Annotated in this window: 47 protein-coding genes (2 of these 47 only partly in view); 11 read left to right on the top strand and 36 right to left on the bottom strand. The window is 45.5% G+C overall.

Annotation, left to right across the window (positions count from 1 at the left end):
- The 3 genes from IAQ59_RS02920 to IAQ59_RS02930 form a co-directional block, all read right to left on the bottom strand.
- Positions 1-2,451, bottom strand: the 5' portion of a protein-coding gene (locus IAQ59_RS02920) for a DUF1553 domain-containing protein (protein ID WP_245189396.1). 801 nt of this gene lie to the left of the window's left edge; 2,451 of the gene's 3,252 nt are visible here — the first part of the coding sequence; it begins with the start codon at positions 2,449-2,451; the stop codon falls past the left edge of the window.
- A 495-nt stretch (positions 2,452-2,946) separates the two neighbouring features.
- Positions 2,947-4,257 (bottom strand): PD40 domain-containing protein, encoded by a 1,311-nt coding sequence (locus IAQ59_RS02925; RefSeq protein WP_209329277.1) that lies wholly within the window; start codon positions 4,255-4,257, stop codon positions 2,947-2,949.
- Positions 4,258-4,459: 202 nt separating this feature from the next.
- Positions 4,460-5,332 carry a type 2 periplasmic-binding domain-containing protein gene (locus tag IAQ59_RS02930; protein ID WP_209329278.1) on the bottom strand — a complete coding sequence of 291 codons (873 nt, stop codon included), beginning with the start codon at positions 5,330-5,332 and terminating at the stop codon, positions 4,460-4,462.
- A gap of 154 nt (positions 5,333-5,486) precedes the next feature.
- Between IAQ59_RS02930 and fbaA the strand changes: the two genes are divergently transcribed.
- Positions 5,487-6,548: a class II fructose-bisphosphate aldolase gene (gene fbaA / locus IAQ59_RS02935; RefSeq protein ID WP_209329279.1), complete on the top strand. Its 1,062-nt coding sequence runs from the start codon at positions 5,487-5,489 to the stop codon at positions 6,546-6,548.
- Between the two features lie 44 nt (positions 6,549-6,592).
- Here the strand turns inward: fbaA and pfkA are convergent, their stop codons facing one another.
- The 5 genes from pfkA to IAQ59_RS02960 form a co-directional block, all read right to left on the bottom strand.
- Positions 6,593-7,579 (bottom strand): 6-phosphofructokinase, encoded by a 987-nt coding sequence (gene pfkA / locus IAQ59_RS02940; RefSeq protein WP_209329280.1) that lies wholly within the window; start codon positions 7,577-7,579, stop codon positions 6,593-6,595.
- 9 nt (positions 7,580-7,588) lie between these two features.
- Complete coding sequence (locus IAQ59_RS02945) at positions 7,589-7,948, bottom strand: methylglyoxal synthase (protein ID WP_209329281.1); 360 nt, start codon at positions 7,946-7,948, stop codon at positions 7,589-7,591.
- A 113-nt stretch (positions 7,949-8,061) separates the two neighbouring features.
- Positions 8,062-8,352, bottom strand: coding sequence for a hypothetical protein (locus tag IAQ59_RS02950; RefSeq protein WP_209329282.1), 291 nt, complete (start codon positions 8,350-8,352; stop codon positions 8,062-8,064).
- A gap of 262 nt (positions 8,353-8,614) precedes the next feature.
- Entirely contained in the window at positions 8,615-11,128 is a 2,514-nt protein-coding gene (gene priA / locus IAQ59_RS02955) for a replication restart helicase PriA (protein WP_209329283.1), read from the bottom strand.
- 133 nt (positions 11,129-11,261) lie between these two features.
- Positions 11,262-12,239 (bottom strand): GSCFA domain-containing protein, encoded by a 978-nt coding sequence (locus IAQ59_RS02960; protein WP_209329284.1) that lies wholly within the window; start codon positions 12,237-12,239, stop codon positions 11,262-11,264.
- A gap of 287 nt (positions 12,240-12,526) precedes the next feature.
- On the opposite strand from IAQ59_RS02960, the gene IAQ59_RS02965 reads away from it, so the two are divergent.
- The gene (locus IAQ59_RS02965) at positions 12,527-12,766 is read left to right on the top strand and encodes a hypothetical protein (protein ID WP_209329285.1); all 240 of its coding nucleotides are present in this window, start codon (positions 12,527-12,529) and stop codon (positions 12,764-12,766) included.
- A 55-nt stretch (positions 12,767-12,821) separates the two neighbouring features.
- Here IAQ59_RS02965 and rplI read toward each other — a convergent pair whose 3' ends face one another.
- The 8 genes from rplI to apaG form a co-directional block, all read right to left on the bottom strand.
- Positions 12,822-13,265 carry a 50S ribosomal protein L9 gene (rplI, locus tag IAQ59_RS02970; protein ID WP_209329286.1) on the bottom strand — a complete coding sequence of 148 codons (444 nt, stop codon included), beginning with the start codon at positions 13,263-13,265 and terminating at the stop codon, positions 12,822-12,824.
- 36 nt (positions 13,266-13,301) lie between these two features.
- Positions 13,302-13,553 carry a 30S ribosomal protein S18 gene (gene rpsR / locus IAQ59_RS02975; protein ID WP_010853333.1) on the bottom strand — a complete coding sequence of 84 codons (252 nt, stop codon included), beginning with the start codon at positions 13,551-13,553 and terminating at the stop codon, positions 13,302-13,304.
- Entirely contained in the window at positions 13,550-13,921 is a 372-nt protein-coding gene (gene rpsF / locus IAQ59_RS02980) for a 30S ribosomal protein S6 (RefSeq protein WP_209329287.1), read from the bottom strand. Before rpsF ends, rpsR begins: the two co-directional genes overlap by 4 nt.
- An 82-nt stretch (positions 13,922-14,003) precedes the next feature.
- Positions 14,004-14,918, bottom strand: a complete 915-nt coding sequence (locus IAQ59_RS02985; protein WP_209329288.1) for a hypothetical protein — start codon at positions 14,916-14,918, stop codon at positions 14,004-14,006.
- A 328-nt stretch (positions 14,919-15,246) separates the two neighbouring features.
- The gene (locus tag IAQ59_RS02990; RefSeq protein ID WP_245189397.1) at positions 15,247-16,986 is read right to left on the bottom strand and encodes a capsule assembly Wzi family protein; all 1,740 of its coding nucleotides are present in this window, start codon (positions 16,984-16,986) and stop codon (positions 15,247-15,249) included.
- A gap of 30 nt (positions 16,987-17,016) precedes the next feature.
- A complete protein-coding gene (locus IAQ59_RS02995; RefSeq protein ID WP_209329289.1) occupies positions 17,017-18,690 on the bottom strand; it encodes a capsule assembly Wzi family protein in 1,674 nt (557 codons plus the stop codon).
- 204 nt (positions 18,691-18,894) lie between these two features.
- Complete coding sequence (locus tag IAQ59_RS03000) at positions 18,895-19,710, bottom strand: O-methyltransferase (RefSeq protein ID WP_209329290.1); 816 nt, start codon at positions 19,708-19,710, stop codon at positions 18,895-18,897.
- Entirely contained in the window at positions 19,688-20,074 is a 387-nt protein-coding gene (gene apaG, locus IAQ59_RS03005; protein ID WP_209329291.1) for a Co2+/Mg2+ efflux protein ApaG, read from the bottom strand. The genes IAQ59_RS03000 and apaG overlap by 23 nt, the downstream gene beginning before the upstream one ends.
- Before the next feature lie 71 nt (positions 20,075-20,145).
- Here apaG and ung point away from each other — a divergent pair, with 71 nt between their 5' ends.
- Complete coding sequence (gene ung, locus IAQ59_RS03010) at positions 20,146-20,808, top strand: uracil-DNA glycosylase (protein WP_209329292.1); 663 nt, start codon at positions 20,146-20,148, stop codon at positions 20,806-20,808.
- 38 nt (positions 20,809-20,846) lie between these two features.
- Here ung and lepB read toward each other — a convergent pair whose 3' ends face one another.
- The 10 genes from lepB to IAQ59_RS03060 all read right to left on the bottom strand — a co-directional run bounded on the left by lepB (position 20,847) and on the right by IAQ59_RS03060 (position 31,721).
- A complete protein-coding gene (lepB, locus tag IAQ59_RS03015; protein WP_209329293.1) occupies positions 20,847-21,923 on the bottom strand; it encodes a signal peptidase I in 1,077 nt (358 codons plus the stop codon).
- Positions 21,924-21,936: 13 nt separating this feature from the next.
- Entirely contained in the window at positions 21,937-22,659 is a 723-nt protein-coding gene (locus IAQ59_RS03020) for a 4-hydroxy-tetrahydrodipicolinate reductase (RefSeq protein WP_209329294.1), read from the bottom strand.
- 4 nt (positions 22,660-22,663) lie between these two features.
- A complete protein-coding gene (locus IAQ59_RS03025) occupies positions 22,664-23,287 on the bottom strand; it encodes a DUF5683 domain-containing protein (RefSeq protein WP_245189398.1) in 624 nt (207 codons plus the stop codon).
- Positions 23,288-23,309: 22 nt separating this feature from the next.
- Positions 23,310-24,227 (bottom strand): ParB/RepB/Spo0J family partition protein, encoded by a 918-nt coding sequence (locus IAQ59_RS03030; protein ID WP_209329295.1) that lies wholly within the window; start codon positions 24,225-24,227, stop codon positions 23,310-23,312.
- Positions 24,228-24,236: 9 nt separating this feature from the next.
- Complete coding sequence (locus IAQ59_RS03035) at positions 24,237-25,016, bottom strand: ParA family protein (RefSeq protein WP_209329296.1); 780 nt, start codon at positions 25,014-25,016, stop codon at positions 24,237-24,239.
- A 4-nt stretch (positions 25,017-25,020) separates the two neighbouring features.
- Positions 25,021-25,710 (bottom strand): metal-dependent hydrolase, encoded by a 690-nt coding sequence (locus IAQ59_RS03040; protein ID WP_209329297.1) that lies wholly within the window; start codon positions 25,708-25,710, stop codon positions 25,021-25,023.
- 201 nt (positions 25,711-25,911) lie between these two features.
- Entirely contained in the window at positions 25,912-27,687 is a 1,776-nt protein-coding gene (yidC, locus tag IAQ59_RS03045) for a membrane protein insertase YidC (protein ID WP_209329298.1), read from the bottom strand.
- Between the two features lie 63 nt (positions 27,688-27,750).
- Positions 27,751-29,370 (bottom strand): CTP synthase, encoded by a 1,620-nt coding sequence (locus IAQ59_RS03050; RefSeq protein ID WP_209329299.1) that lies wholly within the window; start codon positions 29,368-29,370, stop codon positions 27,751-27,753.
- Positions 29,371-29,535: 165 nt separating this feature from the next.
- Complete coding sequence (locus IAQ59_RS03055; protein WP_209329300.1) at positions 29,536-30,312, bottom strand: hypothetical protein; 777 nt, start codon at positions 30,310-30,312, stop codon at positions 29,536-29,538.
- Between the two features lie 32 nt (positions 30,313-30,344).
- On the bottom strand, positions 30,345-31,721 hold the full coding sequence (locus IAQ59_RS03060; protein ID WP_209329301.1) for a TIGR00341 family protein: 1,377 nt from the start codon (positions 31,719-31,721) through the stop codon (positions 30,345-30,347).
- A gap of 182 nt (positions 31,722-31,903) precedes the next feature.
- Here IAQ59_RS03060 and IAQ59_RS03065 point away from each other — a divergent pair, with 182 nt between their 5' ends.
- Positions 31,904-33,166 carry an NAD(P)/FAD-dependent oxidoreductase gene (locus IAQ59_RS03065; RefSeq protein ID WP_209329302.1) on the top strand — a complete coding sequence of 421 codons (1,263 nt, stop codon included), beginning with the start codon at positions 31,904-31,906 and terminating at the stop codon, positions 33,164-33,166.
- 170 nt (positions 33,167-33,336) lie between these two features.
- On the top strand, positions 33,337-34,920 hold the full coding sequence (gene pckA / locus IAQ59_RS03070; RefSeq protein WP_209329303.1) for a phosphoenolpyruvate carboxykinase (ATP): 1,584 nt from the start codon (positions 33,337-33,339) through the stop codon (positions 34,918-34,920).
- 2 nt (positions 34,921-34,922) lie between these two features.
- Here the strand turns inward: pckA and IAQ59_RS03075 are convergent, their stop codons facing one another.
- The 3 genes from IAQ59_RS03075 to IAQ59_RS03085 form a co-directional block, all read right to left on the bottom strand.
- Positions 34,923-35,918 carry an aldo/keto reductase gene (locus tag IAQ59_RS03075; protein WP_209329304.1) on the bottom strand — a complete coding sequence of 332 codons (996 nt, stop codon included), beginning with the start codon at positions 35,916-35,918 and terminating at the stop codon, positions 34,923-34,925.
- 197 nt (positions 35,919-36,115) lie between these two features.
- Entirely contained in the window at positions 36,116-37,318 is a 1,203-nt protein-coding gene (locus IAQ59_RS03080) for a GAF domain-containing sensor histidine kinase (RefSeq protein WP_209329305.1), read from the bottom strand.
- 64 nt (positions 37,319-37,382) lie between these two features.
- Entirely contained in the window at positions 37,383-38,465 is a 1,083-nt protein-coding gene (locus IAQ59_RS03085; RefSeq protein ID WP_209329306.1) for a sensor histidine kinase, read from the bottom strand.
- A 208-nt stretch (positions 38,466-38,673) separates the two neighbouring features.
- On the opposite strand from IAQ59_RS03085, the gene IAQ59_RS03090 reads away from it, so the two are divergent.
- Entirely contained in the window at positions 38,674-40,965 is a 2,292-nt protein-coding gene (locus IAQ59_RS03090; protein WP_209329307.1) for a hypothetical protein, read from the top strand.
- A 443-nt stretch (positions 40,966-41,408) separates the two neighbouring features.
- Here the strand turns inward: IAQ59_RS03090 and IAQ59_RS03095 are convergent, their stop codons facing one another.
- Both IAQ59_RS03095 and IAQ59_RS03100 read right to left on the bottom strand, forming a co-directional pair.
- Positions 41,409-42,743, bottom strand: coding sequence for an aminotransferase class V-fold PLP-dependent enzyme (locus tag IAQ59_RS03095; protein WP_209329308.1), 1,335 nt, complete (start codon positions 42,741-42,743; stop codon positions 41,409-41,411).
- A gap of 246 nt (positions 42,744-42,989) precedes the next feature.
- Complete coding sequence (locus tag IAQ59_RS03100) at positions 42,990-44,456, bottom strand: sulfatase family protein (RefSeq protein WP_209329309.1); 1,467 nt, start codon at positions 44,454-44,456, stop codon at positions 42,990-42,992.
- Between the two features lie 267 nt (positions 44,457-44,723).
- Here IAQ59_RS03100 and IAQ59_RS03105 point away from each other — a divergent pair, with 267 nt between their 5' ends.
- The gene (locus tag IAQ59_RS03105) at positions 44,724-46,412 is read left to right on the top strand and encodes a sulfatase family protein (protein WP_209329310.1); all 1,689 of its coding nucleotides are present in this window, start codon (positions 44,724-44,726) and stop codon (positions 46,410-46,412) included.
- 100 nt (positions 46,413-46,512) lie between these two features.
- Here IAQ59_RS03105 and IAQ59_RS03110 read toward each other — a convergent pair whose 3' ends face one another.
- Positions 46,513-46,893 carry a DUF805 domain-containing protein gene (locus tag IAQ59_RS03110; RefSeq protein ID WP_209329311.1) on the bottom strand — a complete coding sequence of 127 codons (381 nt, stop codon included), beginning with the start codon at positions 46,891-46,893 and terminating at the stop codon, positions 46,513-46,515.
- Positions 46,894-47,389: 496 nt separating this feature from the next.
- On the opposite strand from IAQ59_RS03110, the gene IAQ59_RS03115 reads away from it, so the two are divergent.
- Positions 47,390-48,079 (top strand): SIR2 family NAD-dependent protein deacylase, encoded by a 690-nt coding sequence (locus IAQ59_RS03115; protein ID WP_209329312.1) that lies wholly within the window; start codon positions 47,390-47,392, stop codon positions 48,077-48,079.
- Between the two features lie 147 nt (positions 48,080-48,226).
- Positions 48,227-48,856 carry a hypothetical protein gene (locus tag IAQ59_RS03120; protein ID WP_245189399.1) on the top strand — a complete coding sequence of 210 codons (630 nt, stop codon included), beginning with the start codon at positions 48,227-48,229 and terminating at the stop codon, positions 48,854-48,856.
- Between the two features lie 55 nt (positions 48,857-48,911).
- Here the strand turns inward: IAQ59_RS03120 and IAQ59_RS03125 are convergent, their stop codons facing one another.
- From IAQ59_RS03125 to IAQ59_RS03140, 4 genes are all read right to left on the bottom strand, one after another.
- Complete coding sequence (locus IAQ59_RS03125) at positions 48,912-49,703, bottom strand: hypothetical protein (protein ID WP_209329313.1); 792 nt, start codon at positions 49,701-49,703, stop codon at positions 48,912-48,914.
- Between the two features lie 127 nt (positions 49,704-49,830).
- Positions 49,831-51,201, bottom strand: coding sequence for an NAD(P)H-binding protein (locus IAQ59_RS03130; protein WP_209329314.1), 1,371 nt, complete (start codon positions 51,199-51,201; stop codon positions 49,831-49,833).
- 92 nt (positions 51,202-51,293) lie between these two features.
- Positions 51,294-52,538 (bottom strand): protoporphyrinogen/coproporphyrinogen oxidase, encoded by a 1,245-nt coding sequence (locus IAQ59_RS03135; RefSeq protein ID WP_209329315.1) that lies wholly within the window; start codon positions 52,536-52,538, stop codon positions 51,294-51,296.
- A gap of 11 nt (positions 52,539-52,549) precedes the next feature.
- The gene (locus IAQ59_RS03140) at positions 52,550-53,995 is read right to left on the bottom strand and encodes a DEAD/DEAH box helicase (RefSeq protein ID WP_209329316.1); all 1,446 of its coding nucleotides are present in this window, start codon (positions 53,993-53,995) and stop codon (positions 52,550-52,552) included.
- Between the two features lie 564 nt (positions 53,996-54,559).
- Between IAQ59_RS03140 and IAQ59_RS03145 the strand changes: the two genes are divergently transcribed.
- Both IAQ59_RS03145 and IAQ59_RS03150 read left to right on the top strand, forming a co-directional pair.
- Complete coding sequence (locus IAQ59_RS03145) at positions 54,560-55,714, top strand: FAD-dependent oxidoreductase (RefSeq protein ID WP_209329317.1); 1,155 nt, start codon at positions 54,560-54,562, stop codon at positions 55,712-55,714.
- A 168-nt stretch (positions 55,715-55,882) separates the two neighbouring features.
- Positions 55,883-57,671, top strand: partial view of a zinc-dependent metalloprotease gene (locus IAQ59_RS03150; RefSeq protein WP_209329318.1) — the 5' portion only. 719 nt of this gene lie beyond the right edge of the window; 1,789 of the gene's 2,508 nt are visible here — the first part of the coding sequence; its start codon is at positions 55,883-55,885; its stop codon lies off the right edge, out of view.

Raw genomic sequence — 57,671 nt, forward strand, 5'->3', positions numbered from 1 at the left:
ATGGGTGGGCAACTCTCCCTGACTTCCAAAATCACCTACCGACTGGACTAAGCCTCTTCCAAAAAACTGATTCCAATACCTGTTAACCGTTACCCTACTTACAAGGGGATGGTCAGGATGTGTAAGCCATTTTGCCAATCCCAGCCGGTTCTTGGGCCATTGGCCATCTAATGAAGGCAAAAACGCCGGTACATCTGCCTGCACCTCGTCCGTTGGGAAATTGTAGTCCCCTCTATCCAAAATGTAGGTTTTCCGGATATTCGCCCGTTCTTTCATGACCATTACTTCCTTTTTCTCCTGTAGCATGGCCAGCTTTTCCTTTCTTAATTCGTTCAGCGCTTCCTCTTTTTGCTGACGTTTCCTATTCAAATGATATTCAAGGTGTCTTCCGATCTCAGTTGCATCAAATTTTTTGGCCTCGGAGGAATTTCCCGCATAATACAACTCGGCAATTTCAAGTCCTGTCAGCACCCTGTTAAAAAGGTATAGGTCATCCAACCCTCCTGTATAAACACCATTATCACCGTCATAGAGTCTATAACTTTTGGCAAGCCGTAGGGGTCTATTAACCGGCTTACCACTGCTATCCTTGACCGGCAAAATGCTTTTATACAAGTTATCAACCAGCGTGACGGAAGTTGCAGGCTTCCCATTGATATATAGGTGGGTACCGGACGCATTCGCGGAACCATCATACGTAAGAGATATGTGGCTCCATTCTCCCATTTTGATCGGATCTTTTGTGATCAGGTGGATGGCATTATCGGGCAACGCATTGATAATCCTTACTTGTATCCTATTGGTACTGTCCAAAAAGATCTCATATCCTCTATAGAAATTATTTTTTTCACCGGAGTTACCTACAAGCGACCGATAGGGTTCATTACTTTCCGGCTTCGCCCAAAATGAAAAGGAAAACACGTCCGTCATTTCAACTAGTCCCAAATCGGGAAATTCCATCAGGTCCTTTTCATCTTTAAAACGCAGACCCTTTCCAGTTGGCGAAGGGATGACATCCGGACTGCCTAGTACACGGGCGGAAAATTTCCCTGCCTCGGCCTGGGATTTACCCTCTGCGTATTCATCCAATCTAAAATGGGAAATCAAACCCATTTTCAGGGTCTTCTCGGGCAGCCAAGAGACGGGTAAAGCGGTTTCGCCCTGTTCCTGCAAAAATTTCTGTTGCTCATTGGCCTTTTCTGTTTCCAATGCGCGAATCCTGGCCTTCAGCGCTTCTAATTCCCGTTCTTCCTCATCGTCCAGGTACAAGAGGAAAGGCCCCGAATTACCGTCATTTGAGGTCATCCCTAACTCATCCATGTTGTTGAAGAAAGCTGCCATGCTAAAGTAATCTTTCTGAGAAATGGGATCGAATTTATGGTCATGGCACCGCGCACAATCCAGTGTAAGGCCCAAAAAGGCCTTTCCGATGGTCTCTGACCGATCAAAAACATACTCCAGACGGTATTCCTCGTCAACGATGCCAGCTTCCGAATTGGTTTGGTTGTTTCGGTTAAAGGCAGTTGCCAAAATCTGCTTCTTCGAAGGATTTGGCAACATATCGCCGGCCACCTGCCATTCGATAAAGCGATCATAGGGCATGTTTTCGTCAAAGGCTTCGATCACCCAATCCCTCCAAGGCCACATCATACGATATCCGTCCGCGTGTAACCCATTGGAATCAGCAAACCTGGCGACGTCTAACCAATCCAGGGCCATTCTCTCTGCATAAGCCACCGTCGACAACAACTTATCCACGACCTTTTCATAGGCATTGGGCGATGGATCATTCAAAAATTCATCTATTTGTTCCAAGTCTGGGGGCAAACCCGTCAGATCCAAGCTGACCCTTCGGATCAGTTTCTCCTTTGCTACCGGAGAACTGGGCTTTAAATTGTTTTGATCCAATTTTCCCATCACAAAATAATCAATTTCATTAACCGGCCAGCTTGGATCTGAAACCTTGGGCAAGGGACTTTTTTCCGGCCTTATGTATGCCCAATGGGGCTTGTAGACGGCTCCTTGCTCTATCCATCGAATAATGATAGCCTTTTCCCTCGGAGAAAGGGATAGGTTGGATTGGGGAGGAGGCATGACTCTTTCCGGATCCTCAGATACCAACCGATCGTAGACATCACTCCGATGAAGATCTCCGGGAAACACGGCTACTTTGTGCTTATTGTCCGCTAAGGGGCCATAGACTCCTTCTGCTATGTCCAAGCGAAGACCGGCCTCTCTGGTGTTAGGATCGGGACCATGACAGGAAAAACAACGATCTGATAATATCGGCTTTACATGGAGGTTATAATCAATTTGTTCCGGCAAAGAAAGCTCAGCCTCCACGATTTCGGCAGGCTTTTCAACACCACAGGAAACCAGCATATACCCAATAACTAAAAAAGCCAGGAACGGTGATTTCGTGTAATACAAAGAAAGAGCTGCTTTATTCATCAATACCAAGTTGTTTGAAAAGGGAATCTAATTCCGACCAGATTGGAGTTTAATCAGCCCATCTTGTTCCTCCATCTAAGATAGAGGCCAGAAAACCTGTACAACCAACGTCTACTTAATCAATAGATGCCCTTATTCATGTAGTCAGACAATATAGACCGTAGGTAAAAGTAATTTTAATTCACATGACAAAAAACCATCCTTTTAAGTAAATTTTACCATTTACATCGAAAACGTTATCGATAACGTTTACAATTGTAAAATCATTAAACAATATTGCAAAATATTAAAACATCGTAAAATAAACTTTCTGCATATCAGACGTGATAATCGAAAAGGAAAGGCGGATGTAGTTGGCAAGCTCCAAATCAGTGAATTAAAAACCACCTACCATTGAAGCATCGGCAGAATCATTAAAATGCATCAATTTAACGATAGATGATGGTGCCGACAATTCGCTGCTGTGTAACAGATTTACCGAAACACTCGGTATCATTACAAACTACCTACTTCGACCCGCTTCACCTCATAGTCTCCATCTCGATTGACCCCCACCACAAAAATGGCCTCCCCACCATCGCCCCAGCTTAGTTTGCCACCGGCAAATCCTATATAAAAATCCTGACCGAAACTCGTTAGCTGAGCCCTGTGGCCGGTATCGATCTGCTTTACCCAAACTTCATTACTACCGGACCGGTCAGAAATAAACGCCAGCCATCCCTCCTTAAAAGGGTTAAACACAGGAAGCAGGTCTTGTCCATCGGATTCCACCCAGGTAGCTTCTTGGTAACCATCCCTGGTCTCAAAACCCGTCACATCGTACACCAGTCTCCTGGCTCGCTCATTGATAACCGGTCGATTATACGCTAACCTTCCCCTGAACGGGCAAAAGGTCAATTCACTATACGACACATGTCCAACAAAATCCCCTTCGATCCGGGGAAGTATTAGTTGCTTTTCCCCCCGAACTACATCCAATTTCCAAATCCCATTTTCCCACTGCTCCAGAGAATCAGAAGAGAAGTAAACGGTATTATCGGAGTCGCCAAAAACCGGATCGGCAGTTCGATAGTCTCCCTCCAAAACCTTGTACCTCTCTCCCGAAACGCTATTATAAACCTCAATATGTTTTGGAAGATAATGAGGAGATCCTACCGGTGAAAGATCCCGAGAGGTAGTATATATCAATTTATCTCCAGATGCAGCCCAAGAAGGCTCAAAGCTATTTAAAGCAATCAGCTCGTGATTGCCTGATTGGAAATCGTACAAATAGAGATTTTGCCCCGGCCGATTGGCCCCCTGACTTATCGGGTAATCCGCCACATAAGCCAGCACATCGCCCAAAGGTGAAGCCGCCGGCGAAAAAACGTAAGAGGCATCCGGCAAAACAAATACCGTACTAGACTGACCTACGGAAAACGGAGCGGATTCCACGGAGTTTGTAAAGGTCTCCTGACCGGCCCTTCGTGCCCTAACCAAAAACTCATAAACCTTCCCATCTTCCAAACCAGAGACCACCCAAGTTTTTTGATCAGGCTCAAGGGTAGCAACCAGTTCGAAAACCTCCTCTCCCAGCTTACGATAAAAAACATCGTAAAACGTTGCATCCACCCACGCAGGACAGTTGAATCCAGGACAAAGTAGGTTGGCATGCCAGGTTAGTTTCACAGCGTGCGCATCTACCACTTCGGATCTCAATCGAGGCACCTCCAACGAAAAACCTGCTGGAATGGGATCGTCAATGACATGGCATCCATGTAAACATAAGACAAAAAGTACCGGTAAAATAAGGTTTCGTAGATTCATTGGTAGATCGGATAACTGCTAAGTTTATTTACACAAGACGGATAAAACCTCCAAAATGCTACAAAACCGCACAACCAAAACAGAAAACCCGAAACTGGCATAATGATTAAAATTCCCCAACAACATATAGTGAGTTGCTCCGTTTGCGGACGACACACTAATCTTCCGTGGACTTCCAAACCGCTGGTTCCTTTCTACTTAGCTAAGTCAGTATAACAAACCGCTCATCCACGAGCCGCTCTATGGGAACCGTTTGGTTGACAAGGCCCAATTCCAAGAGTGTATGCATGGTCTCTACCAACGATGATGCGTCTACCTGTGGGCCCACAGCCCATTTCGTTTGTGCAAACCATTCCTTCACATCCTCAGGACTGATTGCATACCGTTGGCTTATTGCCAAAACTGAGGTATCCCCCTCCTCCATAACCCGACGGTTTTCATCATAGAGCGTCGTACATATCTGACGGAGAAAATCGGGATGCTTCTCAAGCGCTTGCTCGGATGCTACGATGGCAAAACAAGGCCAAGGGGTCGGGATTTCACCGATCCTTCTGCATTCTCCTTTAGCAACAAGTGGTTGGGTGGTGTACTTTTCCCATAAAAACAATTTGGGAAGCGAAGATTTAAATTCCCTCCTGGCCCCATCGAGGTTTCCAACCACCTGAAACTCGAGATCTGCCATCGTCCAGCCCTCGCGCTTTGCCAATAGATAGGCCATCAAATGAGACCCGGAGCCCATCCGACTGACCAAAAAGGGAACATTTCTAACCTCTGATAGCGGACGTTCGGGTGCCTTGGCAGCGATATGCACGCCCCAAACCAGGGGAGAAACCACGTGGTATCCAATTATCTTTCCGGGATTTCCATCTATACTATCCTTAACAAAGCTTTCCGTAAGCACTAGCGCAATATCCGCAGATCCATCCCGTATCGCTTGATTCATCGCACCGGACCCACGGGGCTCATCTACCCATTCCAATAGTAGCTCCTGATCCTTAAACGATTGTGCTTCAATCAACCTTCTCCAAGGCAAATTAAAGTGCTCGGGAACACCCGTTATAGTGATTCTTTCCATAAGTCAAATATAAAAAGAATTCCCCTGAAAAAATCAACAATAAATCCCCCGTAGCCCAGCGATTGAACGCCGTATTTACTATCTTTGAGGCATATTTACCGATTTTTATTTTTAAAATCGGTCTCTTTATATCAAATACCTTAATAAATCGACTATGAAATTCAAACCTGGAGTAAAGTTTGGTGAGGAATTAAAAGACCTGTTGGCATACGCTAAGGAAAGCGAGTTTGCCATGCCTGCGGTTAACTGCATAAGCACCAATACCGTAAATGCCGTATTGGAAACAGCAAAGCGGGTAAATTCGCCTGTAATGGTTCAGTTTTCGAATGGTGGTGCCCAGTTCTTTGCCGGCAAGGGTCTTCCCAATGACAAACAACAGGGTTCCATAGCTGGTGCTATTTCCGGTGCCATGCACGTGCATAAAATGGCTGAGGCCTATGGCGTACCGGTTGTTTTGCACACCGACCACGCGGCCAAAAAGCTCCTTCCCTGGATAGACGGAATGCTTGCGGAAGGTAAGGCGTTCTATGACGCATTCAAAAAACCCCTATTTAGCTCGCACATGCTGGATCTGTCCGAGGAACCCATTGAAGAAAACATTGAGATTTCGGTCAATTACTTTAAGGAGTTTGCCAAACTTCAAATGGCCATCGAAATTGAGTTGGGCGTTACGGGTGGGGAGGAAGATGGTGTGGACAACACCGATGTGGACAGCTCCAAACTATACACCCAGCCCGAAGAAGTGGCCTATGCCTACGAAGAATTGAAGAAAGTCAGTGACCTCTTTACCGTAGCGGCTGCCTTTGGCAACGTGCACGGAGTGTATAAGCCGGGCAACGTATCGTTGAAACCCATCATCCTGAAAAACTCGCAGGATTACATCAATCAAAAATTCGGAACCAGCGGTAAGCCGGTCAATTTCGTATTTCACGGTGGTTCAGGTTCTTCGGTGGAAGAAATCCGTGAAGCCAACAGCTACGGTTCTATTAAGATGAATATTGATACCGATTTGCAATGGGCATTCTGGGAAGGCATTCTATTGTACTACAAAGGAAAAGAAGGGTATCTTCAGTCACAGCTAGGTAACCCCGAGGGATCGGATAGTCCAAACAAAAAATATTATGACCCACGGGTTTGGTTGCGAAAAGGCGAGGAAAATTTCTCTAAGCGCCTGGAGTTGGCTTTTGATATGCTGAATGCAATCAACAGAAACTAATAAGACCAAAAAAGGAGGCTCTAACAGCCTCCTTCTATTTTTTATCAAGTCGATAAAATGGATGCAATTCGCAATTCTTCTTCATCCACCTTTTTATCATCCACAATAGCCCGTTTGATCGGGGTAAAAACCACTTTGTTATTGATCACCCCTACCATCACGTCGTACTTGCCTTGAAGCAAGCCTTCCACTGCGGAAACACCCAACTTGCTGGCCAGGGTACGGTCAAATGCCGAAGGTGCCCCCCCACGCTGTAAGTGCCCCAAGATGGTCACCTTAATATCGTAGGTGGGCAGGATTTTTTTAACCTTTTCAGCTATTTCGGCCGCACCCCCACTTTTTCCACCTTCTGCCACTATTACGATGTTACTTTCCTTTTTTGCCTTTTCCCGGCTCTTTAACCGTTCAATCAGTGTCTCTACCGGCATTTTCTTCTCTGGAATAAGAATGGCCGCCGCAGCACTCCCAATGCCAGCATTGATCGCAATAAATCCCGCATCTCTACCCATCACTTCAATAAAAAACAGCCGGTCATGGGAAGTAGCGGTATCCCGTATTTTGTCAATCGCTTCAATGGCTGTATTACAAGCCGTATCAAATCCAATCGTTAAATCCGTTCCAAAAAGGTCATTGTCAATGGTACCGGGCAGCCCTACTGCAGGAATGCCAAATTCCTTGTAGAACAAATGGGCCCCGGTGAGGGAACCATCTCCTCCGATGACCACCAAGGCATCAATACCATGTTTTTTGAGGTTGTCGTAAGCGCGCTTTCTTCCTTCCGGCGTACGGAACTCCTGACTGCGGGCGGATTTCAAAAACGTCCCGCCACGCTCCAGCACATGGGCGATGGAGCGGCTGTCCATTTTCCGAATATCGTCGTTGATCATTCCTTCGTAACCCCGGTAGATTCCGTAAACCTCCAAATTATAATAAAACCCGGCCCTTATTACCGCACGGATGGCGGCATTCATCCCCGGGGCATCGCCTCCAGAGGTAAGTACACCGATCTTCTTTATCGTCTTTTCTTCCATTATATCGAATTAGGTTAGGTTCTTAATCATCAATTCTGCCGCAGCCAGATTGGTAGCAAGGGGGACATTATGCACATCGCAGATTCGCATCAGCATCTGCACATCGGGCTCATGGGGGTGTTTACCCAGCGGATCCCTAAAAAAGATAACCATATCCAATTGCTTTTCGGCTACCATGGCACCAATCTGTGCATCCCCACCGAGGGGGCCCGAAAGCAAACGTAGCACTTTGAACCCTGCCTTTTCGATGTGCTGACCCGTTGTGCCCGTTGCCACCAACTCTATGCCTTCCAGCTCATTCTTGAATCCACTTAAAAAATGAACCATATCCGCCTTTTTGCCGTCGTGGGCTATCAATGCTATTTTCATAATCTTTGCGTGCTTTGGGTGGTAAAGTTATAAAAAAACAGCCAAAGAAGTCTTGATCCATTAAAGGCCAATTTTATCCAGCAAAGAAAAAGCCGCCAAATCAGCCCTTTTCCCTACCTATTCAAAAAATATTTCACAAGTTTCTCCCATTCCTGCTCTAAAGAATCCTGAAATCGCTTTTTCCCTGCCCTTGAATACCAATAATCCGCATTCCATGGATCTCCCTCCTTTCGGTGCAAATACGCGTGCAAGGAAGCGGAATCCCTATCCGGTAGCTGATCGATGAGTGCATGCGCCCCCTGCCAATCGCCTATACCATCCAGCCAAAGTGCCTTAAGGTGGACAGACAATCCTTCTGGCATCCTTTGATTTTTCAGTGATTCTCTAAATTCAATAAGATCCATTTTTGTAGGCTTTCTAATTTAATAATCGGTCAAAATAAGCAGATAAAATACAAGAGACCAAGATTAGGCCAACAATTTTGAAGCTCCAAAATCCAAGCCATCGATTTGCCTCGTACTTGTCGAAAGTCACAACCCATACACCCCCTTAATCATGCATCCAAATCAATTTGCTTTTGCTTCCTCAAAAAAACACCCTACCTAAAATGATTCTATGTAAAAAACAGGATAACCCCTATCCAAACTTGAAATTCGCCGTACAGCATCAGCCAGGATCTACATCTACCACTATTCTGACAGACCTATATGATTTTTGAAAGCCCACTTCGTTTACCTTTTCAATCAGCGCCTGCTTGAACACCGCCTGAAGCTGGCTGGATCGCTCGATTTTTACGAGTATCTCAAAGATATATTGGTTCTTAATCTTTCCGATCAACCCTTTTTCCGGTCCCAAAATGATCTTCTTTGCTTGGATTTCCCGCAAGAGGTCAGCCAGTAGTATCGCAGCCTTCTCGGATGTTTTGAAATCCTTATGCTTTACGATGATTCGGATATTCTTTACCCATGGTGGATAGAAAAACCGTTTGCGCTCAGCCATTTCCAACCGAAAAAACCCACTGTAATCTCCCCTAATCACAAAATCAAATAGGGGGTGGTCAGGCTTGCGTGTTTGGAGTATCACTGTGCCCTGCTTTTCCCTCCTACCGGCCCTGCCAGCCACCTGTGTAATCATCTGAAAGGCGCGTTCCCCGGCTCGAAAATCGGGGAAAAACAACATTCGGTCCGCATCCAGCACACCTACGACGGTAACCCCATCAAAATCCAGCCCTTTGGAAATCATCTGTGTGCCTACCAGAATATCGATATTCCTAGCTGCAAAATCTTCCAAAATACGCTGATAGCCATACTTGCTCCTAGTGGTATCCAAGTCCATCCGGGCTACCCGAGCCTCGGGAAAAAGCAACGCGATGTTTTCTTCGATCCGCTCGGTGCCCAAGCCTACCGCGGAAATTTTTGGATTGCCACAGGCACCACAAACCTGAGGCAGCTGATCTCTAAAGCCACAGTAATGACACCTCAACTCCTCCGAATACTGATGATACGTAAGACTGACATCGCAACGCTCACAGGTGGGTGTCCACCCACATTCGTCACAAGAAAGAAATGGAGAATACCCCCGTCTATTTTGGAACAACAGTACCTGTTCCTGCCGGTTTAGCGCCTCTTGGATTTTCTCCCGGAGAAGCCGGGTCGTATCCAGCTTCAAAAGGTTTTTCTTTTTATCCTGATTGATGTTTGTAAGAAGGTACTGGGGCATGCCCGCCTTTCCATAACGCTCGTCCAAGTGTACTAAGCCGTATTTTCCACTTTGCGCATTTTGATAAGATTCAAAAGAAGGGGTCGCGCTACCCAGCAATACTTTTGCCTGATGAAGCCATGCCAACATGATCGCCGAATCCCTTGCTTGGAAACGGGGCGCTGGGTCATATTGCTTATAGGAGCTCTCGTGTTCTTCATCCACGATAATGAGGCCTAAGCTAGCGAACGGCAGAAATATTGACGAACGAACGCCAACAACGAAATCATACTTCCCGGACAATACACCCTGCCAAACCTCGACCCGCTCATTATCTGAATATTTGGAATGGTACACGCCCATTTTGGAACCGAATACCGCCAATAATCTGCTCACCATATGGGTGGTCAGTGCTATCTCAGGAAGTAACATCAAAACCTGTGACCCACTTTGCAAAGCCTCCGCAATCAACCGTGAATAAACCTCCGTCTTCCCGCTCCCCGTCACACCGTGGAGAAGGACTGTTTGCTTTTCTTCAAAACATCGCTTGATCGCTTGCTCCGCCTGCTCTTGCCCTGAGGTTAGTTCAGCTTCCTCACGAATAGCGGCAACATCCTCGAATCGGCTAACGATGACCTGAAACTCCTCAAAGATGCCGTTCTTTGTCAACGTCCCAAGTGAACTGGCTGACAGCCCCGCCTCCTTAAACTCTCGCTTTAGCATTCCCTGCTGATTGAGGTCTGGGCGCTGATAGACCGGTATGTGCTGAAGATACTTCAATAGCACTTGTTCCTGCTTGGGCTGTCCCTGCAGCTCTGAGAATAGCCTTTCCAGAGCTCCCTTATCAGTAACATACCTTTCGTGCAACCTGATGCGGCCCTCCTTTTTGGGGACAAATTTATCCTTTATATGCTCGAATAATAAGACCGCTTCCTTGGCTACTAAACTTTTTATAATCGGATGAATGGATTTCACGCCAAGTAGTGTGCTGCAAGCCTCCATATCCAGCTCATTCTTATCGGATAAGGCCTCCAAAATCACCAATTCACGCTTGTCAAGGGCTATTCCCGGAGATGCTATGTCAAACTCGGGATGAAGTTGAATCCGGCTTTCACTGCTTATTTTCAAGCCACTAGGTAGGGCGGCATTCATCACTTCACCTAGATTGCAGCAATAATACGTGGCCATCCAGTCCCAAAACTTGATCTGGAGTGCGTTTACCACCGCTTCATTGTCTAACAAATCCAATAGCTGTTTGGCTTCGTATGCCGCTGGCGCTTTTTGGTGAACCTTTCCAACGATTCCCGTCAGAATCTTTTTGGAGCCAAAAGGTACAATCACCCTAAAACCAATACCTAACACACCCACCAAATTGCGAGGCACCCGGTAGGTGAACATCTTGGGAACGGGCACAGGGATAATGACGTCTGCATACCAAAGTTCCGCGGCTTCTTCAACACTATTTCCAAACAGATCTATCAATTCCTAATTCAATTTACCTATTTAATTTCAGTAGAGATCATAAAAGAAATTTACAACCCTTTCACCTTCTTCCATTAGGCTTTCCGAAAAATGGAAACCTATCAAGTTACCTAGCCCCCACAAAACTCGGCCTTTAACCCAGTTTCATCGCTTGAATGACTGCAATTTCACTAGAAAAATCCAGCTGGGGCTGCATTTCTTCCATTTGAACCCTCAATTTATCAAGAAAACGCTGATGGGCTTCCCCTTCCGGAAAAAACGGTTTATGCGCCATAGCCCGCTGCAACTTGCGAACCTTTTCATACCTGCTTCGAACGGATGGATCCATAAAGGAATCCAAAAATTGGCTCCATATATACTCCTCCGCTACCTCCGATGGATGGATCATATCATTTTTATAAAAGCGGTAGTCTCTAAGATCGTCCATCATCCATTCGTAACTAGGGAAATAATCTACGAAACGATAGGAGGTCTGCAGTTGGTGGGAAAACACACGTAGTATGCTTTTACTCAATTGGTTTTCCGGAATCCCATCCTTGATATGGCGAACCGGACTTACGGTGACTACCATACGTACGTTGGGGTTAATCTGCAACAGCAGTCCTTGAAATTCCCGAAAAGCTGCTTCCATCTCATCCAAGCCCAACAAATGCCTGGCAAAAAGCGCTGCCGGCTGTTTGTGGCAGTTGGCTACCACCGAACCGGTGTCTTTCAACGCATATACATGAGAAGTCCCCCAGGTAAAGAAAATGTGGCTACATCGTATCAGCTGTTCCGCTACCTGCTTACTTTGCTCCAAAAATTGCTGCTGTAATACCTCAGAGGAGTCGGCTGAAAAGGAAGAATGAAGCTGATAGTGGAAAAATCGGGACTCATGGTTCAGTACACCTTTCAGATCCAACGGCTGCCCTAGCAAACATCCCGATAAGAGTTTCAGGAGGGATAGCGGATTGTAAATGATACCAAAGGGATTCGCCAACACCTTGAATTTCCCTTTCGACAACCTTTCCCCCAGCATATTAGCAAAACAGGATCCCAAAGACAACACCTCACTTTCGTAGGTAAGTTTAGCCGATATATTCGGGCCAGAAAATGTTGTTCTAAATTCCATCTAGGCAAAGATAAAAAAAGCTAGTCAATGCCTGTGTGGCTACGCAGGTATTCTTCGGCCAAAAAAATTATTTTGAATGGAAAAGGAATGGAAAGAAACCGCTCGGTCTCCGAGAGATTAACCGATTATTATTCTATCAAAAATATAAGTTATAAAATATGGTTACTATTGATTTTTTAATCATATACTGAAAATAAATCAAAATTATACCCAAAAATTTGCATAATCCATAAATACTAATGATACTTGCGTAAGCATAGTTTATCAACCACTAACTACAAAAGGCCATGAAAACAGGAACATTGGAAAAAACGGCGGAAGCGGCATTGGATAAAATCAAGGAGTTGAAGTTGGACGAAGGTTTGATGAAAGACCTTGAGTGGTGTTTGGGAAGTTATCGATATGACGGGGTACCGAGTGGCTTGACGGAAAAATGTCAAGAGGCACTTTACATACTTAAAGAGGTGAAAGAAAAAAAACCACGATCCGTAACGAAAAAATTGATTGAAAGCCTAGAGGCACTGTAAAGCAAAAAAGGGACATTTCGCAATGTCCCTTTTCTGTTGTTTCCAAGTTGCCAAGTTACTCGGCTACTACGTTAAATTTAACCGACGTTTTTACTTCTCGGTGCAAGTCAATTTCTGCTTCAAATTCACCGGCTGTGGCAACAGTTTGACTGATAGCTATTTTCTTCCTATCTACATCAATGCCTTTTTCCGCCAACGCATCTGAAATTTGCAGTGTAGTTACTTTACCAAAAATCTTACCGGATTCTCCAATTTTAGCCTTGATTTCAAGTACCGTCTGCTCGATTTTAGCAGCGAGGTTTTCGGCTTCGGTTTTGATTTTCTCCGCTTTGTGGGCGGCTTGCTTGATATTCTCTTCGAGAATACGCTTATTTGAAGGCGTGGCCAATACGGCGAACCCCTGAGGAATCAGGTAATTTCGTCCATAACCTGGCTTCACATCCACCAAGTCATTTTTATACCCAAGCCCTTTTATATCTGTTTTTAATATTACGTTCATCTTTTTTCAAATTTGATAGAAATGGAACTTCGGATATTACTTCAGCCCGTCGGTAACGTAAGGCAAAAGCGCCAATAATCTGGCCTTTTTAATCGCATTGGCTACCTTTCGCTGATATTTGGCAGAATTTCCTGTCAATCGTCTAGGAAGAATCTTTCCTTGCTCATTTACAAATTTCAACAAGAAGTTGGGATCTTTGTAATCAATGTACTTGATGCCAAGCTTCTTAAATCTGCAGTATTTTTTCTTTACCTGCTCTCTGTTTATGGGTTCGTTTCTAAGTGTCATTTGGCAGCTTCCTCCCTAGCTTCAGTTTTTTTATTGAACTCTCCTTTTCTTCTTCTTTCCGCATAAGCAATAGAATGCTTATCCAATACCGTAGTGAGGAAACGCAAGATTTTCTCATCCCTACGGTACTCGATCTCCAATTTCTTGATCAGCGAAGGATCTGCCTTGAACTCTACCAACACATAGAATCCGGTACTCTTTTTCTGGATTGGATAGGCCATTTTTTTCAGCCCCCAATTCTCCACATTGATAATATCTGCCCCCTCATCTTTTAACAAGTTTACAAACTTGTCTACGGTATCCTTCATCTGAACATCAGACAAAACGGGAGTAAGTATGAATACCGTCTCGTAATTTTTTTGGAACATTTTTCTTTTGTTAAATGTGTGATATTTAAATCAGTCGGCAAAATTAACTGAATCTAACAGAAATACCAATATTCGTCACGTATTATTTGACTTCAAAGCTTTGAAAGCCAATTTCAACCCCGTCTGCAAACAATCGGATCTGATGCCTTCCTTTTGCATAGTCTGAACCCTTTTCGTAAAAATAAGTCAGCCGCTGCTGCGTATTGTCAAACAATATATCCTGGCGCACCGTGTAAAACTCCTCTCTCCCATCGATGGTAAACGTCCCGGAGCCTTTGGCCACATCAAAAATGACTTGGCTATTGGGAGAGAGAATCTGAAGGTAGATATCTTTCGTGCCCAAGGGTGCCAGTTCATTATCTGCCAGTGTAAAAGTGATTTTCAACTTTTCCAGCTGCCGGTTTCTGAATTCGCCTTCCCGTTCCCGTCCCCGTGAATTGACAGCTGCTATGACTATATTCTCGGCGCGAAGCCTTCCAGCCAAGGTGACCTTCTCCTCCAACTCTTGGGTTTTGATGTTCAGTTTGACTACTTCGTCTTCTATCTCGGCATTGGTGGATTTGAGGTCACTATTCTCGGAAAAGAGTTGCTCATTTAATCGCTTAAGCTCAGCAATATCGTTGTCTTTGGCTACAATGACCCTCCTATATCGGTCTATTTCCCTATTCAGGAGCGCAATTTCCTCCAGTGTTCTTTCCCGCTCCTCACCCCTAGCCTGCAGCAACTGATCTTTGATTAAGAGCAACGAATCAATATTACCGCCAAGCCGCTCAATTTCCTGTATTCGCAAATCAAGCTGATAGGTAATGGAATCAAGACGCAAATTAAGGTCGGTATTTTCTTCTGAAAGCAAAAGTATCTCCTCGGTCTTTTGACGCTTTTCCTTGTGGTCTGCAAAAAGCCGAATACCACTCAATACCACCAGGATGACCAAAACAATGATTAAAACATTCTTTCCTTTCTCTTGATTTGAGGATTTCTTTCCGGATTCTTCCATCGTCAATAGGGTAATTTTTTTATTACAAATGTACAAGCCTGGCGATCGTTCAAACGTAACAGCTTGTTTAAAGATTCACATTGAACCGGATACCTCTGCAATTATCAAACCAAATTAACCAAACCTCCTGAATATACCAACACCGTTCAATAAAACCCGACGCAAAGCCGTTGACTGTTTGCTCATCGGCAAATCGTAGGCATCTGTTTATTAACTCGTTTCAGCTCAAAAAGCCGCTGCCGAAGCAACCACAAGCGTTACAATTGATTCAAATGCCTTGACTAGTTAAAAGATTAAGTGGCGATCAGGCCCCTTGAAGCATTTGTGATCAAAACAAATAAGCTATCCTCACATGAGCAACGATATTCTTGCGGTCATCACCTTTTTGCAGCCTGTATAGAGTAGCATCCGGATCTCTCTCAAGCACCCAATAATAATTGAGTGTATTTACATACTGAAACCTGGACGAAATCAGCAGGTTGCCCACTTTTCGGTCCAATACAAAAGAGGGCACCAAATCCACCCAATAGCGGTCCCAACCGTTAATGTGCTCAAAATGCAAGTAAAAGGCGTCGTTATTATTTACAATACGCTCAAACTGCAGCCCTATTTTATCCATTTCCCGCACCCAACTTACCTCCAAAAAAAGTGAGTTACTGCCGGATCCGTGTCCGTAACCCAAAGTCTGCCCTCTATGCGTATATCCGTGACGGACATGATCGTGCGTATACCATGTTTTGCTTTCACGAATTGCCTTACGCACGGTCTGACCTGTTTGGGTCTGCTCAAAGTTCAACTGTATAAACTCATCCGCTTTCTTCAATCGAATCAACTTGTTAAAACCAACGGTAAACGCTCTGTACAGATCCGGGTTAACCACCACCTCTCTCATCGTTTTACTGTTGCCATTGGTGCCATACTCTCCATAAATCTCAAAAGACCCCTTTGTGGATAGCCACCTAAAAAACCCGGCACTCTGCTGCTGCCTTTTCGCAATCACTGGATCATCCATGCCTGCAAAACGCTTTCTGCCATTAAAGATGGGAAGGTAATCGCCTAACCCATCCAGCTCGTTGGTGTAAACCTGAGAGGTGCTGCTATACCCCAAATATAACCCTGGAATCACTTTAGGCTGAAAAGAAACGACCATGCCAGCCAAATACCTCGAATCTTCGTCTCTTTTTGGATAGTAAAGAGGTGTTCTAGCCACCTCCATAGTCGAATTGGGCGGAAGGTATCCTGAGTTTTGCAAGCTACCAGCTATTAATTGGCCCTCAAAGCTACCCCACTTGGTGGCAATTGGTTTGGCCGTATTGACCGTAACATGCAAAAAGCCGGGCGCATTGTTACTCATCATGATGGAATTCCGATAACCGGGCCCCCACCATAAATATTCATTCGAAACACCAAGTGAAAGCCCATTTTGAAAGGTATACCGGAGACTACTGTTGCCAAGTAACAGGTGGGTATGGCTTTCTTCACCAAATCGCTCTGGGCGATCTATACGGTTCAAAAACTCGTAATAGTCCCTCCAATTGGTACTAACCGTACTGGGCATGCCCCTGAACTCCTTGTTTTGCGCAAAATGAACTTCCGGTTGGATTTGCAGACTAATCTTGCCGTATCGGGCTATAACCCCGCCAGTTACCAATAACTGGCTTCCTCGATTGGGAATCATGGCTCCATTGTTCTGGCCAAATGGGTAATTAGAGTTTAGCTGGTAGTGCGCCTGAACAGGCAGTTTGGTTACCGAAAACACATTCTCTAACTCATTGAAAGTGAACATGGCCGCTATTTGTTCCTCCAGGTTAGTGGTCTCCGCTACGGGTAATGAGTTTAGTAGCATAGGCCTCAGCATAAACGACCTATCCATTGGGAAATTTCCCTGAATCTGCTGCCTGCGCAGGTATTCCTCCACTATTGGAGTAGCTAAAGGCAGTGATTGCGCATAAACAGGAAAGAGAGATATCACTGCCAAAAAAGCAGTCAATACAGTCACCCGAAAGATGTTTGATTTCGGCTGTGCAAGCGCTTGCTCCGGTTTTGGCTTATGATGTTTGGTATGCATTTTACAGGCTGTTTTTTGGAATTGCTTGGCTTAAAAAGGATAAATAAATGACACGTTTCCCTGAAAGTTAAAAACATCCTTCCCAAGCGGATCAATCATACCCTCCGTTTGTTCAACACCCCATTGGTAATTGAAAGAATGGACAAAATTCAATTTAACACCAACCAGAAAGTCATTGAACCTCCATTCACCAAAAGGCGATAGCGCTAAATCAACCCACCGCTGTTCGTCGGTATAATCGTTGAATCGCTGAACAAATATATCCTGATGCCGATTAAGCCGATCCAAGCGAATACCTAAGCGGTTGATCCGCTTTACCCAAGCTGCCTCCAAGGTTTGCATATTACTGGAAGGGCCCAGCCCTGTGGCCAACATTTGTCCTCTGTGGGTAAATCCATTGGCCGCCCGAATATGCCCCCCCCAATTGGCACCTCCAACAAAACCATCGTACCTGGCCAAAATATTGATGGACTCCTGCTGCTGAAACATCTCAAACCTTACCTGAATTTGGGAATCTTCCACCAAGTCAAACAGTTTGGAAAATCCGATAATATATGCCCTAGCATGTTCCGGATTCAACCACATGCCCCTCCAAGTAGCTTCATGATCTCTTCGTCCGAATTCAAAGTACACTTCGGTTTTGGCCTCGGGAACTACCCAACGGACAAATACCGTAGCCTGTTGATCCCTGCCATCTGAGTCAATATCCAGTCCGGCAACGGTCTTTTGAAAGGGAGTAAAGATAGGGAAATACTCACCTAATCCGGTGCCCCGATACGATTCATAGTGCTGAAAGGTCCTGGCCAAGCCAACCGACAGCCCAGAGACCCATTTCGGTTGGTAAGTAAGGATCATGGCATTCAGGTACCGCTTTTCTCTACGGTATCGTGCAAAACTGGAAATCAGGTTCTCAAATTCCGCACCCTTTAAGTATCCTGCTATGATCTGCCCCTCAAAGGATCCCAAAAAGGTTTTAGCTGGCCTTCTCGTTCTAAGCGTGAAATGCTCAAACCCGAAGGCATTGTTCGAAAAAGTGAGCGCATTGAACTGACCTGGCCCCCACCATAAATTCTCGGTAGATAACCCGGCAGAAAAGGCACCGATGTTCAGCATTACGTTACTTTGCCCCGGCGATATTCGCCCATAGGGCGTATCCCCAAATCGCTCCAAAAACTCTGTATGCCTACTCTTTGCAAATCCCGGATCGTAGCCCTTATTTTGGGCCCAAATTACTTCCGGCTGTAGCTGTATGCTCAATGGCCCCAATTCTCCGTAAACACCAACACTGGAAAACGTCTGAAAACCCCGATTGGGAATCATAGGACCGGTCTGAGGATAGGGAAACTTGGAGTTCCACTCGGAATAATTCATAAAGGGCAATAATTCCACCCTCCCTTCATCTCCCAGAAACCTGCGCCTTTTGGAGGTTTCTGTAGTGGAACCACTTTTCCCAAAATCGATTAGCTCATAGCTATGGCTTATGCCTGCGATATTTCGGGGACTGAGAGGCCTGATCATTAGGGAAGTCACCGAATCGATCTCTCCATTTAGCTGTAGCCTTCTTAAATAGTCATCAAGTAACGGATACCCCGCAGGTATGGATTGTCCAAACCCAGAAAATGCGGCAAATACACCAAATAAGCCCAAAAGCATCGTCTTCAGCACGCCTGCGCCTCTCCACTCAATCGGTAAATAAACCCCCATGCGCTCTATCTAATTGGTGTACGTCGATTAGACCGGATTCCCCTTGCAGAAAAGCAACGGCGAATATGGAATAAACCAGTCCCTTACACACATCTTTACGATCTACATTTAATAATCCAAAATTAGAAAATACAACGCAATATTTCACCACGCTCAACGCTTTTTCAGCAATTGGATCCAAGGGATCGATAGCGCTCTTGGATGCTACCTTGGATAATAGAGAACCAAGTCTTCCCGGTTTAAGCCCTTTTTGAAAAAAAGCACCCCACATTCAAAAAAATCCATTGTCAACGTGACGCCCGAAAAACATTTGATCTTCCTCCATGCCCTGTTCATTTCCGGAGACCAATGGATATCTCCAATAACCAAAATAGACTCCTCGTGCAATAATGGCCACACAGCCCTAGCATACCGAAGAGTGGCCTCGTACGTGTGGTTAGCATCGAGCAAACAAAAGTCAACAAATGACAACGATCTTAACGCCTTCGGAAACGTTACATCAGCATTGCCTGGTACTAGGGTAACATTTGGATAAGGACCCACGCTCCTGCGGGCGACGGCGACTAGGGCATTGGAGGCTTCAAAGCTGAATAGATGGCCCAAGGTAACCTCGGCGAGGTATGCCGTCGTGATCCCTAAGCAGGTACCTAACTCAATAACCGTTTGCCTAGGGGTAAGAGAGCATAAACCCTGATACAACAGATTATGGGACAGGTTACTTGACGATACCCGGGCGATCTGTCGCAGCTGCCGAGTATTGGTCAAAAAATGCTTGGATCCGGCACCGAAATCCTCGATCTGAAGATAGCATCTACTCGCAAGATACTCATTTCGAACTCCCTCTATCGCTGGTATACCTTTTTTATTTTGTTTCTGATACTGACGTAAAAACCGGTAGATCCGGTAAGCTTCCGGGCCATGCAAACTATGGTGATCCACGCGGTAGATAAAATACCTGAAAAAGCCAATACCTATAAATCCGATCGTTCGGATTCGGTCAATTATCGAAGATATCTGCAATGAGTTGGAATTCGGGAATTACCACTTCAATGATTTTGCCGTCTTGTATACGCTCCATATAGTAGCTTCCCTTCATCTTTCCGAATCCAGAGCGCAAATTACAACCCGAAACATACTGATGGGATTTACCGCTTTCGATCACCGGCTGTTGTCCTACCACGCCGTCTCCCTCCACTACCTTTTTGGATTCGCCTGCATCAAAGATTTCCCAGCGTCTGCTTAGCAATTGCACTGTATTGCTGCTGTTGTTTTCAATCAAAATCTTGTAAACAAAGACAAAATGGTGCTGGTGCGGACTGGAATAGTCAGCCTGATAGGTTACTTGAACGGACACCTTAATACCTTCTGTGATCGCAGTTACCATCTTTTTTGCATCTAAAAAAACTTATCCGAAATTAGCCGTTTAATTTTAAAATACCAATCAGATTTTCCCAAATGAATGTTAAAATAGAAAATAGCTGGAAGGAAGTACTTTCAGAGGAGTTTTTTAAGCCTTACTTCAAAGAGCTTACGGACTTTGTAAGGGAGGAATACCAAACGAAAAGCATATACCCTAAGGGTAGTGAGATCTTTAACGCTTTTTGGAAATGCCCCTTCGATCAGGTAAAGGTGGTGATCCTCGGCCAAGATCCCTACCACGGGCCCGATCAAGCGCATGGGCTTTCATTCTCAGTTCAAGAGGGAATTCCGTTTCCTCCTTCACTGCTTAATATCTTTAAAGAACTAAAAGCTGATCTGGATCTTCCCATACCGGCAAACGGAAACCTCGAACGCTGGGCCAAACAAGGGGTACTGCTACTAAATGCAACCCTGACGGTGGAGGCAAGCAGGGCCGGAAGCCACCAAGGCAAAGGATGGGAAACCTTCACAGATGCGGTAATTCACCAACTTGCATCCAAAAAGACTGGGCTTATTTTCATGCTTTGGGGTAGCTATGCGCAAAAAAAGGGCGCATTTATTCCGTCGGATAAGCACCTCAAGTTGATGGCTCCCCATCCTAGCCCGCTATCGGCACACCGGGGATTTCTGGGGTGCCGCCATTTCAGTCAGGCAAATGCCTACTTGAAGCAGTCCGGAAAAACAGAAATTGTTTGGTAAAAAAAAGCTCCCTCCGATTGCGAAGGGAGCTTTGCCTGTCAATGAATTGATTTAAAAAACCTGTTCCATCGAATCTTATTGAGGAAGTTTTTATGCTTCTCCAGGGAAAGCCACAGAAACCATGCCTTGCCCACCACGTGATCTTCCGGTACAAAACCCCAAAAACGGGAGTCCAGTGAATCGTGACGGTTATCTCCCATCATGAAATAGTAATCCTGCTTGAAGGTATAGGTATCTACTTTTTGACCATCTATGTAAATCTGGTTTCCGTCGATAGAAATGTTTTCATGCCCTTCGTATTTCTCAATCGTATAGGCATACTTGCGCACGTTGTCCTCGTCGAGGGAAATGGTCCATCCCTTTGCAGGAACTTCGAGAGGGCCGAAATGGTCTTTGTTCCAACCGAAATAGGCTCCGTCGGGAAAGATATTCACATCACCCTGCCCCTCTCTGCTCGTACGCTTCTTTACAGAAGTAATGACGGGAGATGAACTGAGTTTTTCTACCATAGAAGCCGTAGCAAACACCAAATAGCCGGAATTATCTGAAAAGGGGTAAAAACTGTCTGGATTAATCCCGAACTGGTCAAAAAACTCCATATTGAGTGGGCGGTTGGTGAGTACATCGTAGGAGTATTGCATTTCCTCCGGATTTTCACTCGGCTGGCCATTGATATAAATCTGGGTATCTTTTATCTCCAGCACATCCCCCGGCACGGCAACCGCCCGCTTGATATAGTTGGTCTTCAAGTCCGTTGGGTACTGATGTTCTTCCGGATAATTAAATACAACCACATCATTTCGCTTGATTGACGTAAAGCCCGGAAGCCTGAAATAGGGTAATTGAACGGCATCTGAATAAGAAGGAATTTCTGTACCCCATATCTTTTGATGAGTCAAGGGCACCTGTAGGATGGTTCTTGGTATGCGGGTGCCGTAATGCATCTTACTCACAAACAAAAAATCCCCCACGAGCAGCGACTTTTCCATCGATGCCGTTGGGATAGTGAAAGGTTCCAACAGCAACCACCTGATTAAACTGGCTGCTATAACTGCAAAAAGAAGGGCATCGGCCCATTCTCTAAAAGCTGATTTCTTTTTTGGTGTCGTACTCATCTTTGTTGTTGGCTTAGAGGGTTAGAAAATCCTCCATAGATAAAATTCCCTTTTTGTTTTTGATCCATTCGGATACCAGTACAGCCCCTTGCGCAAAACCCCTTCTGCTATGGGCTGTATGCATTATTTCTATATCATCGATTTCTGAGGAGTAGGTCACAATATGTGTGCCCGGAGCCGGGTCTATCCGCTTTGCAGTGATAGGGAGGTCTCCGGCGCCAAGCGTTGGATCATCCGCCAATTTCCAGCCCGAAAGCGTCTTAATATGCTCCAATACGCCCTCCGCCAGTGAAATCGCTGTCCCGCTCGGTGCATCCTTTTTTTCGGTATGATGGATTTCCTCCAGCGACACGCGGTATTCGTGTTGACCTTTCATTAGGTTGCTAAGAAATCGGTTGACCCGAAAGAAGATATTTACCCCTACGCTGTAGTTAGATGCGTAAAAAAAAGTACCACCCAGTTCGTTGCATTTCGCCTCTATCTGTGCTCTTTTATCCAACCATCCGGTGGTACCGCTTAGTACCGGTATTCCCCTCTCAATACACCACAGAATATTGCCAAAAGCAGACTCGGGCTGACTAAACTCTATCGCCACATCAATGGAAGCAGGATCCAAGGCAGCTAAATCGCCGGTATTTTCAATATTGATTTTTGCAGCAATTCGGTGACCTCTGCTTTCGGCAATTTCAGAAATGATCTTGCCCATCTTCCCATATCCAAGGATCAAAATATTCATATTCTCAAAACTTAAATTTCAATGATAGGCCAACCGCTGACTGACTCGCCATTATTGGCTGCATGGAGGGCTCAACTTTGAGCGTCAGGTCATCGCTGATATCAAATCCAGACAAATGAGCATCCACAAAGGCGTCCACAAAGCCCAAGGCATAAATCCCCCCAAAAACCAAGAACATCGAATCCCGGTTTCTACGCCAGTAATTTACATTTCGTATAATCCCATCTTGGTTAAGATTTGGGAAAGGATTCTGCTCCTGTGAAGACGGATCTCTGATGATTTCAAGAGCCCGTACAAAACTCTGATACCTACGGTTATTAAATTCAAAAAAGTAAATGGAAGTCAATATCCCTCCATATATCAAGGGCACCTTCCATACTTTTTCGTTATAAATCTGCCCACCCCCTGGAAAAAGCAAGGCATAAAACATTGCTTTTTTTGGATCCTTGTAGCCGGGTATCCGAGCTTCATCAGACAAATTAGATTCCGCTCCTTGCACGACCGAAGTATTCAAGCTATCCAAGGTCTCTTCTTGAGCATGCAGATCCTTTGGGATACAAAGGATACCACTCAAAAGTACAAAGAAGAACCCTAGGATTCTTCTAAAATCCACCTCGTTACTGCCCATCACTTTCGTTGCGGTTGGCGTATTAAATTATATCCAGGATTTCCAATATCCGGTTTAAGTCATCTGTAGAGTGAAAAGGTATTTTGATCTCACCCTTGTCTTTTCCATCGGCCTTTAAAGCCACTTTTGTGCCAAAGTGTGACGCCAGCTTTTGCTGAATCTGGTTTATTTCGTACTTCTTGGCTGGACTGACCGATTGGCCTTCTGCTTTCACCTTTTCCTCTTTGGGACTATTCAGTTCCTTGACCAACGCTTCCACCTTTCTTACACTTAACTCCTCTGAGAGAATTTTTTGGAAAATGGCAAGCTGATTGGCTATATCCTCTATATTAATCAAGGCCCGTGCATGTCCCATGCTTATTCGCTGATCCCGTATTCCTGCTTGAATGTCTGGGGGCAACTTGAGCAATCGGAGGTAGTTGTTGACCGTGGTTCGGTTTTTCCCGACTCGATCTCCTAATTGTTCTTGCTTTAAGTCGCATTCACTCAAAAGCCGTTGATAGGAATGGGCAATCTCCAATGCGTTCAGATTTTCACGCTGTATATTTTCAATGAGTGCCATTTCCAGCATTTGCTGGTCATTGGCCGTCCTGACATAAGCGGGTACTTTTTCCAGTCCTGCGAGCTTGGATGCCTGGAACCGCCGCTCACCGGAGATCAACTGGTATTCATTATCTCCCAATCGTCTGACCGTTATTGGCTGTATGATACCCTGAACCTTAATCGATTCAGAAAGCTCTTCCAATGCGGTCTTATCAAAATGAACCCTTGGCTGATAGGGATTGACTTGGATTTCACTCAGAGGAATTTCAAAAATGCCCGCTACCGGATTTACCTTCCCCTCTGTCTCCAGCTTGGTAGTTTGTGGTGTATCCTTTAGGAGGGCACCCAAGCCCCTGCCCAATGCGTTTCTCTTTTTTCCGGGTTTGTTTTCTGCCATAATATCTGGTTAGTTAACCTTAGCCATGCCGTTCTTGGTAGCAATTTCATTGGCAAGATTCAAATAGGCCACAGCCCCCTTACCCGTTGCATCAAAGGCAACTACAGGCAATCCAAAACTTGGGGATTCGCTCAATTTTATATTTCGAGGAATGATCGTTTCGAAGGTCATATTCTTGAAATGCATCCGTACCTCTTCCACCACCTGGTTCGAAAGCCTCAACCTTACATCATACATCGTCAACAGAATACCCTCAATTTCTAGGTTTTGGTTAAGCCGTGTTTGGATAATCTTTATGGTGTTCAAAAGCTTGCCTAAACCCTCCAACGCGAAATATTCACATTGCACCGGGATAATCACCGAATCTGCCGCTGTTAGCGCATTTATGGTTATCAGCCCCAATGAGGGTGAACAGTCTATGATGATAAAGTCAAAATCCTCCTTTATTTCGGCAATCACCTCCCGCATTTTTTCTTCGCGGTTCTCCAAGTTGACCATTTCCACTTCAGCACCCACCAAATTAATATGGGAAGGTACCAGATAAAGGTTGTCAATCTCGGTTTGCTTGATGATATCCTTGATATCGCTTTCATCTACCATACATTCGTAGATACTGTCCGTTATACCGGATGGATCAAAACCAAGGCCTGAGGTCGTGTTTGCCTGAGGGTCCGCATCTATAACAAGGGATTTGTATTCCAACACAGCAAGACTGGCCGCAAGGTTCATGGCTGTTGTGGTCTTACCCACACCGCCCTTTTGATTGGCAATTGCAATTACTTTTCCCATTTATCTATTTTCCAAGGATAATTTTTTCTCCGATTTCCAGCAAAACAAGCTCCTTTCGGGCTGCATTTGCCTTTTGATTAGCTTGTTCCCTGTCAAGAACGATGTAGGGAAACGTATCATAATGCATCCCTATAATCTTATCCGTACCCACAAAATCCGCCGCTTTCAACGCATCATCGATGCCCATGGTGAAATTATCCCCAATCGGCAAAATCGCAAAGTCAATCGAAAACTCCTCTCCGATCAATTTCATATCATAGGTCAGTGCAGTGTCACCCGCATAATAAAAAGTACCCGAAGCGGTTTCGATCACAAACCCACCCGGATTTCCTCCGGGGCTGTTATCGGGTAACGTGCTGCTATGAACAGCATTCACATATTTGACCCTACCAAAGTCAAACACTTTTGAACCCCCGTGATTCATGGGATGCACATTTTCAATACCCTTCTGCTGAAACCAACTGATAATCTCAAAATTAGAGACTACCATCGCACCACTCTGCTTGGCAATTTCTTCCACATCCGCAACATGGTCTGCATGCCCGTGGGAAACCAATACGTAATCCGGTGAAATTTTGAATATATCTATGGATTGTGCCTTCTCATTGGGAGTGATAAAGGGATCAAATAACACCTTCTTACCATCAATGGTAATCAGAAACGCTGAATGGCCATAAAAGGTAATTTCAATCATGATGCCTGCTTTTTACGCTTTCAAATATTTACAAATATATCATTTAATTCTAAACGACGTAAATATAGTTTTCCACAAGCTGTTGTGGAAACCACCCCCTTAAGTACTCCTCCAAAGTCCTGCGAACAAGTCCACCTCGTACCTTTCCCCTCTCAAAAAAAGAGGCTGTCTCATTCGATTGAAACAGCCTCTTCCTTGTTATCACTTTTTCTTTTTCTTAGCGTCGGCGTTCTTCATCGCCTCCTCTAGCTTCAACTGAAATTTTGACTTTTTCTTGTTCGCATTTTTCAGCTTTGTCTCCTCTACCTTTTCCCTGATCTTATCGTCATCTACAAACTGCTTGATCAATGCTTGTTGTCCAAAAGTAACCATGTTGGACACAAAATAATAGAAGCTCAAAGCAGCCGGAAAGGAGTTCAACACAAACATAAATACTACCGGCATGATATAGCCGATATTCTTCATGGGGCCTTGCGCAGTTGTCAGCTGATTATTGAAATGGGTATAGGCAATCTGAGAAATCGTCATCAACAACGTAAACAAACTGACGTGCGCCCCATAAAACGGAACGGTAAATGGCAGCTTAATGAACGTGTCGTACGTGGATAGATCATGCGCCCAAAGAAAGGATTCCTGCCGCAACTCGATGGAGTTTGGAAAAAAGAAGAACATGGCCAACAAAAACGGCATTTGTAACACCATAGGCAAACATCCAGAAATAGGACTTACACCTAACTGCCCAAACAGCTTCATTTGTTCCTGCTGCATTTTGGCGGGGTCTTCTCCATATTTCTCCTTTAGTTCGTCAATTTCGGGCTTAATTACCCGCATTTTTGCCATGCCTATGTACGATTTATAGGTCAATGGCAACAAGAACAACTTGATGATGAAGACAATCAAAATGATAATAACCCCGTAATTGGCAAAATACTTCTCCAGAAAATGGAACAGGTTTACGATGACGTATTTGTTTACCCAACTGACAAAGAAATAGCCCATGTCGACGTTTTTGTCAAATTCCGGAGCTACCTTACGTAAAATATTGTAGTTGTTTGGGCCAAAGTAATACCTCAAGCCAGCTGAACCACGCTGCAGCGGCAACGAGAGAGAGGCCGACATTTTTTTTTCCAAACTGGTATTTGCTTCATCGGTCGACTGAGAGAGATCACCACTTGTAAATGATTCATCCGCAATTACCCCGGCAGTAAAAAAGCGCTGCTTAAACGCAACCCACTGTAACGGTGTGGCTACCTGCGCCTCGTCCTCCGAGTTACCAGTAGTGAGGTAGTCATAGCTTCCATCGGAGGTATAGTAGTTCATATAGGTCTTGCGTCGAGATTCTTCCAAATCTTCCTCCAACCTTTTCAACTGGGAATCCCATGCAAGCTGAATGGACTGAGTGGTCAATTCACCGGTAAGATTTTGTACCTGAATATCGTGATGAAGCTCAAATCCCGATTCGCTCAGTGTGTAAGAACGCGTGATACTACCCCCTCCAGTACGGGCTGTAAACACGACAGACCCTTCCGACTCGTCTACATTAAAATAGAGATCGTTGAGATTCACCGGCCCCGCTTTACTTGGCAACTGATACGAAAATGAAGTAAATCCCTCCTCTATCAAGTAGAGGGGCTCCATTTCCCAAGTTTTAAACTCTTTGAGTTGAACCTGCTTTATTTCGCCACCTTTAGATGAAAAAGTGACCGCGATATCTTCATTTTCCAGTACCACGGTACGCTCATCTCCCACTGCCGCTGCCGCAAAAACGCCAAACCGCTGCTGTAGCTTAAGCTGGGAAAGGCTGTCTTCGACAAATTCCGATACGATTTGTTCCGGCTGCCTTTCGGGCGCGGCCTGACCGACCTGCTCCATGGGATCTTCCTGCGGCAATGATTCCGGATCACTTACAAAAAAAAGGGAATAGATTAACAGTACCCCCGCAAAAAGTAGAAGACCTGTCGCTTGATTTTTATCCATAACATTTTATTTTTTTCCAGCCTGCCAAACTATGGCAGGAACCGGATCGTATTTCTTTAAGACTTAAACCTGTTGTTTTTTATCAATCGCTGCCTGGACGAATCGGATAAACAATGGATGGGGTGACAACACGGTACTTTTGTATTCTGGATGAAACTGCGTGCCTACAAACCATGGATGATCCTGCACTTCCATGATCTCCACCAATCCACTGTCTGGATTCTTTCCTGCAGCCACCATACCATGACGCTCAAATGATTCCAGGTAGTTATTGTTAAACTCGTAGCGGTGCCTGTGTCGCTCACTGATTTTCCCTTTTCCATATGCTGCGGCAGACCTCGTTCCCTTCACCAATTCACATGGGTAAGCACCTAGGCGCATGGTTCCCCCCATTTGGGTGATGCCCTTCTGCTCTTCCATAAGGAAAATCACCGGCTCTGAAGTGTCTGACCGCATCTCGGTAGAGCATGCATCCGTTAGGCCAAGAACGTTCTTCGCAAACTCTATTACGGCAATCTGCATTCCAAGGCAAATACCAAAGAATGGAACACGATTTACCCGCGCAAATTTAACCGCTTCAATCTTACCAACCAACCCTCTCTCTCCGAATCCAGGCGCAACCAGTATCCCATCTAAGTCACCTAATTTTTGGTCCACATTGTCCGGATTAATCTCTTCCGAGGATATCAGAGAGAGGTTCACCTTACACTCTAGAGAGGCACCCGCATGGATAAATGACTCAATGATTGACTTGTAGGCATCCGGAAGGGAAACGTACTTTCCGACCAGGCCAATTTTCACTTCTTGGGTAGGATTCTTCAGCCTGCCCAAAAACTCCTTCCATTGCTCTAGGTCAGTATTCGTTTTTCCGGTGAGCTTCAACTTGGCAATTACTCGTTCATCCAGCTTTTCCTTCTTCATCAAAAGTGGAACATCGTAGATTGTATCCGCATCCATAGCCTCTATCACACAATTCAACTGCACATTGCAAAAAAGGGCTATTTTCTTCTTTACGTCTGTCGGCAAGTGGTGCTCTGTACGACAAACAAGAATATCAGGCTGTACGCCGGCTTCCAAAAGCTGCTTAACCGAATGTTGGGTAGGCTTGGTCTTTAGCTCCTTTGCTGCTGCTAAATAGGGTATGAGAGTTAAATGAATGACCAAGAAATTGTGTGGGCCTAAGTCCCAACGGATCTGACGCACCGCCTCGATAAAAGGAAGCGACTCAATATCTCCGACGCAACCACCAATCTCGGTGATGATAACGTCGTATTTTCCATCCAACCCCAGTTTATAAAAGTTTCGCTTGATTTCATCCGTAATGTGGGGTATCACCTGAACGGTTTTTCCCAAATACTCACCTTTCCGCTCTTTGGTGATCACATTGTTGTAGATTCTTCCCGTAGTCACATTGTTTCCCTGGGAGGTCGGTGTATTCAAAAAACGCTCATAGTGCCCCAAATCCAAATCGGTTTCTGCACCATCCTCAGTGACATAACATTCCCCGTGCTCATAGGGATTGAGCGTTCCTGGATCAATATTCAAATAAGGATCAAATTTCTGGATAGTGACAGAAAATCCCCTGGATTGCAGCAGCTTTGCCAGAGAGGCGGCGATGATACCCTTCCCCAATGAAGACGTAACGCCTCCTGTAATAAAAATGTGCTTGGTTGGATTGCCCATAAGAATGGATGGATGAATTATTGTTTATATTCTTATGGGATGCAAAATTAGTCAAAATATTGACTTCGGGATTGGCTTTTGGATATTAATTTTGGCCGATCCCTCCTCTTACCCCTAGAAGGATACGCCTTACGTACCATAAACCTAGCAGCAGATGCTGTAAACCTAGCGGTGGTAGATGCCCGCATTTTTCTTTTGGTCCTGAGGCAGTTTTGTGCTTACATGATCTCGGTACTTGTAATTCAAAGGATGAAAGATATTTCCAAAAACCGTCCATGGCAACGGGTATCCGGGTCTTCGGCCTGTAATTTGGTAGAATCTTCGCTTTAACGCTCTTACCACAAAATTAGCTGCGTCGATTCTTTTTTCCCTTGGATGCAAGGCGGGGGCCTCTTCGAGCTCCTCCAAATGCAGATCAAGGTAACGGTGCAGGTTTCGCATCATCTCCGCAGAAAACGCAGTATCGGGACGCCCAATCCAAGCGATTACAGAAACCAAATCACGCCAATGATCCGGCATCCATCTTCCGTCCGGGGCTTTAATTTTTGCCGCTCCGCCTTTTACCTCGGGTCTACCTATCAAGTAAACGGTTTGATCAGCGAAAAGCTCCCAGGAAGGTGAAAAATTTACCTCTGTGGCTTTTACATCGTGCCAAGCGCCGCCATAGTGATGCCAAAGATAGGCGCGGACATAATCAGATTGATGTACGGCACTTAAATAACGGAAGGCGGGATGTATGGGGAAATCGGCCTTTTCCAATTGATAAAAGGTCTCTTTTGTAACCAAAAAAACGGGCACACCAACATGTCTTAACAGATGCTCCATGCTAACAAGCCGTACTTCATTCAACTCCCCTTCCGACCAGTAACACCACATCACACAAGGAACACCGTATTTAGACGACACCGTTGAAACAGCACTCAAATCCCTAATCGACTCCATCGTTCCCGTTGAGGTTAATCACATATTACTGCCTAATCCGTCACCAACGACACAGAATCTGCCTTGGTGCGGACTTTCAGCCAGTCCAACAGCTTCTTTCGCTCTGCTGCTTCGGGCTGTTCCGAGAAGGTGGCAAAAGCTATCAGCACGGTATCCAACCGGTCTTGTTCCAAATTTGCAATCACCGCACGGTTCACGGCAAATGCCCGAAGGTTTTGGTGGTTAACCTTTGCTTCGTTTGCCAGATCCCGGGTCATATTCGATGCCTCCGAGTACTTGGTGATTTCCCCTTCCAAAAAACGGATTTGCTGATCCTTGTTCTGAAGCAAAATTTCATTCCTTTCGTAGAGGTCTTTTAGGATATCCGACCTTAGAAGGTTCATATCTGCCCCGTTGTCTCCGCTCTGTTTAATTTGGAGATAGGTGTTTTTCAAATTGGAAGACTCGGTTCGACGCTGTAGGGACAGGAGTGTCTCATCGTCTATTCGCTCCCCTACCAGTGCGAGCTCTATGATGCTGCTATCTGCATCGTAAAGAAAATCGGCATTTATGACCTGTGTCCTCGGGAAGTCAAACTCTGTTGCAACAAATGAGTTCGCTGCCTTTTCCCAGATAGTTCGCTTCACAATATTATAGGCAAGGTAAACACTTGGAACAATGGTCAAAATGGTAAAGATGGTAATGTAGTTGCGCACAGTCTTTTCCCTTTTTTCATCCAGAAACTGCTTCTTGGGAAAACCCATAAACCGAACAATCAGGTAGGTGGATAGGCTGATAAATACCGAGTTTATAAAAAACAGATAGAACGCACCAAGAAAATAATAGAGATTACCCGTAGCGATCCCATACCCAGCCGTACACAGCGGCGGCATCAATGCCGTGGCAATGGCCACCCCGGGAATGGCGTTGCTCTTTTCTTTTCTGGAACCCGCCACGATACCAGCCAACCCTCCGAAGAGCGCGATCAATACATCCCATATGGTAGGTTCGGTCCGTGCCAACAGTTCCGACTGTGCATCATTCAACGGAGTGAATGAAAAGTAAATCGTAGAAGTAAGGATACTGATAATAATTGCAATGCCAAGGTTTTTGAGTGATTTTTGAAGCAATTCAAAGTCGTTGATTCCGGCCGCCATGCCTATGCCCATGATAGGGCCCATTAATGGCGAAATCAACATGGCTCCAATGATCACTGCAGTAGAATTCACATTTAACCCGACAGAGGCAACAAATATCGCAAAGATCAAAATCCACAGGTTTGCCCCTTTGAATTCCACGTTCTTCTTGATGTAATCAATGGTGTCGAGCTCGTCCTCTTTGCCCTCGTGCAAATCAAAACGTCCCTTTATAAAAAACAGAAAATTGCTGATTTTTTCGGCCAGCCAACCGATGCTCCTTTTGTCTTCCATGGTTAGGTTTGTGGCATCTTAGCCAGGAAACGAAATTAAAAAAAAATAATCCCTTATAATCGTATTCGGGAAAAAAACTGGAAATTCTATCTTATTTGCCTAGTGTGACAAAGATTACAGGATATGAGTTTGAAAAAAAATATATTTGGCCTGAAAAACACTGAAATAACCTAAAACCAAGCATGAAACATTACCAAATATTAATCATCGGAGGCGGTACTGCTGGCATCATGGTAGCCGCTAGACTGAGAAGGGCAGACAAAAATCTTTCAATAGGTTTAATCGAGCCATCTGCCGAGCATTATTACCAGCCCGCTTGGACCTTGGTTGGTGCAGGTACTTTTGACATGAAGGACACCATCAGGAAAGAAGCCGACTACATACCTAAGGGGGTGGATTGGATTCAGGACTATGCAACGTCAATAGATCCAGAAGCACAGCAAGTAGGCTGCAAAATATCCGGTACCTTCTCCTATGATTACCTAGTAGTGGCCCCGGGCTTAGTCATGGACTTGGATGGGATACCTGGTCTCCGGGAGAGCCTTGGCAAGGACGGTGTTTGTTCCAATTACACTGACCCTGAGTACACTTTTGAAGTACTTCGTAACTTCAAAGGAGGCAATGCGGTATTTACACAGCCGGCCACTCCAATCAAATGTGGTGGTGCACCCCAAAAAATCATGTATCTGGCCGAAGACTACTTCCGCAAGCATGGCCTAAGAGAAAAAACGAATGTGGTTTTTGCGACTCCTGGAACAGTAATTTTCGGAGTGAAGGATTTTGCCAATACGCTAAACCGAATCATACAAGAGAGGGATATAATTTTTAAGCCTTACTACACCCCCACCAAAATTGATCCGTCCAAAAAAGTAATCCATTTTGCTTTCAACAAAGCAGGAATCAACAGCTGTGTAGGAACAGAAGATAGTAGAATTCACGAAGAAGTAATTGGAGATACAGAGATAATCATTCCCTACGACATGCTTCACTTAGCGCCTCCACAAAAGGCGCCCGACTTTATTTCGAACTCGAAGATCGCCCACCAAAGCGGCCCTTCCAAAGGGTGGGTTAACGTGGACATCCATACGCTTCAGCATAATGACTATCCCAATATCTTCGCATTGGGCGATGTCGCAGCCTTACCGACCGCCAAAACCGGTGCCGCAATCCGAAAGCAAGCGCCGGTGGTCGCCGAAAACCTATTGACGATGCTCAAAAGTAATACCCTTTCAACCAAGAAATACGAAGGGTATTCGTCCTGTCCGCTGGTAACAGGCTATGGCAAAATGGTACTTGCAGAGTTTAAATATGATAACATCCGAGACAGCGACCCTTTCCTTTCAAAGTTGATGGATACCAGCAAAGAGCAGTATGCCATGTGGCTGTTGAAAAAATATGGGCTTCCGTATCTTTATTGGAATCAGATGCTTCGTGGAAAAATGTAAAGTAAACACGTTACCCTCTTTTGCAATATAAACGCATCCCTCCTTTAGGTCACTAGGGGAGGGATCTATTTTTTATCCCCACGCTAGCTTGCTAAAAATCGTTCATGACTAGATTTTTCGCCGAAAATTTAATACTTTCATCGGTGATTCATCAGATAATAAAAAAAGCAATGGATTTTAATCTAAGACAATATGGCATCGAAGTAGCAAACATTCTCCGTAATGGTGAACGCTCCGTACTTTACGAATCTGCCATAAGGTTGGAACAGGGCTCGGCTATTTCCAGCACAGGCGCCTTGATGTGTTATTCAGGAAAGAGAACCGGCAGAAGTCCAAAAGACAAACGGATCGTCCGTCACAAAAAATCAGAAATGAATATCGACTGGGGCGCAGTGAACTTTGAAATGGACGAACATACGTTTATGGTTAACCGGGAGAGGGCGATCGACTACTTCAACACGAGAAATCACTTGTATGTCGTAGATGCCTTTGCAGGTTGGGATCCGAAGTACCGACTGAAAATCCGCATCATATGCACCCGGGCCTATCATGCCCTTTTTATGGAAAACATGCTTATCATGCCTTCGCTAGAGGAATTGGCTTCTTTTGGCGAACCAGATTACGTCGTATTTAACGGAGGTAGTTTTCCCGCCAACTCGTTCACCACCACCATGACATCCAAGACAAGTATAGGTTTGAGCTTGGAAAGAAAAGAAATGGTCATATTGGGAACAGAATATGCCGGAGAAATGAAAAAGGGCATTTTTTCCATTATGAACTACCTCATGCCATTGGAAAACGTACTACCGATGCATTGCTCTGCAAATGTGGGAGAATCCGGCGACGTAACAGTCCTGTTTGGGCTTTCGGGAACGGGCAAAACTACCCTAAGTGCCGACCCCAAGCGAAAACTGATTGGAGACGATGAGCATTGCTGGACAGACGATGGGGTCTTTAACATTGAAGGTGGCTGCTACGCCAAGGCAATTGACCTAAGCGAAGAACACGAACCAGACATTTTCAGAGCTATACGGTACGGAACCGTACTCGAAAACGTCGTATTTGACCCACAGACACGGATCGTTGACTATACCGACACCTCTATCACCCAAAACACCCGCGCATCCTATCCCATTGGATTCATCGAAAACACCCAAATACCCTGTCTAGCAGGACATCCCAATCATATCATATTTCTCACCTGTGACGCCTTTGGTGTACTTCCTCCGGTTGCAAGGCTTACACCGGAGCAGGCTAGCTATCACTTTATTTCCGGGTATACTGCAAAAGTAGCCGGAACAGAAATGGGTGTGCAGGAGCCATCTGCTACGTTTAGTGCATGTTTTGGAGCCGCCTTTATGATGTGGCATCCCAATGAATATGCCAAGCTTTTAGCCACCAAAATGAAAGAACACAATACCCAAGCATGGCTGGTTAATACCGGTTGGATCGGTGGCGACTACGGCACCGGCACCCGAATTAAACTAAAATACACCCGTGGGATCCTGGATGCCATTCATCGCGGGGATTTTGAGGGGGTTCCCAATCACGTTGAAGAAAACTTCGGGCTGTCCATACCCACTACCTGTCCTGGAGTCCCTTCCGAAATCCTTATTCCGGAAAACACTTGGTCGGACAAGGCCAGATTCCGGAAAATTAAGGATAAGTTGGTGCAATTGTTTATCGATAATTTTGCAAAGTTTGAATCTAAGGTAAGCCCTGAAATCCGGGGAGCAGGTCCAAAAAAACATTAAAATCACACCACGCGGGAATCGGTCTGCCACAAATCAGCATTTGCTCCCAAATACTCCTTTAGGGGGGTAGTAATACTGGTAAGCTCGTCGAAGAGTGCCGAATCGTCCGGCATTTCGTACGCTAAGACGTTCCTTCGAGCCTGATCGGCATTCCTACCCCCTACGATCACACCGCCAACGCCCTGTTGCTTTAGCAACCATGCCAAGCTTAGTGCACCCATATCCAATCCGTGCTCATCGGAAATTCGCTTTATCAATGAGATTGTCTGAAATGTTAATTCCTCACAACCTTTTTCTTGGTGCCGTGACATAGGGCGGTCTTTTGAAAAATGCCTGGTCCTCGCCCGATCGTCGGGTACTTGCGTCCAATCGGTAAATTTCCCCGTCAGGAGACCTTGCATGATGGGGGAATAGCAGAGCACCGGGACGTTGTCTTCAATGCACTGAGGCAGTACCTCGAATTCGATCGCACGAAAGAGCAAGTTGTAAGCCATTTGATTAGTGCTGATAGAAAATCCGGAGCGCCTGCAAGCGCTTAGGCTTTCGATTCCAAAATTTGACACCCCATAGGATCGAATTTTCCCCTCATCCTTTAACTTTTGAAGGGCACCAAGTGTCTCATCCAAGGGGACACTTGGATTGGGCCAGTGTAGCTGATACAGGTCAATGTAGTCTGTTTGGAGATTTCTAAGGCCTCGCTCACAGGCCCTGATTACATCGTCACCCGCAAAATCCTGAGGACCTACCTTTGAAGCGATGACAATGCGGTTCCTCTCCCCTTTCAACGCCTTTGCCAGAAGATTTTCGGAGTGTCCTCCACCATAGGCCTCGGCCGTATCAAAGCAGTTTACCCCGCTATCATAGGCCGCCCTCAATGCAGCTAAAGAATCCCTTTCATCTTGGGGGCCCCAGTTAAACCCACCTACGATAGCCCAACAGCCAAAAATCACACGAGATATTTCTATATCAGTATGCGGAAGCGTTATCTTTCTCTTCATTTGTTTATAGTTGCTTGATAAGTGATCACTTATTCTAAACCGAAAGATCGGAATAGGATTCATTAGGTAGAATTATCGTCCTAGCTATGCGTTTATCCTATATTTTCAATACCGTCCCACCAATCCCCTTTCGAAAGAAAAGGCAGGCTGTCATTCAAAATACACCTTTTAATTAACGGAGGTAGAGCCGACAGCAACTAACAGGGCAAGGTAACTCGAAATTCGGAGAACTCATTTTCTACCGATTCGATGATCATCCTTCCTCCCTGATCTGCCACAAGCTGTCTGACCACTGGAAGTCCAAAACCAAACCCCCTTTCTCCCTCTGTCCCTGTGGTAGATTCTGACTGCCCTGCGAGAATCGCATCTATTTTCTCCTTCGACATGCCTACCCCATTGTCTTTAACCGTAACCGAAATCTCGTTGGACCGATTGCCCAAAGCCAAAGAAAGAATGACTTTCACCTCTTTGCCCTTAGGCGTAAATTTGATCGCATTGGAAATGAGGTTTCCCACGATCTGTAATAGCTTCCCTTTCAAAAACGGCACATCCGCATTTTCCCCAGCAACCATTACATCTAGCTTGACCCCTTTTTGACTCCCCTGCGGAACATAAAGACTTAAGAGCTTTCCTTTAAATATATTCAAGGTATATTCATCCTGCGACACCTCTTTATAGGCTTTACTGGGTATCAACGCGTCTAAAAGAATCTGATCCGTCAAGTCCAACAAGGCCTGACTACTATTAAAAATATAATCGACTACCTGCAGTGTTTCGGTTAAGTCGGCTTTTCCACCCTTATCTTTGATTAGCTGGGACAAACCCAAAATCCCGCCGAGTGGCCCCCGGATGTCATGGGCTACTTTTTTTGCAGCTTCTTTGGCTTTGGCCGCCTCCTCTTCCATATGATGCATTTTCTTGATCAGAACAAGGCGATTTACCACCTCATCGGCGATGATTTTCAACATATCGATCTTTGAATCGTCGATGGTTTTAAGTTCCGTATCCAATACACAAAGAGCTCCGAGGTTGTTGCCATCCTCCGTCTGTAAGGGGATTCCCAAATAGTACTTTAACGCCTTTTCATCTACCGCAAAACCCTCATCCTTGAATCGACGATCCTCCAAAATATTGGAAACTTCAAAAGGCCTATCTTCGAGTATGGTGAATTGGCATATTGAATTCTCTCTGGGGATTTGTCCTGTTTCCATACCCTCCGCGGCCACGCTCCATTGAGTATATGAATCGATGATATTGACAAGGGAAAATTCCGTCCCGGCAATCTTTGCCGCTAATGCGGTAAGGTCTTTGAAATGATCCTCTAACTCATCATAAACCAACCCGTAATCATTTAATTCGAGGAGGCGTTTTAATTCGTTCGATGGAAGAGGTGCCTTCATAGGTAGTTATGGGGCCAAAAGCTACACCAAACAAAAATAACGCTTTCAAAAGGAAAAATCTAATTTATCTAAAGGTGATCACAAACTCCGCTCCCTCGTTTATGCGGCTTTTGAGGCTGATTTTACCCCCGAATGCTGTCACATGATTATGTATGAGGTATAAACCAATCCCATTGCTGTCCGGATGATCGGAAAATTTCTGACGAAACCCAAAAAGTCTATCTTGTACTTTATCCATGTCAAACCCAATTCCATTGTCTGCTACAACCAATTCCTTCTTACCATCTTGGCACCTTGTCAAAATGCTTATGGTAAGATCCTCCTCCACCTTTCTGTACTTTACAGCGTTTGTAAGCAGGTTTAAAAGAATGCTGTACATAAAGAGCCTGTTAAAAGAAACAGACTCCCACGCCGAAAAATCCGTGGTTATGGCCGCTCCGGATGAACCCAACAAAGACTCAATCGACATAATCACTTCATCCACAATTTGGGGCACATAAATAACTTCTTCCTTGACCTTCTGTGCATCGGCTTGCCCAAATTCGGCCAGGTAGTGGTCGAGTGTTTCCTTTAATTTCTTGACACTTAATCGCATCATCTCCAAAAACTCTTCTGTTTCTCCCTCACTGATCTTTGTATGATCCAAGAGCTCAAATATCGAAAGCATGTTATTTACCGGAGCGCGAAGATCATGGGAAGCGGTATAGTTCGCATGCTTCATTTCTTCTATGACCCCTCCCAGCTTTTCGATGATGATATTGCGGTCTACTTCCTGTTGCTTTTTTGCAGAAATATCCTTTGCAATGGCATAAATCAGCTTTCTCTCCGGGATTGGAAACGAGGTCCACGATAACCACAGCACTTTGCCTGATTTGGTTAGGTAGCGGTTTTCGAAATTTAGCAGTGGTTTCCCATAGCGAACATGATCTCTTCCCATCAATGTCGAGGCGCTGTCGTCATGAAAAACAAATGAGTCTATGGGGCTTTCAAGCAATTCTTGCTCAGAATACCCCATTAATTTTATCCATGAGGGGTTGAGCTTTTTAAAATACCCATCGTATCCAGCTATGCATAGCAAGTCCGGAGATTGCTGAAAAAATATGTTCAAATCGAATTCCGTCGTCATTCCCTCGCCACTGGTAACCATTTCCTTTTTGCTTTCGAAGAAGTCTTAAATTTAATCAAAAAATAGTGATTCATACTCATTTTGACTAACATTCGGGGAATTAGGTGTAATAAAAACCGGCTGACAGCATCCCCTGCCGGCGTGATGTATTTCGATACTTAGGGGTATTTTTTACGGTTTGCCAGTATATCTTCCAAAATTGCTTTTCAAATACCCAATCATTTCCCTTATGTCAAAAAAATGGAAGTTGCTTTTACTGATATGGCTGCTAGGAGTTGGCACGTTAAAAGCACAAGAAAAACCCCTTTGGAGACCGGTAGAGGATAAGATTTACCTTCAAGAAAAATCAAAGGTAATACAGACCTTAACGCCGGTTCAACAAATCGCCCTTCACCAAAACCGGGCATTCGCATTGATTGAACACCAAATCCACGAGCTGCAAGGAGATACTTTTTGGAAATTACCTCAGTCACCGCAAGGTGTGACCAAACTAAAAGTCTTGGGAGCCCATCTATTCGCCTTTGGGCCAGGCGGACTTTATAAGCTGGAGGAGAATGGTTGGAAAAAACTGGACGATAGATTCATCGTGGACATGTGTATGCACCTCTCTAATCCCCATGCTGCCACTGAGAACGAGCTATTTATACTTCAAAAAGAACAGCTCGTAAACATCATGCCGGAAGGCGGGTACCTGTCTAGTGACATCACGATGGTGATGGAGGATGGGACACAGCTATTAGCGGATCCCGTTCAGCTGGGTCCTATTACCGCAATAGAAAGCTATGCAGGTACCCTCCACATCTTACGACCTGGACAGCTCGTTCAGCTCGCCGGTGCGGTGGTTAATGAACATCTAATAGATTGGGGAAGCCTGCCCTCAATCCACACACGGGAAATGCTTTCCCTAGGCAGCCGTTTGCTGATAAGTACTGAACGTGGATTGGGCGTGCTTCGGGGAGCTTCCATGAGTGGAATTCGAGGATCAGACGGCCTTCCGGTAGAAAACACCCGGCAACTCGTACGGGGATTTTCAGGAGATGTATGGATTGGAACTCCTCGGGGAGCCATCCGCATGACTGGACAAGAATGGCATTACTTTGGAGCAGACCATTGGCTTCCCGATAACCACGTAAACAGCATCGCTGTAGGAGACAGTACCGTTTACATTGCAACCGACAAAGGGCTAGGAATAATCTCGTATGTGCCCTTCACCCTAGCCAAAAAAGCTGATCACTACGAACAATGGCTGGAGCATTGGGGACATAAGCGTCTTGGTTTTATCCACACCCTCTACGATTATAATGGCGAGTGGGTAAGAGAAATCAGCGACAACGACGGATCCCATACTGCTTCGTACCTCACTGCCATGAGCTACAAATACGCTGTCACCAAAGATGAAATAGCCAGAAGAGAGGCATCAGAAGCCTTCAAGGCAATGTGCTGGTTAGAGCGCATCACACCGATAGATGGACTAATCGCACGTTCTATTTGGTCAAGAAAGGGCGACACAGGTAGAATAGGGAAACGCGGATCTGGAGGACTACCTGCCAAATGGAATGCTACGGCAGACAGCCTGTGGTACTGGAAGGGTGACGCTTCTAGCGACGAGATCATCGCGCACTTTTACTCAGTATCTCTGTTCCATGACCTCGCCGCTGATGCCGAAGAGAAGGCACTTGCTAAAGAACACCTCCGCCGGATCGCAGGATATATCATAGACAACGGTTGGGTATTGATTGACTACGACGGACAGCCTACACGATGGGGCAGATGGAATCCGGAGTACCTACTTCGTCCCTACGGCTGGGAAGACCGGGGAGTAAACGGATTGGAGGCATTGGCATTTTCTTATGCAACCTATGCCCTTACCGGTGAAGAACGCTTCAAAAAAGGATATCAACAACTCATTGACTGGGGATATGCACAAAACACCATACGCCAGAAAAAGACGTTCCCCCCGTCCGAGATCGCACCATGGGACGACAACCTTGCTTTTGAAGCTTACAATACCCTCCTACGCTATGAAAAGGATCCCGCCCGAAGGTCGATCTATCTACGCAGCTTGGAGCGAACTTATGAGATCAAACGAATGGAACACATCCCATGGTTTAATTTCAGCTATGCAGCATTTACCGGAAATGACGCTGAATTAGAAGAAGCTGTACGGCATCTTCGAGAATGGACTTTGGACTGCATTGAACACAATTACCGAAATTCCCACCGAGACGACCTTTTCGTAGAGGATGGTTACACCTCCTACGAGGGTGGGCTCAAAGCCATCTCACCACGAGAAAAAAGTGTGACACGTGGGAGCAGAAGGGCAATCGTGCTCGATGGGGGAGTAAATAGCAAGCGTATCATGGAACCCGTTGGCTTCCTGCGTGATTATTGGATGGGCAGGTATTACGGTTTTATCAAAGCACCCGAGACTTCGGAAGAAGCCCTCCTAAAAGCAGATAACACACAAATGAAGGGGCAAGGAGCAAAACCCTATTCCGGATCTAACCGTCCTCACTTTTGACTCATAAACAGCTCATTTAACCTCTACGCTTACCAGGTGATTGTTCCAAGGTCAAACGAGCGTACTTTACACGCTTGTTTGGCCGATTGCCTTCCCAGAAATTTTCCATCGAACTTAGAAGGCCTGCGATCAATCGATTTTAAACCTCACAATGCACTTGAAATCGAGCACGACGCAAGCGACACACGGAGGGCTGCCCCGATGGCTATCGGGGAATTCGTGCGACCTGCCTGCCGGTAGGCAGGGATTCCATCTGACCGATTAAGAACAAATTATAAACAGGTGAAAATCACTTACTGGCGATTCCATCCGGAAACTTCGGAACTATTTCCGGAGCTGAAACTATCTTTGTAGGTTATTACCCCGTGTAGTATTCAATCTTCTAAAAAAACAAATACACCCTAATTATACACCATTGGAAAGTTCATTCTGAAAAAACCTCATTAGGATTCCTTTTCGCTTAAACCCGGTACGACTACAGATTCAGCAATTTTACCGAGGGCATGCACCAATCTATCGAGATCTGCCAGGCTAGTATAAACGTGCGGAGAAACCCGCACACAATCAATGTTGTGGTAAACAATGGAAGTAGTATGGATCCGGTAATCATTCAATAAAACATTTCCCAATTGAGCAGTTTTCATCCCTTCGACCGAAACACCCGCAATCGCACAACTAAACTCCCTTTTAAGCGACGTGTGCAGCTTTACGCCAGGTATCTGTAAGGCCTTTTCAGCCCAATAATTTTTCAAAAACCTAACCCGTTCTTCCTTCCGCTTACTGCCGATGGAATTGTGGAAATTCAGTGCCTCTCCGATTCCCTGCTCTATAGGAAAAGAACGGGTTCCAAGGGATTCAAATTTTCGGATATCACTACTCCTGGGGTTTCCATTGCATAATAGCGGCCAAACCTTGGAAATCTTCTCCCTTTTTATCCAAAGCATACCACTACCAATGGGAGCAGAAAGGTACTTATGCAGGCTGGTGCCAAAATAATCCGCCTCCAGATCGGGGATTCGAAAATCCAACAAGCCAAAAGAATGAGCCCCGTCCACTATCACTTCAATTCCCCGCTCGTGAGCCATGCGGCAGATCTTTTTCACCGGCATGATCTGTCCTACCCAATTCACCACATGAGTGACATGGATAATCTTGGTCTTTGAGGTAATGGCCTCACGGAATTTGAATACGATCTGATCTTCGTCTTCGATGGGGAAATCAAAACTCAGCCGCTTATAAATGATCCCTTCCCTTTCCGCCCGCTGCGCCCATGCCTGCATCATATTGGGATAGTCTTGATAGCTACCGATCACCTCATCGCCACGCTGAAGATCCAACCCAAAAATCACCGTGTTCAATGCCTCTGTAGCATTCCGGTTTACGGCTATTTCGTCAGCCTCACATCCCGCCAAAAGCGCTAACTTATCACGCAGTGGTTCCCTGCCCTGATCTAATATCCGCCACATGTAGTACGATGGCGCTTGATTTGAGAGTAGATTGTAGCGTTCCACAGCTTGCTGCACCACCAAAGGAGAAGGGGACACCCCCCCGTTGTTCAAGTTCAGGACTGGGGAAGAACTCGCTGTGTAGGCGCGCTGAATATGACTCCAATAATCCTCATTTTCCGCAAGCTCCACCGGAGAGAGGCCTTGGCAAAAAGCATCCATATCGCGCCACTCTTCCGCATGTAATTGGTCAAACAGGTTTGTGGCAGAAAATGCTCCGGTGAGAGCAAGTGCTTTCTTAACAAACGATCGGCGGTTTTCGGAATTCTTCATCGTCCAATGATTAAATAGATAGTTAAAAACGTAGTAAATAACGTATAAAATTATGGACTTTGGGCTTATTGAGAAATAAAAGTAACCCAAAGCAGCCCTTTTTGCAAAAATTGATCCTCAAACTGTGGACAGAATACAACACCTGTCTGAGAATGGGATAAACGGAGTGATTGGTAGATAGACGGAACCAATCGGCACAGAAAAACAAGAAACCAACGCCGCATACTCCTCATCCCCTAAACCATTCTATGGCTTTTCTCCAAAATACCGCTTAAGTATGTATTCCGGCTGCCATTGATCGGGCTTTCTTACCAACGTATCCGGGTCATAGGCTGTGGGTTTGACTTTAGCTGCAGTCAACGGATGATTGTCCCCATAATCCTCCTGCCACACGGTCATGAGTTTCATCAGTCGATCCAAGGTGCCTGCATGCGTACCAGACGCTGCCAGATTATTCAATTCCAAAGGATCATTTTCCAAATCGAAAAGCTGGGTATAATCCCGCTCAGGATAGCGAATGAGCTTCCATCGCTCATCCCTCACCGCCCTGACGGTATGCCGATATGCCGTAAATAAAGAATTTCTAACCTGTTGCTGGGTACCCTGGATGACTGGAACCAAACTCTCTCCCTCTACCTGATCGGAGACAGGTACACCCGTCAATTCAGCGAGTGTGGGATAGATATCGTGTATGTAGGCGAATGCATCAAACGCCTGATTCACTGCCACTCCGGGCCCTTTGATAACCAAGGGTACCTTGGTAGAATGCTCGTAGAGGCTTTGCTTTCCTAGTAAGCCATGGCTACCGGCTGCTAGTCCATTATCTGCGGCATAGACGATGATGGTATTATCATATTGACCGTTATCTTTTAGCGTCTGTATTATTCTGCCTATCTGATTGTCTAGATGGGTGATCAATGCGTAATAGTCTGAGAGAATCATTTGGATGACCTCGGGACGCCTGGGCCACCCGGTAAGATTCTCATCCCTTACGGTCAATTGATCAAACTCAAATGGGTGATGGGGCATGTAATTACCCGGCAACGGCAACGTACCGTCCGGGTAGTAGTTGTAGTAAGATACCTCGGGCGAATAAGGGTCGTGGGGAGCAGTAAACGCTACATAACAAAAGAAAGGTTTGTCCGGCTGATTTTTTGAGTGATCAGTCAGAAAATCAATGGCCGTTTGAGCAAAAACATCCGTGGAGTATCCTTTCTTAATAGGATCTCCGAGCCTGCCGTCGGCTCCAAAATCTCTTAGATTGATGCCATAGTGATCTGCCATACCTCCTAGGTAGACGTTTTTCCCATAATGAAAACTGGCCTCAAAAGCTTCCTTTTCATTGTGCCACTTTCCGGTACCATAGGTAGTATACCCTGCCTCTGCAAAGGCCATGGGCATGGTGTGTACCCCAGCCAGTCGGTCATATACCCGGAAAAAATTCATCCCACTCATCAACATAGCCCTACTTGCCATACAAATCGCACCGTGATGTCCTCCCATAACATAGGCATTCGTAAAACGGCTGCCCTCTCGGGCCAATTGATCAATGTTTGGGGTACGGATGTACGGATTTCCTGAAATCCCTAAGCCATCCGCCCGTTGGTCATCGGCAAATAAGAAAAGTACATTTGGCTTTTGCACCGGCATATCGGGTGTACTAAGCAGACTTTGGGCCAAAGCCCAAAAAAGAAAAACAACGGATGCATGCATTGATCAATAATTCAATTGTGAAAATAGGAGCCGTAATAGATTGCCCATTGGCTATCTAAGGTAACTACCATTATCCTATCCACCAAAAGAGGTCAATAGATTTGTTTGAATTAGGTATGTTTTCATTATCCTGTAATGAAAATCTGCAAATAATCCATTTACTTTGCTCTTTGTCCAAAGGCTCTAAATACGACAGCCAAATTCAACACAAGCAAGCCACCCTGGCAACCAATTACATCCCATCATCAAGTTTAAAAAACCTTTTACATGCAAAAACTCACCCATACCCTATTGGTTCTCACACTTTTTTTGCAATTTTCCTGCAACCAGAAGGACCCTGACCAGCAATCGAAAAGACCAAATATAGTCTTTATCATGTCAGATGACCACGCCTATCAGGCCATATCCGCCTACGACAATAGACTGATTGAAACGCCAAATATTGACCGAATTGCTAAAATGGGCATCTTGTTTACGAATGCCTCCGTTACAAACTCAATCTGCGCACCATCTAGGGCAACCATACTAACGGGAAAGCATAGTCACATTAATGGAAAAGTAGACAACCATTTCCCTTTTGACACCACCAATGTCACCTTTCCGCAACTGCTGCATGAGGCCGGCTATCAAACGGCTATGTTTGGAAAGTTGCACTTTGGCAACAATCCAAAAGGCTTTGACCAATTTAAAATATTGCCTGGACAGGGCGCTTACTACAACCCCGACTTCATCACCAAAGAGGAAGGCACCGTGCGCGTGGAAGGTTATGTAACGGATATTATCACCGACATGACGCTGGATTGGTTGGAAAACGACCGAAAAGAAGACCAACCATTTTTGCTAATGTACCTGCATAAGGCGCCGCACCGGGAATGGCTTATGGCAGAACGACACGTTGAAGACTTTACACGTCGCACGTTTCCCGAGCCTCCCACCTTATTCGACGATTACGCTGGTCGGGGCAGGCCAGCTAGGGAAGCAGAAATGAATCTGCTTACCGACATGCATTGGGCGGGAGATTCAAAAATTTACCCCGAGGTCATGGACGAATTGGGGATCGAAGGGACTTCAAGCTGGGACAAGGAAGCCTTTGACCGGGAAGTGGGGCGAATGAATGAAACGCAGCGTGCCAAATGGGATGCCGCCTACCGCGTGATCAACGAAGAATTTAAAAAAGCCTACCCCTCCATGACACCGGAGGAACAAATGAAATGGCGCTACCAGCGGTATATGCAGGATTATTTGGGAACCATTCAATCGGTAGATGAAAATGTGGGAAGGGTGCTCGACTACTTAGATGAAAACGGTCTGATGGAAAACACCATCATCGTATACACCTCCGATCAGGGCTTTTACCTAGGCGAACACGGATGGTACGATAAACGATTTGTATACAATGAATCCTTCAAGACCCCGCTACTGATGGCTTGGCCTGGCAAAACTCCTCAAGGCATTCGCTCAGATGCCTTGGTACAAAACCTGGATTTTGCCCAAACCTTCTTGGAGGCGGCCCAACTGACTCCCCCGGCAGATATGCAGGGCCAAAGCCTAATGCCCTTTCTCACGGGAACGGGTGAGGATTGGCAGCGGGACGCCGTGTATTACCATTACTACGAATACCCCTCCATCCACATGGTAAAGCGCCACTATGCGATCATTACCAAAGAATATAAGTTGGTGCATTATTACTTCGACACCGATGAATGGGAACTGATCGACCGGAAAAACGACCCCCACGAATTAAAAAATGTATACGAAGATCCTGCCTATTCGGAGATTCGGAAAACACTGCACGAAAAACTCGATGCGCTAAGGGAAAAATACGGGGACAATTCGCAAATAAGCCAGCAATACATCGATGAATATTTGGACTTCTTGGAAGAACGCAGAGGGTATGCCGGAGCAAAAGACACTACCTTGGTAAACAAGATATTCCAGAACAGAAACAGAAATTGATGTTTATCAATTGGATGCACTACCTCGACCGACGGTGGTGCATCCAATAATAAATCACCGTAAAACCAAACTATCTACCAAGGAAGGTCATTGGCCTTACTCACACTTCCAACGCAAGTACCGCTTTTGGATCACTGCCGTATTTGTTTTCTCCAGAGTTACCTTCCGTCACCAACAATACCAACAGCCAAATCCCCCCTACCACGGGAATCAATGCGACCAAAAACATCCAGCCGCTCTTTCCGATATCATGTAGGCGCCTTACGACCACCGCCAATCCCGGTACAAAAACAGCTAATACATAAATAAAATAAAAGGCTCCATAAGGAAGTCCTTCAATCGTTAATCCCATCATATTGTCCAAAAAGATGGCGCAAAAAGCAAAAATCAAATTAAACAATGCAAACATCCAATATTCTTTTCTTCTTGCCCTTCCGCTGAAATCAGCGTACTGTCTTAATACTTTCAAATACCATTTCATAATTTATTCCATTTTATAGTTTAAAACTGATCTATTCAATAGATTACGAACTAACTTTTAATGCCTGAAAATAAAGTTTAATCCAAAATTATGGGCAAACGAACCCAAAAGGGCGCGACTGACCGCATTATTAACCGGTAGATACCGGCAAAATCTCCGTCGACATTTTAAAAATAGCATAATTACCTTAAAAATAAAATATCCATGTAAGAATTTTTTAAAAATTTATACACAACTAATTGCACTAATATCGAAATATTCATTTAAAATACGTTCCAAAAACGAATTCATATCGATCGACTACCGCGATTGTTCATGTCACTTGCAACGTAATCCGGACTTACTTATTATTTTTGTGTAGACTACCTGGTATTAGGAAGCAAACGAGGAACAACTAAAACAAAAAGCATACATCAGCCTAAACTCTCCACAAATCGCGGAGTCGGGCAGGCTTTTGGCTTCATTGTTAGCAAGGCATCTATTAAAAAATATCCCGATGCAAAAACTAGTCGTATTAACCGGGGCGGGGATTTCCGCCGAAAGCGGCATTGCCACCTTTAGAGACGCAAATGGCCTCTGGGAAGGACATAACGTAATGGAAGTAGCCTCTCCGGAAGGATGGAGAAAAAACAAAGAATTGGTTTTGGATTTTTACAATCAACGAAGAAAAGCTTGCCTGACAGCAAAGCCAAATGCCGCCCATCGGATACTAGCTGAACTCGAGGCAGACTTTGACGTCACCATCATCACCCAAAACGTAGACAATCTTCACGAAAAAGCCGGGTCGACCAAGATCATTCACCTTCATGGAGAACTTTTTAAATCCCAGAGCACACTCGATCCCAGACTGGTCTACCCTATTGAAGGCTGGGAGCTGAAAGTGGGCGATAAATGCGAAATGGGATCCCAATTGCGGCCGTTTATTGTATGGTTTGGAGAACAAGTTCCCATGATGGATGCCGCATTGGAGGCTACCCAGCAAGCAGACATTTTTGCGATAGTGGGAACCTCCCTATTGGTTTATCCCGCCGCCAGCCTAATCGACTACGCCTCGCCAAAGATTCCTAAGTATTTAATAGACCCGATGATTGCTCGAATAAGCTCCTTGCCCAATCTCATCAAACTGGAGGAAGCTGCCAGTACAGGTGTTGCTAGAATGGCATCGATGTTGAAGGATTTAAATTGATGGCCGAAATACAGCCATTAATCATCCATCGATACCAGCAAGTTAGTGGTTATTTTTACATGACCTTGCCAAAAAACGAACGGCCTTTCATACCTTTGAAAAGGGGCCTGCGGAAAATCGTTCTAACATTAAAATAAAATTTCTTCATTGACTACGCTAGACTTACAAACCGAGAAGCAATACACTTTGGCTGGAAAGGTTCTGCTGGCCAACCTCTTGAAACTAGCGGTGGCTGGCGCTTTTATTGGATTGATGCATACCCATGATTTACTGGTTGCGTTGATTTTGGCGTTGTATGCGGCTTTATCTATTGGAAAAAAATACGTATCGGGGGCGCAGGACCGTTTTGTTTACCTCACAGGCTTTTTAATCAGTGCGGTACTTGGCGTCCTCTGTGAATTATGGGGAATCCATTTTGAACATTGGCAATACCATGACCTGCCAGCAACGAGAGAATTCCCGTACTGGCTGCCATTCGCTTGGGGATTGGCATTTACCTACATCTACAAAATCGAAAAAGAGCTGATCGGATCCCTGCAACTAAATTCCCTGAATGGGAAAATCCTGCTGGCGCTTGTTGTCGCCATGGTCTTTCCGACTATCGGCGAAATGATCACGATCTATTTGGGCGTCTGGACCTACCAATGGCCCTATCAAATTATTGGCGTACCCCTACTCGCCATCTTTTTGCTGATGGTATTCCATACCGGCGTTAACTTTATCATGAGCGTCACGTGCAGGAGGATGGACTGGCATGACCCTGTTTTCAACCCATAGATCACCTCTGCCCCCTTGCCTTGAAATCAGTGTGTCCATCTATGTTTTTAGGCGTTCATCGAACCATTGTCTCCAACGTGGCCAAGTAAACCCACTTTTGATCTCTGGATTTTAGCCCCTTTTCCACCCGCTGTCGTATAGCATCGGACATTTCCATATCTTCGTACTCCATGGAATTGAAAAATTGCAGGTAATCTTTATACACATTCATGGTCAAATGCGTGGAACTCGCCTGACTCCCCGTAGGCAGGGCGGTTCGTAACAAGCACCAATGCTCCATAAGGTTTGCTGAAATCTTTCGCTGATGTATCGGTAAAAACACCTCCCGTTCCGCCATTTCATATTCTTCAAAATTCCCCTCAACGGCCTTCATTAGGTCAAACGAAGCCAATGTTCCAGGACTAAATTCAAACTGATCATTCGTCCTTGCGATCTCGATCATAAATGTCCGAATTGCCAAATCCCTATCATCAACCGCTCCCTTTAGCCGCTGAAGAAGCTGGCTTTCTTGAATTTGTGGAAAAGCACTTTGAGCGTACTCTATCATTACCTCCGGTTCCGTACCATTCATCATCTTAACGGGGTCACTATAATATGTGATCGTGGCAAACTGATACGCTTCCGTATCCGATCCTGTCTTCAGGGACCATAAGTCCCAACCTTCAATATCTCCCTTCTTTATAGCCTCCCCGTACACCTTGGCCAAAAAATCCCTGTACTCTAGGTAATCCAGGGTTTTGGAAGGATCTACTCGGATAAATTCGAAAACGAGATATCGCTTCTCTTGCGCATACATGGCATGACTCACACACAGCGCCAACATCCAAAAACTGATAAGCTTTTTCATGGTTTTTTGGGTTTAATTTCACAAACTTATTTTTACAAACAATTTAAACATTTTTTAAACCATTTGTATAATATTTTTGCCCAAATCAATGAAATCACATCGAAAGCCAATCGTACGCTCCAAAAAACTAGCGCTCAAGGTATCGCTTAAACCTGTTCATCACCCAAAGGTGTATTCTGGCCTGGGTATTTAAATACAGGAACCAAGGAATGCGTGGTACAAACTCGTGAATAGCTGAGAGAATATACTTCCCATCCATCACTTCCCTAAATTCCAACCAGCCATAATCCACCCTACCTACCAACCAACCACCACTGATATAGAATAGCTGACGCCTCTTATCACTTCGGTTACGCTCCAGGGTCAGCTGCAACATGGGAGCCGAATACCGCAACAAGTAAAAGGAGACGGTCCCATTTGATTCTTGGGTTGCGGTAATCAGGAACCTAAAAAAGGTAGGCAACCATATCTTGTATCGATTGGCTACCCAATAAGCGCTTTTATTTCGAACATTGGGGAGACGTTGTATGCTTCGCACGGTATTTGCTACTTGCTTGAGGGGAGCGAAAGTAGGAAGGACCGCATCTTCCCTATCTCCCAATGCAATTACAACGGCTTCTGAGTAGCTCTGGTATCCCCCTTTTTTTTCCTGAAAAGCCAGGTCCTCGGATACTGTCATGGTATGCTTTAAACTCTCAACCAAGGGAGAAACCAATTGAGCCGGGCTCTTGCCAAAATAGCCTACCCAGAGTTTGGAAAAACCCACTGAAAAAATCGGCACAGAGAAAATAAGCCGTCGCTTGTTCATAACAGAAGCAGTTTTAACTAGCATCTCCTTATAGGACATCACTTCGGGATTGCCTACTTCAATCGGCTTCCCAAAGTATTTGGGATTGTCGAGGCAATGGTCCATGATCTCCAATATGTCCTTCAGGGAAATTGGTTGTGTCAACGACTCTGTCCACTTCGGGCAAATCAAAACCGGCAGGCGGGAGACGAGATTTTTCATCATGTCAAAAGATGAGCCTCCAGGCCCCACAATAATACTGGCACGGATAGCGGTCAAGGCCGGGGATTGGGATGAGAGGGTTTCCTCTACTTCGGTTCGACTGCGAAGGTGCCTGGACCAAGATTCCGGTGGTGCATCCTTGGGCAAAATCCCCCCCAGATAAATGATCTGCCGTATCCCATTTGCCTCAGCAGCACGTACAAAATTATCTGCCAAGATCAAGTCGGTATCCTCAAAACTACCTTGGTTCAGCCGGGTGGATGCCGTCATGGAGTGCACCAGATAGATTGCAATATCCACCCCATCCAGCGCCTGCTGAGTGGAGGTAATAGAATACAGCTCTACCTGACGCCATTCTATCTGCGGGCAGGGATTGAAATCCACTTCCCTCCTACTGAGTCCAATGAGGTGATACTTATCCTTGAACTGATCCATAAACCACCTTCCAACATATCCGGTGGCCCCGGCAATCGCGACCCTAAGCTTCATAAGCTATTCGTTTGAAAACATACGTAACTCCCTACCGAACATGCCATCGACAGCCCGCCACCGGAACTCGCACTCCACTACAAGCTCTGCTGCTATACCAGCTTCTTGGAGAGGATGGCCTGTGCAGCAGCCCTGCCTGCCTGCATAGCTGCGTTGATAGACCCATAGAGCAGGTGATCTCCAGTAACAAAAAGGTGGTCATGAATTTGATAATGAACCAACGGTCTGCTATACCTAAGCCCATTGACTACCGGAAGGGCTTTGGCAATGTGAAAGGTTTTAATATGCTGAAAATGAGAGGCAGCTATACCCGACAAGGCCTCCAACTCTAAAGCTACCAATTGTTCCAATTGATCTAATTGCCCTACCTCTTTGACGATGGAGACGGAAAGCAGTGCCCTCCCATTCGATGCATAAGATTTACTTACATCCGTCATAAAGACGATGTTATTGATCAAAAAATGAACGTCTTGAACCAAACCTATGCTGGGCTTTGCAATAAACGATTGCTGCAACGAATAATATAACGTCGTCACCTTGCGATAACCGGAGTTATCTCTATCGTATCCTTCCACCAACCCATCAGGCCTAACCGTGAGAAGGATATCGTCTGCCGTGATGGTATCTCCCGAGGCCAAATGAATCACATTATGGGAGATTCGATCCACTTTGGTATTGAGTCTTAAAGCGGTGTTGGTGAGTCTAGAGGCCAGAAATTTGGGGATTTCGCCCATCCCCTTTGCAGGTATCGCCGCATGCCCTTCACTAAACATCTTGAAAACAAATTCAAACATCCGAGAGGAAGTCTCTAGTTTCTCTTCCAAAAAAATCCCCCTAAAAAATGGAATAAAGAAGTTATCCAGTATCCTATCCGAAAATCCTCGTTTTTTCAGGTAGTCCATCGTGGGCATTTCAGGGCTCTGAAAAATGGCTTCCACATGTTTTGCCTTCAATTCCTTGGTTAGCTGAAAAATCCGGAGCTTATCCAGAACTGAGCCCACCTTTGAGAAAACCATCGCCGGCAAACGCCAGGGATTTCTCAACGGATCGTACACAGAAAACGTGTCTCCAGGTTTAAAGATCACAGCACCAGGAAGGAAGGTCTTCAAATCCAACGTCTCATAATCCAGATAAGCCTTTGCTTCCGGATAAGCGGTCAGAAGCACTTGAAACCCGTGATCCAAGGCATACCCATCTTCATAATCGGTTTTAACACGGCCGCCCACTCGGTCTGACTCCTCCAAAATTACAGGAGACAACCCGGCTCTTTCCAGTTCCAAAGCAGCAACCAGGCCAGAAATGCCGGCACCGATGATGAATGTTTTTCGATCTGTCATATCAGATAGGTTTATTCCGAAATGTTTTTCCTGACTCGAAACTTGGGCGGCTTCGATTCCCCTTTTTCGGGCTCCTTGGGAGAATGGCGGACTTCAGAGGTATCCTGTGCAGCCGCTTCGGGGCTTTTCCGAGACGGAAAACGTTTGGGCTTTTTCATTGGATTACGGACTTCATCTGCCGGCGAATCAGCTTCAAGCTTCACATTAGGCGAAGACCTCTTTTTTTGATGCCCTCCCTTTTTGAAGTTACCCCCGCGCTTTCCCTGCGGTTGATTTTGATTACCATCCTTGTGACTGGAATGCGGGGCAACAGAAGGCCCTTCTCCCAACTCCTCTGGTAGTGGCAACTTGGTAATTTCCATTCCAATAAGTCTTTCGATATTCGCATACTTGTATCGATCCTTATCATTTACCAACGTGATGGCAGTGCCCTCCTTCTGAGCCCTTGCCGTTCTTCCTACGCGATGCACGTAATCTTCTGGATCATTAGGTGTGTCAAAATTGATTACCAATTCGATATCCTCCACGTCAATGCCTCTCGATAAAATATCCGTAGCTACTAGAATTTTCACTTTTTTACTCTTAAAAGCCGACATGATCTTTTCCCGCTCTGATTGGTCCAGATCGGCATGGAATGCCTCAACATCAAAGCTTTTCCGAAGCACTTTGAATAGGGACTTTACCTTATCTTTTGTAGAACAAAAAACAATGACTGCTTCATAGGGCTTTTGCCGGAGAATGTGCAAGATTAGCCCCTCCTTCTGGGTATCGTAAGCCAAATACACAAACTGGGCGACGCCTTTGGCTGTCTTGCCCAATGCAATGGAAATCTCCTGAGGGTCTACGAGGATCTGCTGGGAAAACTTCCGGATCTTCTGGGGCATAGTGGCCGAAAAAAGCAGTGTTTGCCGCTTCTTGGGCAGGTAGTTGACTATGGTAAGCAAATCTTCCGAAAAGCCCATGTCCATCATGCGATCCGCTTCGTCCAAAACCAAGTACCGAAGGCTGTCCATTTTGATCTTTCCGCCTTGAAGGAGAGCGATTAACCTGCCCGGGGTTGCCACCACAATCTCCGCTCCCATCTCGAGAGCCTTCTTCTGTTGTTCCCAAGTAGCACCGTCTCCTCCACCGTAAATTGGAATGGAACTAATTCCCAAAAAATAAGCCAGGCCTTGAATCTGCTGGTCAATCTGTATGGCGAGCTCCCGTGTAGGAGCTAGGATTAGAACGTTTACCCCAGAGGTCTGTCGAGATGCGATGTGATGCAGAATAGGCAGAATAAATGCTGCGGTCTTGCCGGTACCTGTCTGGGCGGTGGCTATTAGGTCCTTGCCGGATAATATCACCGGAATTGCCTGCTGTTGGATAGGGGTGGGGGTCTCAAAACCCATGGCGTCCAGCCCTTCCTGCAAAGCCTCTATCAGGCCAAAATCCTTGAATGTAACTTTATTTTCCATTTGGTAAGTAACTATTATACCCGACCACACAGCGCTTGCTGGTCGGACAATGTTTAGATGAATAACCCACAGGGTATACCGTTGTTTTCTTTCTGATATCCTTGTGGGGTGAGTAAAATGCACTAATCCTGCCGAAACACCGAAAAAAACAGGAAAAGCAACAGGTCTCCGTCCATCAAAATCTAGCCTAAAAGTAGGCTAATTTTATCGGTAATACAACCTTGGGTAATATTTATACCCAATAGGAAGAAAATGTCCGATCGGCATAGAGGATAGTAAAGCCGACGAAATCAAAAAATCTACCACCCCATTGGCAAATACCAAACGACCTAGGCCAGTCATCCCTTCATCCTAGATACGAAAAAACAACTTGCAGTGAATAGATAATATACAAATAAAACCAATCAGATTATTTTTCAACCCTTTTTACTCCAATATTTTGCATTTGTTGATTTTTATGGTTTAAATTTAAACCATCATAACAGCTTCTAAAAACCCAGAGTACACCTTTTCACTAGTGGCATTACCATATGCCAGATTTAACCACTAACACTTCCTTTCACCATGAGTCATCCACGCAGGGACTTTATCAAAAAATTATCCGTGGCTGCTATCGGTTCCGGAGTCCTGGGAACAAGCCTTTCAGTACAGGCTAGCAGTTACAAGAATTACCACATCCATTCCCGTTTAAAACTTCCCAAAGTAAAGGTATCTGAAGATCGTGTGATCAAAGAGACGGTCGGTTTACGCCCATTTCGCCTGAGTGGGCCACGTGTAGAAAGCCAGCAATTGGGCAACAAAACCATTGTGCACAACTATGGTCACGGTGGCAGTGGCTGGTCCCTCTCATGGGGTACCGCGATGATCGCCGCGGAATTGGTACAGCAAACCAAAGCCAAGCAAGTAGCCGTGATGGGCTGCGGGGTAGTAGGGCTAGCTACCGCGAGAACCCTTCAGCAAAAAGGGCATGAGGTGACCATTTTCACTAAAGACACCTACCCGAACATCACCTCTGCGATGGCTACTGGCACATGGTCACCAACTTCCAGACTGGTACACCCAAGCAAGGTGACGCCAGAATTTGCGGACATGTACCAAAAGGCCTGTACTCATTCCTATAAAACGTTCCAACGTTTACTAGGCCTCAATCACGTAGTGGATTGGATGGAAAATTACCGAATCCACTCTGGTGAAGAAAGACGCAGCGACTACGCTGACGAGCTACGCTCTAAGCTGGTTACTCCTGAAGTGGATTTTTACCCCAAAGCGGTACAACTTCCCAGAAAAGAAAATCCCTTCAAATACCCGACAGTAAGTAGAAGCCCTACGACGATTTTCAACATCCCCGCTTACCTAAAGATGTTGAGGGACGACTTTTTACTTGCGGGCGGCAAAATTGAAATCAAGACCTTTATGAAGCCCGAGGACGTGGATGCACTTCCGCATAAATGCGTTGTAAACTGCACAGGGCTGGGGGCACAGGAGATCTTTGGCGATGAAGAACTGATGCCAGTGTCTGGTCAGCTTTGCTTCCTGATACCCCAACCGGAACTTACCTACCGGGCAAACATGGGCGGGGTCTACTTCATTCCTCGTGAAGACGGAATCATGCTAGGAGGGAATGGTATCGACGGAAATTGGGATACTACCCCAGACCCGTTGGTGAAGGAAAAATACCTGAGTACGGTGGCTGAAATGATGAAAAATCTCAGAGCCTAATCATGCTGACAGTACTAGCAGCCCTTTTTCCACCCGGCTGACTAAATCCACTGGCAAATAAAGGTAGGTTGTCTATGCAAGGAACCATGTGCCCTGCGTGCTGTAGGCAGGGAATCTCCTTTATTCTTCCCGACAGGCATTCGCCTCTTTAGAATCAATGACGAAGATATGAAAACAATCATCAGTAGGTTGATTTGTGGTTTAATCTTACTGATCGCCTCCTCCCACTTGGGAGGAGGTTTTAGTAATCTTTTGGCCCAAAACGCCCAAACAATCAGCTCCTTTACGGAAGGAATGGAGAAAATGCCCGGATTTATCACCATGTATTGGGACAGTAATAAGGGCAAACTTTGGATGGAGGTATCGGAACTGGAAAAAGAAATCCTTTATTATCCCTCCTTGTCCGCTGGATTGGGCTCCAATGATATAGGACTGGATAGAGGGCGCATTCTTCCCTCCCAGATCGTCAAATTTGAGCGGTCGGGCAACAAGCTTTTACTGACAGCATCAAACTACGCATACAGAGCAATTTCGGACAGCCAAATGGAAAAAATGGCCGTTGAGGAATCCTTTGCCAAATCCGTTCATTGGGGTTTTGAGGTTTCGGCTGAGGAAGCAGGTAAAGTTCTGGTAGACGGCACCACCTTTTTTCTTCAGGATGCCGTAGGGGCCGCATCAGCCATCAGCAGAGCCCGGCAGGGCAGTTATCGGTTAGATGCCTCCCGCAGTGCCATCTACCTACCACGAACGAAAAGCTTTCCCAAAAACACCGAAATAGAAGCTACCATCACGCTTACGGGGGATCAAGCCGGCCCCTACCTGCGCGAGGTGACACCCTCTACCAATGCGGTGACCTTACGAATGCACCACTCCTTTGTGGAGCTGCCAGACGACAAGTACGTACCCCGCCTATTTGACCCCCGTGCAGGAATTAATCCAGTGACTTTTTTCGACTACGCTACCCCGGTAGATGAGTCAATCACCAAACGCTACATTCGCAGACACCGCCTGGAGAAAAAAGACCCCGCTGCGGCGGTCAGTGAAGTGGTAGAACCCATCGTATACTACATAGACCCAGGAACGCCTGAACCCATACGAACGGCCCTGATCGAAGGCACCATGTGGTGGGCAGAGGCATTCGAGGAAGCCGGTTTTAAAAATGCATTTGAAGTCAAATTATTGCCCGAAGATGCGGACCCGATGGATATTCGTTACCACTTGGTCCAGTGGGTACATCGATCCAGCCGTGGATGGTCTTATGGCGGAGGTGTCACCGACCCCCGAACTGGCGAAATCATCAAGGGGAAAGTGACTCTCGGCTCTCTAAGGGTAAGGCAAGACTACATGTTGGCCCAAGGGCTTCTAGGTGATTTTGATGAAAGCTCCGACCATCCCGCAATGATGGAAATGTCACTGGCAAGGATGCGGCAACTGGCCGCCCACGAAGTCGGACATACGCTGGGTTTACCCCATAATTACATCGCCAGCACCATTGGAAGGGCATCTGTGATGGATTACCCACATCCTACCGTAAAACTAACTCCAGACAACCGAATCGATATTTCCGACGCCTATCCGGAGGGCATTGGAGACTGGGATAAAGTGGCTATCAAAATTGCATACGCCACATTCCCTGCCGGGTCGGATGAAGCCACGGAAATAGATAAATTGGTAAAAGAATATCAGGCCAAGGGAATGAAATTTCTTTCCGACCAAGATGCCCGTCCACCGGGAAGCGCACACCCACAAAACCACTTATGGGACAATGGTTCCAACGCTGTGGATGAATTGGGCCATACGCTGAAAGTCCGACAGGTTGTATTGGATAATTTCTCCGAGAGCAAAATCCCGGTCGGCACTCCCATGGCGAATTTAGAGGAGGTATTGGTACCCATGTACCTATTTCACCGGTATCAGGTAGAAGCGGCAGCCAAGGTGATTGCGGGCCTTTCCTACA

Source organism: Lunatimonas salinarum, assembly GCF_017811155.1.
Taxonomy (GTDB): domain Bacteria; phylum Bacteroidota; class Bacteroidia; order Cytophagales; family Cyclobacteriaceae; genus Lunatimonas; species Lunatimonas salinarum.

What these genes read in the sequence shown, in the direction of transcription:
- IAQ59_RS02925 (WP_209329277.1), bottom strand. Translation starts at nt 4,257, where the DNA reads ATGAATCTACGAAACCTTATTTTACCGGTACTTTTTGTCTTATGTTTA.
- IAQ59_RS02930 (WP_209329278.1), bottom strand. Translation starts at nt 5,332, where the DNA reads ATGGAAAGAATCACTATAACGGGTGTTCCCGAGCACTTTAATTTGCCT.
- fbaA (WP_209329279.1), top strand. Translation starts at nt 5,487, where the DNA reads ATGAAATTCAAACCTGGAGTAAAGTTTGGTGAGGAATTAAAAGACCTG.
- pfkA (WP_209329280.1), bottom strand. Translation starts at nt 7,579, where the DNA reads ATGGAAGAAAAGACGATAAAGAAGATCGGTGTACTTACCTCTGGAGGC.
- IAQ59_RS02945 (WP_209329281.1), bottom strand. Translation starts at nt 7,948, where the DNA reads ATGAAAATAGCATTGATAGCCCACGACGGCAAAAAGGCGGATATGGTT.
- IAQ59_RS02950 (WP_209329282.1), bottom strand. Translation starts at nt 8,352, where the DNA reads ATGGATCTTATTGAATTTAGAGAATCACTGAAAAATCAAAGGATGCCA.
- IAQ59_RS02960 (WP_209329284.1), bottom strand. Translation starts at nt 12,239, where the DNA reads ATGGAATTTAGAACAACATTTTCTGGCCCGAATATATCGGCTAAACTT.
- IAQ59_RS02965 (WP_209329285.1), top strand. Translation starts at nt 12,527, where the DNA reads ATGAAAACAGGAACATTGGAAAAAACGGCGGAAGCGGCATTGGATAAA.
- rplI (WP_209329286.1), bottom strand. Translation starts at nt 13,265, where the DNA reads ATGAACGTAATATTAAAAACAGATATAAAAGGGCTTGGGTATAAAAAT.
- rpsR (WP_010853333.1), bottom strand. Translation starts at nt 13,553, where the DNA reads ATGACACTTAGAAACGAACCCATAAACAGAGAGCAGGTAAAGAAAAAA.
- rpsF (WP_209329287.1), bottom strand. Translation starts at nt 13,921, where the DNA reads ATGTTCCAAAAAAATTACGAGACGGTATTCATACTTACTCCCGTTTTG.
- IAQ59_RS02985 (WP_209329288.1), bottom strand. Translation starts at nt 14,918, where the DNA reads ATGGAAGAATCCGGAAAGAAATCCTCAAATCAAGAGAAAGGAAAGAAT.
- IAQ59_RS02990 (WP_245189397.1), bottom strand. Translation starts at nt 16,986, where the DNA reads ATGCATACCAAACATCATAAGCCAAAACCGGAGCAAGCGCTTGCACAG.
- IAQ59_RS02995 (WP_209329289.1), bottom strand. Translation starts at nt 18,690, where the DNA reads ATGGGGGTTTATTTACCGATTGAGTGGAGAGGCGCAGGCGTGCTGAAG.
- apaG (WP_209329291.1), bottom strand. Translation starts at nt 20,074, where the DNA reads ATGGTAACTGCGATCACAGAAGGTATTAAGGTGTCCGTTCAAGTAACC.
- ung (WP_209329292.1), top strand. Translation starts at nt 20,146, where the DNA reads ATGAATGTTAAAATAGAAAATAGCTGGAAGGAAGTACTTTCAGAGGAG.
- lepB (WP_209329293.1), bottom strand. Translation starts at nt 21,923, where the DNA reads ATGAGTACGACACCAAAAAAGAAATCAGCTTTTAGAGAATGGGCCGAT.
- IAQ59_RS03020 (WP_209329294.1), bottom strand. Translation starts at nt 22,659, where the DNA reads ATGAATATTTTGATCCTTGGATATGGGAAGATGGGCAAGATCATTTCT.
- IAQ59_RS03025 (WP_245189398.1), bottom strand. Translation starts at nt 23,287, where the DNA reads ATGGGCAGTAACGAGGTGGATTTTAGAAGAATCCTAGGGTTCTTCTTT.
- IAQ59_RS03030 (WP_209329295.1), bottom strand. Translation starts at nt 24,227, where the DNA reads ATGGCAGAAAACAAACCCGGAAAAAAGAGAAACGCATTGGGCAGGGGC.
- IAQ59_RS03035 (WP_209329296.1), bottom strand. Translation starts at nt 25,016, where the DNA reads ATGGGAAAAGTAATTGCAATTGCCAATCAAAAGGGCGGTGTGGGTAAG.
- IAQ59_RS03040 (WP_209329297.1), bottom strand. Translation starts at nt 25,710, where the DNA reads ATGATTGAAATTACCTTTTATGGCCATTCAGCGTTTCTGATTACCATT.
- yidC (WP_209329298.1), bottom strand. Translation starts at nt 27,687, where the DNA reads ATGGATAAAAATCAAGCGACAGGTCTTCTACTTTTTGCGGGGGTACTG.
- IAQ59_RS03050 (WP_209329299.1), bottom strand. Translation starts at nt 29,370, where the DNA reads ATGGGCAATCCAACCAAGCACATTTTTATTACAGGAGGCGTTACGTCT.
- IAQ59_RS03055 (WP_209329300.1), bottom strand. Translation starts at nt 30,312, where the DNA reads ATGGAGTCGATTAGGGATTTGAGTGCTGTTTCAACGGTGTCGTCTAAA.
- IAQ59_RS03060 (WP_209329301.1), bottom strand. Translation starts at nt 31,721, where the DNA reads ATGGAAGACAAAAGGAGCATCGGTTGGCTGGCCGAAAAAATCAGCAAT.
- IAQ59_RS03065 (WP_209329302.1), top strand. Translation starts at nt 31,904, where the DNA reads ATGAAACATTACCAAATATTAATCATCGGAGGCGGTACTGCTGGCATC.
- pckA (WP_209329303.1), top strand. Translation starts at nt 33,337, where the DNA reads ATGGATTTTAATCTAAGACAATATGGCATCGAAGTAGCAAACATTCTC.
- IAQ59_RS03075 (WP_209329304.1), bottom strand. Translation starts at nt 35,918, where the DNA reads ATGAAGAGAAAGATAACGCTTCCGCATACTGATATAGAAATATCTCGT.
- IAQ59_RS03080 (WP_209329305.1), bottom strand. Translation starts at nt 37,318, where the DNA reads ATGAAGGCACCTCTTCCATCGAACGAATTAAAACGCCTCCTCGAATTA.
- IAQ59_RS03085 (WP_209329306.1), bottom strand. Translation starts at nt 38,465, where the DNA reads ATGGTTACCAGTGGCGAGGGAATGACGACGGAATTCGATTTGAACATA.
- IAQ59_RS03090 (WP_209329307.1), top strand. Translation starts at nt 38,674, where the DNA reads ATGTCAAAAAAATGGAAGTTGCTTTTACTGATATGGCTGCTAGGAGTT.
- IAQ59_RS03095 (WP_209329308.1), bottom strand. Translation starts at nt 42,743, where the DNA reads ATGAAGAATTCCGAAAACCGCCGATCGTTTGTTAAGAAAGCACTTGCT.
- IAQ59_RS03100 (WP_209329309.1), bottom strand. Translation starts at nt 44,456, where the DNA reads ATGCATGCATCCGTTGTTTTTCTTTTTTGGGCTTTGGCCCAAAGTCTG.
- IAQ59_RS03105 (WP_209329310.1), top strand. Translation starts at nt 44,724, where the DNA reads ATGCAAAAACTCACCCATACCCTATTGGTTCTCACACTTTTTTTGCAA.
- IAQ59_RS03110 (WP_209329311.1), bottom strand. Translation starts at nt 46,893, where the DNA reads ATGAAATGGTATTTGAAAGTATTAAGACAGTACGCTGATTTCAGCGGA.
- IAQ59_RS03115 (WP_209329312.1), top strand. Translation starts at nt 47,390, where the DNA reads ATGCAAAAACTAGTCGTATTAACCGGGGCGGGGATTTCCGCCGAAAGC.
- IAQ59_RS03125 (WP_209329313.1), bottom strand. Translation starts at nt 49,703, where the DNA reads ATGAAAAAGCTTATCAGTTTTTGGATGTTGGCGCTGTGTGTGAGTCAT.
- IAQ59_RS03130 (WP_209329314.1), bottom strand. Translation starts at nt 51,201, where the DNA reads ATGAAGCTTAGGGTCGCGATTGCCGGGGCCACCGGATATGTTGGAAGG.
- IAQ59_RS03135 (WP_209329315.1), bottom strand. Translation starts at nt 52,538, where the DNA reads ATGACAGATCGAAAAACATTCATCATCGGTGCCGGCATTTCTGGCCTG.
- IAQ59_RS03140 (WP_209329316.1), bottom strand. Translation starts at nt 53,995, where the DNA reads ATGGAAAATAAAGTTACATTCAAGGATTTTGGCCTGATAGAGGCTTTG.
- IAQ59_RS03145 (WP_209329317.1), top strand. Translation starts at nt 54,560, where the DNA reads ATGAGTCATCCACGCAGGGACTTTATCAAAAAATTATCCGTGGCTGCT.